At 66.1% G+C, this 56,071-nt stretch carries 49 protein-coding genes, 4 tRNA genes and 1 pseudogene (1 of these 54 cut by a window edge); 21 read left to right on the top strand and 33 right to left on the bottom strand.

What is annotated here, in order from left to right:
• The 3 genes from AC3WRI_RS10365 to aceE form a co-directional block, all read right to left on the bottom strand.
• Window positions 1-536: the 5' portion of an Ntn hydrolase family protein gene (locus AC3WRI_RS10365; RefSeq protein ID WP_058696845.1), read on the bottom strand. The gene continues 142 nt to the left of window position 1, outside the view; the window shows 536 of its 678 coding nt (coding positions 1-536); its start codon is at window positions 534-536; the stop codon falls past the left edge of the window.
• A gap of 73 nt (window positions 537-609) precedes the next feature.
• Entirely contained in the window at window positions 610-2,286 is a 1,677-nt protein-coding gene (gene aceF / locus AC3WRI_RS10360; protein ID WP_058696846.1) for a dihydrolipoyllysine-residue acetyltransferase, read from the bottom strand.
• Between the two features lie 167 nt (window positions 2,287-2,453).
• On the bottom strand, window positions 2,454-5,141 hold the full coding sequence (aceE, locus tag AC3WRI_RS10355; RefSeq protein WP_011615027.1) for a pyruvate dehydrogenase (acetyl-transferring), homodimeric type: 2,688 nt from the start codon (window positions 5,139-5,141) through the stop codon (window positions 2,454-2,456).
• A 423-nt stretch (window positions 5,142-5,564) separates the two neighbouring features.
• Between aceE and AC3WRI_RS10350 the strand changes: the two genes are divergently transcribed.
• Together AC3WRI_RS10350 and AC3WRI_RS10345 are read left to right on the top strand one after the other, a co-directional pair.
• Window positions 5,565-8,150: a PAS domain S-box protein gene (locus AC3WRI_RS10350; protein ID WP_037024292.1), complete on the top strand. Its 2,586-nt coding sequence runs from the start codon at window positions 5,565-5,567 to the stop codon at window positions 8,148-8,150.
• Window positions 8,151-8,320: 170 nt separating this feature from the next.
• Window positions 8,321-8,953 (top strand): response regulator transcription factor, encoded by a 633-nt coding sequence (locus tag AC3WRI_RS10345; RefSeq protein ID WP_010813074.1) that lies wholly within the window; start codon window positions 8,321-8,323, stop codon window positions 8,951-8,953.
• Between the two features lie 98 nt (window positions 8,954-9,051).
• On the opposite strand, the gene AC3WRI_RS10340 is transcribed toward AC3WRI_RS10345, so the two are convergent.
• The gene (locus AC3WRI_RS10340) at window positions 9,052-9,732 is read right to left on the bottom strand and encodes a hypothetical protein (RefSeq protein WP_010813075.1); all 681 of its coding nucleotides are present in this window, start codon (window positions 9,730-9,732) and stop codon (window positions 9,052-9,054) included.
• Between the two features lie 159 nt (window positions 9,733-9,891).
• Here AC3WRI_RS10340 and folD point away from each other — a divergent pair, with 159 nt between their 5' ends.
• The 5 genes from folD to AC3WRI_RS10315 all read left to right on the top strand — a co-directional run bounded on the left by folD (window position 9,892) and on the right by AC3WRI_RS10315 (window position 16,173).
• On the top strand, window positions 9,892-10,743 hold the full coding sequence (gene folD, locus AC3WRI_RS10335) for a bifunctional methylenetetrahydrofolate dehydrogenase/methenyltetrahydrofolate cyclohydrolase FolD (RefSeq protein ID WP_010813076.1): 852 nt from the start codon (window positions 9,892-9,894) through the stop codon (window positions 10,741-10,743).
• 103 nt (window positions 10,744-10,846) lie between these two features.
• Window positions 10,847-12,931: a M3 family metallopeptidase gene (locus AC3WRI_RS10330; protein ID WP_011615025.1), complete on the top strand. Its 2,085-nt coding sequence runs from the start codon at window positions 10,847-10,849 to the stop codon at window positions 12,929-12,931.
• Window positions 12,928-13,758 (top strand): exodeoxyribonuclease III, encoded by an 831-nt coding sequence (xth, locus tag AC3WRI_RS10325; RefSeq protein WP_010813078.1) that lies wholly within the window; start codon window positions 12,928-12,930, stop codon window positions 13,756-13,758. Before AC3WRI_RS10330 ends, xth begins: the two co-directional genes overlap by 4 nt.
• Before the next feature lie 86 nt (window positions 13,759-13,844).
• Window positions 13,845-14,363, top strand: coding sequence for a homoprotocatechuate degradation operon regulator HpaR (gene hpaR / locus AC3WRI_RS10320; RefSeq protein ID WP_010813079.1), 519 nt, complete (start codon window positions 13,845-13,847; stop codon window positions 14,361-14,363).
• A 19-nt stretch (window positions 14,364-14,382) separates the two neighbouring features.
• Complete coding sequence (locus AC3WRI_RS10315; protein ID WP_010813080.1) at window positions 14,383-16,173, top strand: SulP family inorganic anion transporter; 1,791 nt, start codon at window positions 14,383-14,385, stop codon at window positions 16,171-16,173.
• Window positions 16,174-16,394: 221 nt separating this feature from the next.
• Here the strand turns inward: AC3WRI_RS10315 and AC3WRI_RS10310 are convergent, their stop codons facing one another.
• Complete coding sequence (locus AC3WRI_RS10310; RefSeq protein WP_010813081.1) at window positions 16,395-16,658, bottom strand: DUF1488 family protein; 264 nt, start codon at window positions 16,656-16,658, stop codon at window positions 16,395-16,397.
• Between the two features lie 225 nt (window positions 16,659-16,883).
• Between AC3WRI_RS10310 and AC3WRI_RS10305 the strand changes: the two genes are divergently transcribed.
• A tRNA-Lys gene (locus AC3WRI_RS10305) sits at window positions 16,884-16,959 on the top strand.
• Window positions 16,960-17,074: 115 nt separating this feature from the next.
• Here the strand turns inward: AC3WRI_RS10305 and AC3WRI_RS10300 are convergent.
• Both AC3WRI_RS10300 and AC3WRI_RS10295 read right to left on the bottom strand, forming a co-directional pair.
• A complete protein-coding gene (locus AC3WRI_RS10300; protein ID WP_010813082.1) occupies window positions 17,075-18,463 on the bottom strand; it encodes an 8-oxoguanine deaminase in 1,389 nt (462 codons plus the stop codon).
• 133 nt (window positions 18,464-18,596) lie between these two features.
• Window positions 18,597-19,505 (bottom strand): LysR family transcriptional regulator, encoded by a 909-nt coding sequence (locus AC3WRI_RS10295; protein WP_041687263.1) that lies wholly within the window; start codon window positions 19,503-19,505, stop codon window positions 18,597-18,599.
• A gap of 146 nt (window positions 19,506-19,651) precedes the next feature.
• Between AC3WRI_RS10295 and AC3WRI_RS10290 the strand changes: the two genes are divergently transcribed.
• From AC3WRI_RS10290 to AC3WRI_RS10280, 3 genes are all read left to right on the top strand, one after another.
• Window positions 19,652-19,727, top strand: a tRNA-Lys gene (locus AC3WRI_RS10290).
• A gap of 341 nt (window positions 19,728-20,068) precedes the next feature.
• Window positions 20,069-21,046, top strand: a complete 978-nt coding sequence (locus AC3WRI_RS10285; protein WP_010813084.1) for a tripartite tricarboxylate transporter substrate binding protein BugE — start codon at window positions 20,069-20,071, stop codon at window positions 21,044-21,046.
• 319 nt (window positions 21,047-21,365) lie between these two features.
• Window positions 21,366-21,725, top strand: coding sequence for a hypothetical protein (locus tag AC3WRI_RS10280; protein ID WP_010813085.1), 360 nt, complete (start codon window positions 21,366-21,368; stop codon window positions 21,723-21,725).
• A gap of 81 nt (window positions 21,726-21,806) precedes the next feature.
• On the opposite strand, the gene scpC is transcribed toward AC3WRI_RS10280, so the two are convergent.
• The gene (scpC, locus tag AC3WRI_RS10275; protein WP_492293284.1) at window positions 21,807-23,324 is read right to left on the bottom strand and encodes a succinyl-CoA:acetate CoA-transferase ScpC; all 1,518 of its coding nucleotides are present in this window, start codon (window positions 23,322-23,324) and stop codon (window positions 21,807-21,809) included.
• A gap of 394 nt (window positions 23,325-23,718) precedes the next feature.
• Between scpC and AC3WRI_RS10270 the strand changes: the two genes are divergently transcribed.
• Together AC3WRI_RS10270 and AC3WRI_RS10265 are read left to right on the top strand one after the other, a co-directional pair.
• On the top strand, window positions 23,719-24,273 hold the full coding sequence (locus AC3WRI_RS10270; protein WP_011615017.1) for a hypothetical protein: 555 nt from the start codon (window positions 23,719-23,721) through the stop codon (window positions 24,271-24,273).
• A gap of 170 nt (window positions 24,274-24,443) precedes the next feature.
• A complete protein-coding gene (locus AC3WRI_RS10265) occupies window positions 24,444-29,300 on the top strand; it encodes an NAD-glutamate dehydrogenase (protein WP_492293282.1) in 4,857 nt (1,618 codons plus the stop codon).
• Window positions 29,301-29,317: 17 nt separating this feature from the next.
• On the opposite strand, the gene AC3WRI_RS10260 is transcribed toward AC3WRI_RS10265, so the two are convergent.
• The 4 genes from AC3WRI_RS10260 to AC3WRI_RS10245 form a co-directional block, all read right to left on the bottom strand.
• Entirely contained in the window at window positions 29,318-29,677 is a 360-nt protein-coding gene (locus AC3WRI_RS10260) for a hypothetical protein (protein WP_010813089.1), read from the bottom strand.
• A gap of 102 nt (window positions 29,678-29,779) precedes the next feature.
• Window positions 29,780-29,968: a hypothetical protein gene (locus AC3WRI_RS10255; protein ID WP_010813090.1), complete on the bottom strand. Its 189-nt coding sequence runs from the start codon at window positions 29,966-29,968 to the stop codon at window positions 29,780-29,782.
• Between the two features lie 91 nt (window positions 29,969-30,059).
• The gene (locus AC3WRI_RS10250; RefSeq protein ID WP_058696853.1) at window positions 30,060-30,293 is read right to left on the bottom strand and encodes a hypothetical protein; all 234 of its coding nucleotides are present in this window, start codon (window positions 30,291-30,293) and stop codon (window positions 30,060-30,062) included.
• Between the two features lie 39 nt (window positions 30,294-30,332).
• Window positions 30,333-30,641 (bottom strand): DUF6566 family protein, encoded by a 309-nt coding sequence (locus AC3WRI_RS10245; protein ID WP_234788122.1) that lies wholly within the window; start codon window positions 30,639-30,641, stop codon window positions 30,333-30,335.
• Between the two features lie 304 nt (window positions 30,642-30,945).
• Between AC3WRI_RS10245 and AC3WRI_RS10240 the strand changes: the two genes are divergently transcribed.
• From AC3WRI_RS10240 to AC3WRI_RS10225, 4 genes and pseudogenes are all read left to right on the top strand, one after another.
• Window positions 30,946-31,206, top strand: coding sequence for a hypothetical protein (locus AC3WRI_RS10240; RefSeq protein ID WP_010813093.1), 261 nt, complete (start codon window positions 30,946-30,948; stop codon window positions 31,204-31,206).
• Window positions 31,207-31,249: 43 nt separating this feature from the next.
• A complete protein-coding gene (locus AC3WRI_RS10235) occupies window positions 31,250-31,756 on the top strand; it encodes a cupin domain-containing protein (protein ID WP_010813094.1) in 507 nt (168 codons plus the stop codon).
• Window positions 31,757-31,983: 227 nt separating this feature from the next.
• Window positions 31,984-32,238, top strand: a complete 255-nt coding sequence (locus AC3WRI_RS10230) for a BrnT family toxin (protein WP_063834059.1) — start codon at window positions 31,984-31,986, stop codon at window positions 32,236-32,238.
• Window positions 32,222-32,497 (top strand): annotated as a pseudogene (locus AC3WRI_RS10225) (BrnA antitoxin family protein); the annotation flags it as partial. The gene AC3WRI_RS10230 and the pseudogene AC3WRI_RS10225, both read left to right, overlap by 17 nt.
• A 549-nt stretch (window positions 32,498-33,046) precedes the next feature.
• Here the strand turns inward: AC3WRI_RS10225 and AC3WRI_RS10220 are convergent.
• The 14 genes from AC3WRI_RS10220 to phaZc form a co-directional block, all read right to left on the bottom strand.
• A complete protein-coding gene (locus AC3WRI_RS10220; RefSeq protein ID WP_011615009.1) occupies window positions 33,047-33,358 on the bottom strand; it encodes a hypothetical protein in 312 nt (103 codons plus the stop codon).
• A 141-nt stretch (window positions 33,359-33,499) separates the two neighbouring features.
• A tRNA-Pro gene (locus AC3WRI_RS10215) sits at window positions 33,500-33,576 on the bottom strand.
• A 55-nt stretch (window positions 33,577-33,631) separates the two neighbouring features.
• Window positions 33,632-34,057 (bottom strand): MerR family transcriptional regulator, encoded by a 426-nt coding sequence (locus AC3WRI_RS10210; protein WP_010813098.1) that lies wholly within the window; start codon window positions 34,055-34,057, stop codon window positions 33,632-33,634.
• A gap of 116 nt (window positions 34,058-34,173) precedes the next feature.
• Entirely contained in the window at window positions 34,174-34,584 is a 411-nt protein-coding gene (locus AC3WRI_RS10205) for an integration host factor subunit alpha (RefSeq protein ID WP_037024300.1), read from the bottom strand.
• A 101-nt stretch (window positions 34,585-34,685) separates the two neighbouring features.
• Entirely contained in the window at window positions 34,686-37,133 is a 2,448-nt protein-coding gene (pheT, locus tag AC3WRI_RS10200; protein WP_010813100.1) for a phenylalanine--tRNA ligase subunit beta, read from the bottom strand.
• A 57-nt stretch (window positions 37,134-37,190) separates the two neighbouring features.
• Window positions 37,191-38,222, bottom strand: a complete 1,032-nt coding sequence (gene pheS, locus AC3WRI_RS10195) for a phenylalanine--tRNA ligase subunit alpha (RefSeq protein WP_010813101.1) — start codon at window positions 38,220-38,222, stop codon at window positions 37,191-37,193.
• Between the two features lie 239 nt (window positions 38,223-38,461).
• A complete protein-coding gene (gene rplT / locus AC3WRI_RS10190) occupies window positions 38,462-38,818 on the bottom strand; it encodes a 50S ribosomal protein L20 (RefSeq protein WP_008650487.1) in 357 nt (118 codons plus the stop codon).
• A gap of 28 nt (window positions 38,819-38,846) precedes the next feature.
• Window positions 38,847-39,044 (bottom strand): 50S ribosomal protein L35, encoded by a 198-nt coding sequence (gene rpmI, locus AC3WRI_RS10185; protein WP_006575466.1) that lies wholly within the window; start codon window positions 39,042-39,044, stop codon window positions 38,847-38,849.
• Between the two features lie 167 nt (window positions 39,045-39,211).
• Window positions 39,212-39,733 carry a translation initiation factor IF-3 gene (gene infC, locus AC3WRI_RS10180; protein WP_078195944.1) on the bottom strand — a complete coding sequence of 174 codons (522 nt, stop codon included), beginning with the start codon at window positions 39,731-39,733 and terminating at the stop codon, window positions 39,212-39,214.
• Between the two features lie 48 nt (window positions 39,734-39,781).
• Window positions 39,782-41,689, bottom strand: coding sequence for a threonine--tRNA ligase (thrS, locus tag AC3WRI_RS10175; RefSeq protein ID WP_011615007.1), 1,908 nt, complete (start codon window positions 41,687-41,689; stop codon window positions 39,782-39,784).
• 361 nt (window positions 41,690-42,050) lie between these two features.
• Window positions 42,051-42,127: transfer RNA gene (locus AC3WRI_RS10170), tRNA-Val, on the bottom strand.
• 21 nt (window positions 42,128-42,148) lie between these two features.
• Window positions 42,149-44,377 (bottom strand): RelA/SpoT family protein, encoded by a 2,229-nt coding sequence (locus AC3WRI_RS10165; RefSeq protein WP_010813104.1) that lies wholly within the window; start codon window positions 44,375-44,377, stop codon window positions 42,149-42,151.
• A 15-nt stretch (window positions 44,378-44,392) separates the two neighbouring features.
• The gene (locus AC3WRI_RS10160; protein WP_010813105.1) at window positions 44,393-44,755 is read right to left on the bottom strand and encodes a RidA family protein; all 363 of its coding nucleotides are present in this window, start codon (window positions 44,753-44,755) and stop codon (window positions 44,393-44,395) included.
• A 44-nt stretch (window positions 44,756-44,799) separates the two neighbouring features.
• Entirely contained in the window at window positions 44,800-45,681 is an 882-nt protein-coding gene (gene phaZc, locus AC3WRI_RS10155; protein ID WP_492293281.1) for a 3-hydroxybutyrate-oligomer hydrolase PhaZc, read from the bottom strand.
• A 205-nt stretch (window positions 45,682-45,886) separates the two neighbouring features.
• Between phaZc and AC3WRI_RS10150 the strand changes: the two genes are divergently transcribed.
• Window positions 45,887-46,663: a 3-hydroxybutyrate dehydrogenase gene (locus tag AC3WRI_RS10150; RefSeq protein WP_010813107.1), complete on the top strand. Its 777-nt coding sequence runs from the start codon at window positions 45,887-45,889 to the stop codon at window positions 46,661-46,663.
• 10 nt (window positions 46,664-46,673) lie between these two features.
• Window positions 46,674-47,156 (top strand): DUF411 domain-containing protein, encoded by a 483-nt coding sequence (locus AC3WRI_RS10145; protein ID WP_492293279.1) that lies wholly within the window; start codon window positions 46,674-46,676, stop codon window positions 47,154-47,156.
• Between the two features lie 213 nt (window positions 47,157-47,369).
• On the opposite strand, the gene AC3WRI_RS10140 is transcribed toward AC3WRI_RS10145, so the two are convergent.
• Both AC3WRI_RS10140 and AC3WRI_RS10135 read right to left on the bottom strand, forming a co-directional pair.
• Window positions 47,370-48,008 (bottom strand): CoA transferase subunit B, encoded by a 639-nt coding sequence (locus tag AC3WRI_RS10140; protein WP_010813109.1) that lies wholly within the window; start codon window positions 48,006-48,008, stop codon window positions 47,370-47,372.
• Window positions 48,009-48,019: 11 nt separating this feature from the next.
• On the bottom strand, window positions 48,020-48,721 hold the full coding sequence (locus tag AC3WRI_RS10135; protein WP_010813110.1) for a CoA transferase subunit A: 702 nt from the start codon (window positions 48,719-48,721) through the stop codon (window positions 48,020-48,022).
• A 182-nt stretch (window positions 48,722-48,903) separates the two neighbouring features.
• Between AC3WRI_RS10135 and AC3WRI_RS10130 the strand changes: the two genes are divergently transcribed.
• Window positions 48,904-49,449: a PAS and helix-turn-helix domain-containing protein gene (locus AC3WRI_RS10130; RefSeq protein WP_010813111.1), complete on the top strand. Its 546-nt coding sequence runs from the start codon at window positions 48,904-48,906 to the stop codon at window positions 49,447-49,449.
• A 15-nt stretch (window positions 49,450-49,464) separates the two neighbouring features.
• Here the strand turns inward: AC3WRI_RS10130 and AC3WRI_RS10125 are convergent, their stop codons facing one another.
• From AC3WRI_RS10125 to AC3WRI_RS10105, 5 genes are all read right to left on the bottom strand, one after another.
• Window positions 49,465-49,866 (bottom strand): acyl-CoA thioesterase, encoded by a 402-nt coding sequence (locus AC3WRI_RS10125; RefSeq protein ID WP_010813112.1) that lies wholly within the window; start codon window positions 49,864-49,866, stop codon window positions 49,465-49,467.
• Between the two features lie 52 nt (window positions 49,867-49,918).
• On the bottom strand, window positions 49,919-50,947 hold the full coding sequence (locus AC3WRI_RS10120) for a DctP family TRAP transporter solute-binding subunit (protein ID WP_011615002.1): 1,029 nt from the start codon (window positions 50,945-50,947) through the stop codon (window positions 49,919-49,921).
• A gap of 49 nt (window positions 50,948-50,996) precedes the next feature.
• Window positions 50,997-52,301 carry a TRAP transporter large permease gene (locus AC3WRI_RS10115; protein WP_010813114.1) on the bottom strand — a complete coding sequence of 435 codons (1,305 nt, stop codon included), beginning with the start codon at window positions 52,299-52,301 and terminating at the stop codon, window positions 50,997-50,999.
• Window positions 52,298-52,900, bottom strand: a complete 603-nt coding sequence (locus tag AC3WRI_RS10110; protein WP_010813115.1) for a TRAP transporter small permease — start codon at window positions 52,898-52,900, stop codon at window positions 52,298-52,300. Before AC3WRI_RS10110 ends, AC3WRI_RS10115 begins: the two co-directional genes overlap by 4 nt.
• Before the next feature lie 270 nt (window positions 52,901-53,170).
• Window positions 53,171-53,956 (bottom strand): SDR family oxidoreductase, encoded by a 786-nt coding sequence (locus AC3WRI_RS10105; RefSeq protein ID WP_010813116.1) that lies wholly within the window; start codon window positions 53,954-53,956, stop codon window positions 53,171-53,173.
• A gap of 310 nt (window positions 53,957-54,266) precedes the next feature.
• Between AC3WRI_RS10105 and AC3WRI_RS10100 the strand changes: the two genes are divergently transcribed.
• Window positions 54,267-55,955, top strand: a complete 1,689-nt coding sequence (locus AC3WRI_RS10100) for an electron transfer flavoprotein-ubiquinone oxidoreductase (protein WP_058696860.1) — start codon at window positions 54,267-54,269, stop codon at window positions 55,953-55,955.
• The last annotated feature ends 116 nt before the right edge of the window (window positions 55,956-56,071 follow it).

Below are 56,071 nucleotides of genomic sequence, written 5' to 3'. Positions count from 1 at the left end.
CCCGCCGAACTCTTGTCGAACTCCACGCCCGCATCGACGCCGATGCGCGCGATCTCGCCCGCATCCAGGTCCGGCCGGTCATAGACCGCATGCATCGCGCCCAGCGCGTAGTTGCGGCCCGAGCCGATACCCCAGAAGCGGTCGAACGAAAACACCTCGCGGTACGAGTAGACGCCGAAGATGCCCGCCGGATTGGCGATCAGGCATACGATCTGCGACGACTCGTAGGGATCGTCCTCGTCTTCCTTGGTGTTGACGAAGTAGTCCGACTTCAGCTTCTCATGCACCTTCAGGAAGGTGCGGAACACGTCATCGCGCGAGCCCAGCCGGCACTCTTCGCCAAGCCCCGCCAGCAGCGTGCGCATGACCGGGAAGTGCGCGGTGGTCCCGGCCAGCGCGATGAAGCCGTCGCCTACCGGGAACACCTTCTGGTTGCGCTCGTAGGCGCGCGACAGGCGCGTGTCGCCAAAGGTCACCAGCGCGTCTGCCGCGATGGCCACCTCGGCGCCCTTCCTGACGACCACGCAGGTAGTCATGGCTCGCTCCCGGTTGCGCGTGGTGCGCCGGGCAGGCCAGGCCGTCGGCCTGGCCTGCACGGCGCAACCCCGCTTACAGCAGGATGCGGCGGAAATCCGCCAGCAGTTGCCCGAAGTACGTGTTGAAGCGCGCCGCTTCGGCACCGTCGATGACGCGGTGGTCCCACGACAGCGACAGCGGCAGCGTCAGGCGCGGCGCGAACTGCTTGCCGTCCCACACGGGCTTCTGGTACGACTTGCACACGCCCATGATGGCCACTTCCGGCGCGTTGATGATCGGCGTGAAGTATGTGCCGCCGAGGCCGCCCAGCGAAGAGATCGAGAAGCAGCCGCCCTGCATCTGGTCCGGCTTGAGCTTGCCGTCGCGGGCCAGCTTGGCGAGCTCGCTCATTTCCTGGCTGATCTCCAGCACGCCCTTCTTGTCGGCGTCCTTGATCACCGGCACGACCAGGCCGTTCGGGGTGTCGGCGGCAAAACCGATGTTGAAGTACTTCTTCAGCACCAGGTTGTCACCATCGAGCGACGCGTTGAAGTTCGGGAACTTCTTCAGCGCCGCCACCGTGGCCTTGATCATGAACGCCAGCATCGTCACCTTGATGCCGGACTTCTCGTTTTCCTTGTTCAGCTGCAGGCGGAAGGCTTCCAGCTCGGTGATGTCCGCTTCGTCATGGTTGGTGACGTGCGGGATCATGACCCAGTTGCGGTGCAGGTTGGCACCCGAGATCTTCTTGATGCGCGACAGCGCCTTGCTTTCGACCTCGCCGAAGCGGGTGAAATCGACCTTCGGCCACGGCAGCAGGCCGAGCTCGCCACCACCGGCGCCAGCCGCGGCGGCCTGTGCGGGCGCGGCGGCCTGGCCGCTCATCACGCCCTTGACGTAGCCCTGCACGTCTTCCTGGGTGATACGGCCCTTGGGGCCGGTGCCCGGCACGCGCGACACGTCCACGCCCAGCTCGCGTGCGAACTTGCGCACCGAGGGGCTGGCGTGGGCGGCCTTGCCGGTTACGCCAGCGGCGGCCGGCGCGGCAGCAGGTGCTGCGGCCGGTGCCGGGGCGGCGGCTGCGGGGGCCGGTGCCGGTGCCGGTGCGGGCGCGCTGGCAGCCGGGGCCGGAGCCGGAGCCGCGGCGGCAGCTGCCGGGGCGGCGGCTGCGGCGGCGCCTTCCAGGATCAGCAGCAGCGTGCCTTCGGCGACGTTGTCACCGACCTTGACCTTGACTTCCTTGACCACGCCGCCTTGCGGCGACGGCACGTCCATGGTGGCCTTGTCGGACTCCAGCGTCACCACGGCGTCTTCGGCGTTGATGGTGTCGCCCGCCTTGACGTGGACTTCGATGACCGGCACGGCGTCGTAGTCGCCGATATCGGGCACCTTGACTTCGATGGTGCCGCCACCGCCAGCGGCCGGGGCCGCGGCTGGGGCTGCTGCGGGGGCAGGAGCCGGTGCGGGGGCTGCGGCGGCCGGCGCCGGTGCTGCGGCAGCAGGGGCAGGTGCGGCGGCGGCGGGCTCGTTGGCCGCCTCCAGCATCACCAGCACCGAGCCTTCGGACACGTTGTCGCCCACCTTGATGCGGACGTCCTTGACCACGCCGGCCTGCGGCGAGGGCACGTCCATGGTGGCCTTGTCCGATTCCAGCGTCACCAGCGCGTCTTCCGCGTTGATGCTGTCGCCGGGTTTCACATGCACTTCGATGACGGGAACGGCGTCATAGTCGCCGATATCCGGCACCTTGATTTCAATCGCTTGACTCATTCAGTGTCTCCTGGGCAGGCCGGCACGCGCGACATCCGCAAGCGGCGAGATTACCTTCGCCGCCCGCTTCTGTCACGCCGCCATGCCGCAAGGCGCCGTCCGGGCTCTGGCCGGGGCGCCCGCGGCACGGCGTTGCCGTACTGCGGGGGTTGGTGCTGGCTGCCGGATCAGACCGACATCGGGTTGGGCTTGTTCGGGTCGAGGTTGTACTTCTTGATGGCCTCGGCAACCTTGTCGCGGCCGATCGCACCCTCGTCGGCCAGCGCCTTGAGCGCGGCCAGCGTGACCCAGTAGCGATCCACTTCAAAGAAGTGGCGCAGCTTCTCGCGCGTGTCCGAGCGGCCGAAGCCGTCGGTGCCCAGCACCACGTAGCGGCGCGGCACGAACGGACGGATCTGCTCGGCAAACGCACGCACGTAGTCGGTGGAGGCGATCACCGGGCCGCGGGCCGACTTCAGGCTCTTGGCCACGTGCGATTCGCGCGGGGTCTCGGTCGGGTGCAGCAGGTTGAAGCGCTCGACGTCGTGGCCTTCGCGGGCCAGTTCGGTGAAGCTCGGGCAGCCCCACAGGTCCGACTCCACGCCCCAGTCCTTCTTGAGCAGGTCGGCAGCGGCGATCACCTCGCGGAAGATCGTGCCCGAGCCCAGCAGCTGCACGCGCGGCGCGTTGCTGTTCTCGACACCCTTGCGGAACTGGTACATGCCCTTGACGATGTCCTGCTCCACGCCAGCCGGCATTTCCGGATGCTCGTAGTTCTCGTTCATCACCGTCAGGTAGTAGTAGACGTCTTCCTGCTCGGCGTACATGCGGCGCAGGCCGTCCTGCATGACCACCGCCAGTTCGTACTGGAAGGTCGGGTCGTACGAGATGCAGTTCGGGATCGCGGCGTGGAACACGTGCGAGTGGCCGTCTTCATGCTGCAGGCCTTCGCCGTTCAGCGTGGTGCGGCCGGCGGTGCCGCCCAGCAGGAAGCCGCGCGAGCGCATGTCGGCAGCGGCCCAGCACAGGTCGCCGATACGCTGGATGCCGAACATCGAGTAGTAGATGTAGAACGGGATCATCTGCACGCCGTGCGTCGAGTACGACGTGGCGGCCGCGATCCAGTCGCACATGGCGCCGGCTTCGTTGATGCCCTCCTGCAGCACCTGGCCAGTCTGCGATTCCTTGTAGAACATCAGCTGGTCATGGTCTTCCGGCACGTACTTCTGGCCTTCCTGGTTCCAGATGCCGACCTGGCGGAACAGGCCTTCCATGCCGAAGGTGCGCGACTCGTCCGGCACGATGGGCACCACGTGCTTGCCGATCTGCTTGTCTTTCAGCAGCGTGTTCAGGATCCGCACGAAGGCCATGGTGGTGGACACTTCGCGGCCTTCGCCGGTGGCCTTCAGCAGCGCGTCGAACGCGGACAGCTGCGGGACCGGCAGCGCTTCGGCCTTCTGGCGGCGGGCCGGCAGGTAGCCGCCCAGGTTCTGCCGCGCCTGGCGCATGTATTCCAGTTCCTTCGAACCTTCCGGGAAGGTGATGTACGGCACCTCTTCGAGCTGGTCGTCGGCAACGGGAAGATTGAACTGGTCGCGGAACTTGCGGATCGCGTCCACCGGCATCTTCTTCTGCTGGTGGGCCACGTTCATGGCCTGGCCGGCGTCGCCCATGCCATAGCCCTTGATGGTCTTGGCCAGGATCAGCGTGGGCTGGCCCTTGTGCTCGCTGGCGGCCTTGTAGGCGGCGTAGATCTTGTGCGGATCGTGGCCGCCGCGGTTCAGGCGCCAGATGTCGTCGTCGGACCAGTCGGCCACCATCGCCTTCAGCTCAGGCGTGTTGAAGAAGTGCTCGCGGACATAGGCGCCGTCCTTGGCCTTCATGGTCTGGTACTCGCCGTCGACGCATTCCATCATGCGCTTCATCAGCAGGCCCTTGGTGTCGCGCGCCAGCAGCGAATCCCACTTGCTGCCCCACACCACCTTGATCACGTTCCAGCCGGCACCGCGGAATTCGGATTCCAGTTCCTGGATGATCTTGCCGTTGCCGCGCACCGGGCCATCCAGGCGCTGGAGGTTGCAGTTGATGACGAAGACCAGGTTGTCGAGCTTCTCGCGGCCGGCCATGCCGATCGCACCCAGCGATTCCGGCTCGTCGGTCTCGCCGTCGCCCAGGAAGGCCCAGACCTTGCGGTCGCCGGCCTTGGCCAGGCCGCGGCTGTCCAGGTACTTCATGAAGCGGGCCTGGTAGATGGCCATGATCGGGCCCAGGCCCATCGACACCGTCGGGAACTGCCAGAAGTCCGGCATCAGCCACGGGTGCGGGTAGGACGAGATGCCCTTGCCGTCCACCTCCTGGCGGAAGTTGTCGAGCTGGTCCTGGGTCAGGCGGCCGAGCAGGAAGGCGCGCGAATACACGCCCGGAGCCGAGTGGCCCTGCACGAACACCAGGTCGCCGCCGCCGGCTTCCGACGGGGCGCGCCAGAAGTGGTTGTAGCCGACGTCATACAGCGTGGCCGCCGAGGCGAACGACGAGATGTGGCCGCCGACGTTGGTGTGCTTGTTGGCGCGCAGCACCATCGCCATGGCGTTCCAGCGGGTGTACGAGCGGATCCGGTGCTCGATGTCCTGGTCGCCGGGGATGCGGGCCTGCTGCTCGACCGGAATCGTGTTGATGTACTGCGTCTCGGCGTGGAACGGCTGGGTCACGCCGTTCACGCGTGCGTATTCGATCTGCTTGTCGATCAGGAAAGCGGCGCGCGCCGGACCTTCGGCGGCCAGGACGCCCTGCAGGGCGTCGAGCCATTCATGGGTTTCCTGGGGATCGGCGTCGTTGGCGCTCGAGGCGCCGAGAATCTGCTCTGGTACGGCGGACATGACTGTCTCCTGGGTGAATTCTTTGCATCCGCGCCCGCGCTGGCAGCGCCCGGACACGACTTTACGTATGACTCGCACCGACTTGCGGATCCGGCACCATGCCGCCTTGCATCGGGGCCGCCGCCGGGAAACCTGTTCCGGTTTCTCCGCGCGGCAGGCGCATGGCTGCCGCCCGCATTCTTGGGTCGAACCGATTCTATGGAAGCCCAAAGTCCAGCACAAGTGAAATTTTCAAATTGCGGTATCGTTTTTTATAATGTGGAATTATGCGGCGGCGCACCAAGAATCACTGCCCGGCTGCCCCGCCATGCGCCATAAGCCTACCCGCCCCGGCCGCAGCAGCAATGTTTTCATTGGCGCTTTCCCCAAGCGACGCACCGCAATAATCTCGGTACACTGGTCGGTCAGCCGTCAATCCCTCCCATGCCGTTTTTCGACCGACTCCTTTCCAGCCTGCGTGCAGCCATGCTTCCTCCCGACGCGTCGGGGTCAGCCAAGGCGGCCGGAGGCGATCCCGCGCACGCCCCTTCGCCGGCTGCCGGACTGGGGCCGATCGAGGCGCTGGGCCCCGACGACGGCGCCCCCGTGGCCGCACCGCGCGGGCTGTGGTGGCTGCGCTGGCGCAACCTGGTGGCCACCAGCTGGTTCATGTTCATCCCGCTGGTTGCCATCGTGCTGTTCACGGTGGCCATGGGCGTGATCCTGTGGTCCCTGCACGAGACCGAGCGCCAGCAGCAGCGCGACGCCCTGTACCGCGACGCCGCCTGGGCGCAGCAGCGCGTGCGCCTGTCCCTGCTGAGCAACCAGGACCAGCTGGCCTCGCTGGCGCGCGACATCGCCGCCGCGCAGCTTGAGCAAGGCGCCTACCGCACCGCGGCGCAGGAAATCCTGCGCGAAAACCCCGAGATCGTTTTCATCAACTGGCTCGATGCCACCAAGCGCGGCCGCTGGTCGTTGCCATCGACCTCGGAATTCGCCAGCCGCCTGCGCGAGAACCAGGACCAGCCGCTCGAACCGGAAGTGCTCGACACCTTCGACGCCGCGCGCGAGACCCAGCGAGTGGTCTATTCGCGCCCGCTGGTCAACGAGCGCGGCGACAGCTTCATGCTGATGGAAGTGCCGATCGTGCGCGACAACGAGTTCCTCGGCACGCTCGGCGCGCTGTACTCGATCAACGGCATCCTGACGCACCTGCTGCCGCCTGAGCTGACCGAGCGCTACCGCTTCTCGCTGATCGACAAGAACAACCAGACCCGCGCCAGCACCTCGTTGCGGCCGGTGCCGGGCAACGCGCTGTCGTACGAGGTGCTGCTGGATCCGCCGGGTCACTCCCTGTCGCTGCGCGCCGATGCCTACCCGCCGGCGTCGAACCTGCCCAACAACATGCTGCTGTGGCTGGTGGTGGGGCTGTCGTGCTTCCTGCTGTGGAGCCTGTGGAGCATGTGGCGCCACACCAGCCGCCGCTCCGAGGCGCAGCGCGCGCTGCTGGCCGAGACCTCGTTCCGGCGCGCGATGGAAAACTCGATGCTGATCGGCCTGCGCGCGCTCGACCTGAACGGCCGCATCACCTATGTCAACCCGGCCTTCTGCCGCATGACTGGCTGGCAGGAGAACGACCTGGTCGGGCGCCTGCCGCCCTTCCCCTACTGGCCGCCCAACGACCAGCAGGAGATGCAGAAGCAGATCGACCTGACGCTGCAGGGCAAGTCGCCCGCCGGCGGCTACGAGATGCGCGTGATGCGCCGCGACGGCAGCAGCTTCTACGCGCGCATGTACGTGTCGCCGCTGGTGGACAGCCGCGGCCGCCATACTGGCTGGATGAGCTCGATGACGGACATCACCGAGCCCAAGCGCGCGCGCGAGGAACTGGCCGCGGCGCATGACCGCTTCACCACGGTGCTGGAAAGCCTGGATGCCGCGGTGTCGGTGCTGGCCACCGACAAGGCGGAGCTGCTCTTTGCCAACCGCTATTACCGCCAGCTGTTCGGCTGGGAGGCCGAGGGCCACCTCAAGCTGGCCGGCGACGACCTCGACAAGGACCAGGTCTCCAGCGACAACACCGACTATGTCGACGCCTATGCCGGCCTGCCGGCGTCCGAGCTGATGCCGTACGCATCGGACGCGCGCGAAGTGTTCGTGCCGGACATGCAGAAATGGTTCGAAGTGCGCCGCCGCTATATCCAGTGGGTCGACGGCCACCTGGCGCAGATGCAGATCGCCACCGATATCACGGTGCGCAAGGCCGCCGAGGAAATGGCGCGCCAGCATGAAGAGCGCCTGCAGTTCACCAGCCGCCTGACCACCATGGGCGAGATGGCCTCGTCGCTGGCGCATGAACTGAACCAGCCGCTGGCGGCCATCAACAACTACTGCATGGGCGCGGTGGCGCGGCTGCACTCGGGCCGCAGCACGCCGGAGGACCTGATCCCGGTGCTGGAGAAGACCTCGGCCCAGGCGGTGCGCGCCGGCACCATCATCAGCCGCATCCGCGGCTTCGTGAAGCGCAGCCAGCCGCAGCGGCGCGAGGCCGCGCTGCACGACATCGTCGCCGACGCGGTAGGCCTGGCCGACCTGGAGGCCACGCGCCGCCGCGTCACCATCCTGACCCGCCTGCCGACCCCGCCGCTGACGGTCTATGTCGACCCGGTGCTGATCGAGCAGGTGCTGGTGAACCTGCTCAAGAACGCGGTCGAGGCCATGGCCGGCCTGCCCGCCCTGCACGCCGGCGGCGTGGTGCGCCTGCACGCGCGGGTGGAGCCGGGCGAGATTGGCGACAGCGTCCATATCGACGTGATCGACCAGGGCCCGGGCGTGGACGAAGCCACCAAGGAGCGCCTGTTCGAGCCCTTCTTCAGCACCAAGTCCGACGGCATGGGCATGGGGCTGAACATCTGCCGCTCGATCATCGAGTCGCACCAGGGCCGCCTGTGGGTGGAGAACAATGCCGACGGCATCGGCTGTACATTTAAAATCATGCTGCCGCTGCAATCGGCGCTGGCCGAGCATTAAGCCGAAGCACAGGCCCTGTTGCCGAGGCCTTCGCGCCCGGGCATGCCCAAGGATTCCACAAAAAGCCGGCCCGCCCCGTTTCCCCCACGGATGTGGGGGGCCTGTCTCGCCACAGAGGGCCGCTGCCGGTTACACTTCGCAGCAATGAATTGTTGTCCCGAGGAGACTACATGACCGCAACGCCAAACCCCACGCCCCACCGCGGCGAGACCGTGTTCATCGTCGACGACGATGAAGCCATGCGCGACTCGCTGACCTGGCTGCTGGAGGGCAATGGCTACCAGGTGCGCAGCTTCACCAGCGCCGAGCAGTTCCTCGCCGCCTACGATGCCAGCCAGGTGTCGTGCCTGATCCTCGACGTGCGCATGCCCGGCATGAGCGGCCCGGAACTGCAGGAGCGCATGCTGGCCGAGCAGATCGACATTCCCATCGTCTTTATCACCGGCCACGGCGACGTGCCGATGGCGGTATCGACGATGAAGCGCGGCGCCATCGACTTCATCGAAAAGCCCTTCGATGAGTCCGAGCTGCGCGCACTGGTCGAGCGCATGCTGACCAAGGCCCGCACCGACCATTCCGCCGCACGCGAGCAGCGCGCCGCCAAGGACCTGCTGGGCAAGCTGACCACGCGCGAGCAGCAGGTGCTCGAGCGCATCGTTGCCGGCCGCCTGAACAAGCAGATCGCCGACGACCTGGGCATTTCCATCAAGACCGTGGAGGCGCACCGCGCCAACATCATGGAAAAGCTCAACGTCAACACCGTCGCCGACCTGCTGCGCCTGGCGCTGTCACGCAACAGCTGAGCGGCTGGCGCCTGCCTCTGCCTGACCCGGTGCGGCCCGCGGCCGCACCGGCTGCCCTCTCCGCGCCGTCCGGCGCCGCCCCTGCCCCCTCAGTCCCGTCAGCGGTCCAGGTATTCCTCGTCCCGGAACGTGACCACCCATTGTGGCCGATAGACCACAAAAATCGCCACCAGCATGCCGGTCAGGAAGGCCTCGCCAAAGGCCAGGATGACGGCTGCCGTCAGGGTATCGGCAATGCTCCATGGCAGGCCCGGCGCCGTCAGGTGGCGCCAGCCGGCCTCGGCCGCGCTGGCGCCCAGCGCGGCCAGCCCGGCCGTGAAATAGCCGTGCCCGAGGATAAAGACGAACGGATGCCGCGGCAGCAGACGCCGCATCATCGCCTGCAACGCTGCGGAGATCAGCGCCGGCAGCAGCGCCAGCCAGACGTAGCGCACCCACAGCGAGGGCCAGTCGAACTGTGCCCAGCCATGCCCGGCCAGGTATTCGAGCCCGAACAGCGACACCACGTCCACCACGAACAGCGACAGCAGCGCCAGCGGCAGCCCGAACAGCGTCACCATCAGCGTGGCGCCGAGCAACTGGATCACCAGCCCGCCGACCAGGGTGGCGCGCAACGTCCACAGCAGCGCCACCAGCACCATCGCACCCAGCCAGGCGTTCTGCAGCGCATTGCGCCGCAACAGCTGCCAGGGCCGGCGCGTCAGCGCCCACAGCAGTGCCGCCAGGGACAGCAACAACAGCAAGGGATGGGACAGCAGGGATGGAAGCGCGGTGTGCATTCGGCCGATGCTACCAGCGCTGCCCCCGCCCGGCCTTGCACCCGCTCAAGCTCCGTGCGGCAAGCCCCACGCAACCTTTATAATTCCGCCTTTAGCCCAACCCGCGCTCCGGCGCGCGGCGGCACCTCCACCTCCCGGCCACAAACCCGCCCTGCCTCCATGCCTGCCCAACTGATCGACGGCAATGCCCTTGCCAAACAAATCCGCTCCGAAGCCGCCCTGCGCGCCGCCCGCCTGACCGAGCGTGGCCACCGGCCCGGCCTGGCCGTGATCCTGGTCGGCGAGGACCCGGCCAGCCAGGTCTACGTCCGCAACAAGGTCAAGGCCTGCCAGGACAACGGCTTTCATTCCTCGCTCGACCGCTACCCGGCCGACCTGTCGGAGGCGGAACTGCTGGCCCGTATCGAGGCCCTGAACCAGGACCCCAACATCCACGGCATCCTGGTGCAGCTGCCCCTGCCCAAGCATATCGACAGCCACAAGGTGCTTGAAGCCATCGCCCCCGAAAAGGATGTCGACGGCTTCCATGTGGCCAATGCCGGCGCGCTGATGACCGGCGCCCCGCTGTTCCGCCCGTGCACGCCCTACGGCTGCATGAAGATGCTGGAATCGGTCCAGTTCCCGCTGCGCGGCGCCCGCGCCGTGGTGGTGGGCGCCTCCAATATCGTCGGCAAGCCGATGGCGATGCTGCTGCTGCAGGCCGGCGCCACCGTCACCATCTGCAACAGCAAGACGCGCGACATCGGCGCCCACACCCGCGACGCGGATGTGGTGGTGGCCGCGGTCGGCAAACGCAACCTGATCACCGCCGACATGGTCAAACCGGGCGCGGTGGTGATCGACGTGGGCATGAACCGCGACGACAACGGCAAGCTGTGCGGCGACGTCGACTTTGCCGGCGTGCGTGAAGTCGCCGGCTACATCACGCCGGTGCCGGGCGGCGTCGGCCCGATGACCATCACCATGCTGCTGGTCAATACGCTGGAAGCCGCCGAGCGCGCCGCCGGCTGAGGCCGCGCGTACGATACGCCACCCGGGGCCCTGGAAAATCCGGCGCCCCGGCCCCATCTGCGGGATTATTGCCCGATCGAGGCCAGCCAACCGAGAACACGCCATGGACCAAGCCGCCAACGCTACCAATCCTCTGCTGGACTTTTCCGACCTGCCCCGCTTTGCCGAGATCCGGCCCGAGCACATCAGCCCGGCGCTGGACGTGCTGCTGGAACGCGCGCAGCAGGCCGTCGCCCGCGCCGAAGATCCGGCCACGCCCGCCGACTGGAGCAACGCCGTGCAGGCGCTGGAAGCGGCCACCGAGCCGCTGGGCCGCGCCTGGGGCGTGGTCAGCCACCTGAGCGCCGTGGCCGATACGCCCGAACTGCGCAAGGCTCACGCCGAGAACCTGCCGCGCATGACCGAGTTCTGGTCCTCGCTCGGCCAGAGCCTGGCGCTGTATGAGAAGTACAAGGCGCTGGCTGCCAGCCCGGAGTTCGCCGGCATGAGCGCGGCGCGCCACCAGCTGATCGAGAACGAACTGCGCGGCTTCCGCCTGGGCGGTGCCGAACTGCCTGAAGGCAAGAAGCCGCGCTTCGCCGAGATCCAGGAGCAGCAGGCCCAGCTGTCCAAGGCCTTTTCCGACCACGTGCTGGATGCCACCAACGCCTACGCGCTGCATGTCGAGGACGAGGGCCGCCTGTCCGGCCTGCCCGATGACGCCAGGGAAGCCGCCCGCCATGCCGCAGAGAAGGATGGCAAGGCCGGCTGGAAATTCACGCTGCACTTCCCGTCCTACTTCCCGGTGCTGCAGTACGCGGACGACCGCGCGCTGCGCCAGACCCTGTATGTAGCCAATGTAACGCGCGCCTCGGAACTGGGCCCGCAGCATGGTCAGGGCCAGGCCGACTGGGACAATACCGCCAATATGCGCGAGCAGCTGGCCCTGCGCCGCGAAGAGGCGCAGATGCTGGGCTACCAGTGCTACGGCGAAGTCTCGCTGGTGCCGAAGATGGCCGAATCGCCGGCCGAGGTGCTGAAGTTCCTCGACGAGCTCGCCGTCAAGGCGCGCCCCTACGCCGAGAAGGACTGGGCCGAAATGAAGGCCTTTGCCGCCGCAGAGCTGGGGCTGCCTGAGCTGGCGCCATGGGATGTCGCCTATGCCTCGGAGAAGCTGCGCCAGCAGCGCTATGCGTTCTCCGAGCAAGAGGTCAAGCAGTACTTCCCGGAAGCGAAGGTGCTCGAGGGCCTGTTCGGCGTGGTGCAGAAGCTGTTCTCGGTGCGCATCGAGCCCGAGCAGGCGCAGACCTGGCACAAGGACGCGCGCTTCTTCCGCGTCACCACCGCCGACGGCACACTGCTGGCCCAGTTCTACATCGACCTGTACGCGCGCGAAGGCAAGCGCGGCGGCGCCTGGATGGACGACGCGCGCGGCCGCAAGGTGCTGGAGCAAGGCGGCGTGCAGACGCCGGTGGCCTACCTGACCTGCAACTTCTCCGCGCCGGTGGGCGACAAGCCCGCGCTGTTCACGCACGATGAAGTGATCACCCTGTTCCATGAGTTCGGCCACGGCCTGCACCACATGCTGACGCAGGTGGGCGAGCTCGGCGTGTCGGGCATCAACGGCGTGGAATGGGATGCGGTGGAGCTGCCGTCGCAGTTCATGGAGAACTTCTGCTGGGAGTACGAGGTGCTGACCGGCATGACGCAGCACATCGACACCGGCGAGCCGCTGCCACGCGCGCTGTTCGACCGCATGCTGGCCGCCAAGAACTTCCAGAACGGCATGATGACGCTGCGCCAGATCGTGTTCTCGTCGTTCGACATGCACCTGCACACCGACTTCGATCCGGCCGGCGCCACCTCGGTGCTGGACCTGTCGCGCCAGATCAACGACCGCGTGCACGTGGTGCCGCAGCATCCGCTGTCGCGCTGGCCGAACACCTTCAGCCATATCTTCGCCGGCGGCTATGCGGCGGGCTACTACAGCTACAAGTGGGCCGAGGTGCTGTCGGCCGACGTGTACGCGGCGTTCGAGGAAGCCGCTCAGCTGTCGGGCAGCGTGCTCGACAGCGAGACCGGCGCGCGCTACCAGCGCGAGATCCTGTCGGTGGGCGGCAGCCGTCCGGCGATGGACTCGTTTGTCGCGTTCCGCGGCCGCGCGCCGCAGATCGACGCGCTGCTGCGCCACGGCGGGATGGCAGCATGAGCGCGGCCGCCCTGCCCGCCAGCGGCCCGCTTCGCATTGCCAGCTGGAACGTCAACTCGCTCAAGGTGCGCCTGCCGCAGGTGCTGCAATGGCTGGCCGAGCAGGACCAGGCCGGCGCGCCGATCGACGCGCTGTGCCTGCAGGAACTGAAGCTGCCGGACGACAAGTACCCGCTGGCCGAACTGGAGAACGCGGGCTTCCACAGCATCTACACCGGGCAGAAGACGTACAACGGCGTGGCCATCCTCGCACGCGACGCCAGCATGCCCGGCCCCGCCGACGTGGTGCGCAACATCCCCGGCTTCGAGGACGCGCAGCAGCGCGTGATCGCTGCCACTTATGGCGACCTGCGGCTGGTCTGCGCCTACTTCCCCAACGGGCAGGCGCCGGACTCGGACAAGTTCGTCTACAAGCTCAAGTGGCTGGACGCGATGACGGCGTGGCTGCGCGAAGAAATGAAGCGCTACCCGAAGCTGGCGCTGCTGGGCGACTTCAATATCGCGCCGGAAGACCGCGACGTGCACGACCCCAAGAAATGGGAAGGCCAGAACCTGGTCTCGCCGCAGGAGCGCGCCGCCTTTGCCGCACTGGTTGAGCTCGGCCTGGCGGATGCGTTCCGCCAGTTCGAGCAGCCGGAGAAGGCCTTCTCGTGGTGGGACTACCGCATGATGGCGTTCCGCCGCAATGCGGGCCTGCGCATCGACCACATCCTGCTGTCGCCGGCATTGACCAGCGGCTGCAGCGCCTGCGTGATCGACCGCGTGCCGCGCACGTGGGAGCAGCCGTCGGACCACACGCCGGTGGTCGCCACGCTCAGTTGTAACTGAACGCGCCGCTGGCGCCGCGCGCGGGTTCAGGCAAGTCCGCACAAGCCCCGCTCGCCGCGCGGCGCCGCGCCCGCTACACTGCGGGCATGAGCCACACCCGCCAGGCCATGTTCCGCCACCGCAACCTTCCTCACCTGCTGCTGCAAGCGCGCGAGACATTGCTGGCCGGCTTTCGCCCGATCCTGCGGCAGTTCGGCATCACCGAGCAGCAATGGCGCGTGATGCGCACGCTCAACGAGCGCGAGCCGATGGAGCCGAACCAGCTGGCCGATGCCTGCCTGATCCTGAGCCCCAGCCTGACCCGCATGCTGTGCGGCATGGAAGACGCCGGGCTGGTCGAACGGACCCGCTCTGCCACCGACCAGCGCCGCCAGCTGGTCAGCCTGACGCCGTCGGCGCGCGCCATCATCGTGCAAATGGAGCCGCTGGTCGATGCGCGCTACCAGGAGCTGGCGCAGCGGCTCGGCCCGGAGCGCCTGACCGAGGTCTACCGCGCGCTCGACGCCATGCTGGCCGGCCTGGCGCCGCAGCCGAACCTGCCCGAATCCACCCCGCCCGAATCCGTTGCCTCGCCACCGCCTGGGCGCGGCGGCGAGGCCGGCTGAGCCTGCCCCTTCATTGCCGATGCCCGCGTCCCATCCCGGATCACTTCTGCCGCGCCTGTTCCCATGGAGCCAGCGCGTCGACAAGAACACGCTGCGCGCCGACCTGGTGGCCGGCCTGCTCGGCGCCGTGCTGGTGCTGCCGCAGGGCGTGGCCTTCGCCACGCTGGCGGGCCTGCCGCCGCAATATGGCATCTACAGCGCGGTGGTGCCGTGCATCGTGGCGGCGCTGTTCGGTTCGAGCTGGCACGTGATGTCGGGGCCGACCAACGCCAATTCGCTGGCATTGTTCGCGATGCTGAGCCCGCTTGCGTTTGCCGGCAGCCCGGCCTATATCGGGCTGGCGCTGGCGGTCACCATCGTGGTGGGCGTGATGCAGCTCGCCGTGGGCACGTTGCGGCTGGGCACGCTGGCCAATTTTATTTCGCCGTCGGTGCTGCTCGGTTTCACCTGCGGCGCCGCGACGCTGATCGGCCTGTATGCGCTCAAGGACCTGTTCGGGCTGGCGGTGCCGACCGGCACCAGTGCATTCGGCGTGCTGCGCCACCTGTTCGAGAACATCGACGCCATCAACTGGGGCGCGGCCGCCGTAGGCGCGGTCACGCTGGTGGTGACGCTGCTGTGCAAGCGGCTGTGGCGGCGGCTGCCGTTCATGCTGCTGGGGCTGCTGGCCGGCTACGGCGTGGCGCTGCTGCTGAACCAGTCCGGCGCGGGCGGCGCCCACCATGTCAACGTGGTCGGGCCGATCCCGTCGGCGCTGCCGCGCTTCCACCTTCCCGATGTGGACTGGCGCAAGCTGCCAGACCTGCTGGGCATCGCCTCGGCGCTGACCATCGTCGCGCTGGGCCAGTCGATCTCGATCGCCAAGGCGGTGGCGCTGCGCTCGGGCCAGCATATCGACGCCAACCGCGAGTTCATCGGCCAGGGCCTGTCCAATATCGCGGGCGGCTTCTTCTCGGGCTATATCTCGTGCGGCTCGCTCAACCGCTCGGTGCCCAATTTCGAAGCCGGCGCGCGCACGCCGCTGGCCAGCGTGTTCTCGGCGCTGTGGCTGGTGGCGCTGGTGGCCGTCAGCGCCCCGCTGCTGGCACAGATCCCGATGGCGGCGATCGCCGCGATGTTGCTGCTGGTGGCGTGGGGCCTGCTCGACACCGCGCGGCTGCGCCGCATCTTCACGCTCAGCCGCACGGAATTTGCCATCGCCATCGGCACCTTCGCCGCCACGCTGGTAATCCGGCTGGAGATGGCGGTGCTGCTCGGCACCGTGCTGTCGCTGGTGGCCTACCTGTACCGCACCTCGCGGCCGGCCGTGCGCAGCCTGGTGCCCGATGCCGACGATCCCGGCCGGCGCTTCACGCCGCTGGACGAGCTGCGCCGCCCGCAGCCGGAATGCCCGCAACTGAAGCTGCTGCGCATGGAAGGCGCGATCTACTTCGGCGCGGTGCAGTACGTGACGGATCGCCTGCACTGGCTGCGCACGGTCAACGCCGGCCAGACGCACCTGCTGGCAATGACCAAGAGCATGAACTTCATCGACCTGGCCGGTGCCGAGATGTGGGAAAACGAGCTCGCCGAACGGCGCGCGCTGGGCGGCGATCTGTACTTCCACCGCCCGCGCACGCAGGTCTTGCAGACCTGGGCGCAGACCGGCTTTACCGACAAGCTCGGAGCCGACCATATCTTCCCGACGAAGCGGCAGGCGCTGCACACGATCGTCGGCCAGCTCTCGCCGGAAATCTGCGCGCAATGCACCGTGCGGATCTTTGAAGAATGCGCATCACGACCAGGCGCCGCGACCCCGGCAGCACAATGAACTGAAGCGCCGGCGCGTCGGCATGAGCGGCGGCCGCGCACCAGCGTTCAGCAACAGTACGGCTGCAGGAAAAACCTGGAAACTGAAACGGGAAAAGCGGGGATCTGCCTGTGCCGGCGTTGCCGGCTTGGCACGCAAGGCCGGACGGCCCTACGTCTGGGAACCTGATAACAGATAGGCGCCCGCGGCATGCCGGGGCCTGGCCGGGGCATCCATCCGCATCAGATCGGCGCCACGTGGGCGCGCTTGACGACGATTGGCTGGGGCGCGCCCTGCTCGATCAGCACCACGGCGGCGCGTTCGATGGTTTCGCGGCCGGCACGGAATGCCTCTTCCAGCGACAGTACCTGGTCGGCACTGAAGCCTTCCCACAGTGCTTCGCGTGTCACCACGCAAGTCACCTTCTCGCCATTGACAAGTGCCTGGAACAACAAGCCTTCATTATTGATGTCGTAGCGCTCTTGCTCTTGGAATTTGATTTCCATCGGTGCAGCCCTCCATATGCAAGTGGAGAAACATCCTAACATGGCTCCGGCAAAATCGTATGGATAGAGCCCATGCGAATGCGCTCATTGCGAAGACCATCACGGCCGCCTTCGAGTTCCATCCGCGCGTATGTGTGGCTCCCGGTCACAATGACGGGGTTGTTCCGGCAAGTGCGTCAAACATTTGACAGCGCCGAAAATCATGCTAGAATCTCGTTCTTCGTTGGGGCGTTAGCTCAGTTGGTAGAGCAGCGGACTCTTAATCCGTAGGTCGAGTGTTCGAGTCACTCACGCCCCACCACCGAATACAGAAAGGCCGGAAGCAGCAATGCTTCCGGCCTTTTGCTTTGTGCGCGTGCCTGATTGGCTAATCCGCCGCGGCGCAGGCACGTGCCCACGCCACAGCGGCCCGTGCATCAGGCGCCCTGGCTGGCGCGCTCGAACAGCGTGCGCGCCAGCGCGCGATGGCGCAGCAGCACGTTGGGCAGGTCGGCCGTCAGCAGTGCACCGTCGCGCACCACTTCCCTGCCGTTGATCACGCTCGCCGCGACATTGGCCGGCGTGCAGAACACCAGCGCCGCCACCGGGTCATGGCCGGCGCCGGCAAAGCCGACCTGCGACATGTCGAAGGCGACAAAATCCGCCGACATGCCCGGCGCCAGCGCACCGATATCGTCGCGGTTGAGCACGCGCGCGCCACCCAGCGTGGCAATCTCCAGCGCCTCGCGCGCGCTCATGGCGGCCGGCCCGTAGCCAACGCGCTGCAGCAGCATGGCCTGGCGCGCCTCGCCCAGCATATGCGCGCCGTCGTTCGACGCGCTGCCGTCCACGCCCAGGCCCACCGGCACGCCGGCATCGCGCATGGCGCGCACCGGTGCAATGCCGGATGCCAGCCGCATGTTCGAGCACGGGCAATGCGCCACGCCGGTCCCGGTGCGGGCAAACAGTGCGATGCCCTCGTCGTCCAGCTTGACGCAGTGCGCATGCCACACATCGTGTCCGACCCAGCCCAGGTCCTCGGCATACTGGGCCGGCGTCAGGCCGAATTTCTCACGCGAGTAGGCAATGTCGTTGTCGTTCTCGGCCAGGTGCGTGTGCAGCGACACGCCATAGTGCCGCGCCATATTGGCCGACTCGCGCATCAGGTCGCGTGACACCGAAAACGGCGAGCACGGCGCCAGCACCACGCGCAGCATCGCGTGGCGCGCACTGTCGTGGTACTGCTCCACCAGCCGCTGGCTGTCGCGCAGGATGGCGGCCTCCTCTTCCACCACCACGTCCGGCGGCAGGCCGCCCTTGCTGCGGCCCACGCTCATCGAGCCGCGCGCGGCGTGGAAGCGCATGCCCATCTCCTGCGCCGCGGCAATCGAGTCATCCAGGCGCGAGCCGTTCGGGAACAAATAGAGGTGGTCGCTGGTGGTGGTGCAGCCCGACAGCATCAGCTCGGCCATCGCGGTCTTGGTCGACACCGCGATCATTTCCGGCGTCAGGTGCGACCACAGCATGTACAGGTTGGTCAGCCACGAGAACAGCTCGGCGTCCTGCGCGGCTGGCACCGCGCGCGTCAGGCTCTGGTACATGTGGTGGTGGGTGTTGACCAGACCGGGCGTGACCACGCGACCGCGCATGTCGAGCACCTGCGCGCTGCCGTCGTCGACCATGCGCCGGTACTGCGGCGGCAGTTCCGAGGTCGGACCGACCCACTGCACGGCGGGGCCTTCGGCAACCAGGGCGCCATCGCGGATCTCGCGGCGCCGCGCATCCATGGTGACCAGCACGTCGGCGCTCAGGGCAATCAGGGTCATGGCGGAATTCCTTCTGCAAAACGAATTGGGGGACTGGATGGCAGCCAGTCTACGGCGGCGAAGTGCAATCCCCCAAGCGCAGAATTCCGATCATCCTGTCCACAAAAAGTGGACACCTGCGACACCCTGTTGCTCAGCGCGCCTGCGCGAACAAGACCGCCAGCGCATCGCCGATGCGCTCGGCCATCAGCTCGGCAGCGGCGCTGAGCGGGCCGCGAGCGCGCGCCACCAGCGTCAGCGTCTGGCCCTGCAGGTGGCGGTCGCGCAGTGGCACGTAGACCAGCGCCTGGCGGGCGCGCTCTTCCATCACATCGAGCGGGTTCAGCAGCGCGATGCCGGTGCCCAGCATCACCAGTTGCCGGATCAGCGCGGTCGAGGTGGACTCCGCCACCGGCGAGACCTCGATCGCATTGCGGGCAAAGGCCGCATCCAGGATGGCGCGGATCGACAGCGAGGGCGCCGGCAGGATCAGCGGATAGCCGACGCATTCGCTCAGCAGCGCCGATTGCCGGGCCGCCAGCGCATGGCCCGGCGGCACCACCGCGCCGATCTGCCAGTCGCTGGTGGCCAGCGCGCGGAAGGCGGGCAGCTCAGGCAGGTCATAGCCAAGGCCCAGGTCGGCGTCGCCCTGCCCCACCGCCGTGGTGATATCGGCCACCGGCAGGTCGGCGACGCGCACCACGATGCCCGGGTAGCGCTGGCGGAAGTCATGCACCAGCGACGGCATCAGCGAGCCCGCCAGGCCGGCCGTGACCGCCACGGTGACCTCGCCGCGGCGCGCGCCCTTGAAGTCCTCGATGCGCTCGCGCAGCGCGTCGTGCTCGCGCAGCGTCTGGCGCACGTGGGCCAGCACCATCTCGCCCAGCGGCGTCAGCCGCAGCCGCTTGTTGATGCGCTCGAACAGCGGCGCGCCCAGTTCCGCCTCCAGGTCCAGGATCTGGCGGTTGACCGCGGTCGGCGCCACATGCAGGTGCTCGGCCGCCTTGCGGATCGAACCGCGGCGGACGACCTCGTCGAGATAGCGCAGGACTCTGGCGTGCATGGACTGGGCAAGCAGTTGGATAGTAACCACCGCGCGGGACGCGCGCGGTGGCTGGCATTGTAGCGGCCAGTGCAGCCTGGCTCGCAAAAATTGCGCGAAGGCTATTGCGTCTTATCAGATACCTTGCTAAAATCTTTTTCTTCGTTGGGGCGTTAGCTCAGTTGGTAGAGCAGCGGACTCTTAATCCGTAGGTCGAGTGTTCGAGTCACTCACGCCCCACCAGCGAATTCAGGAAAAGCCGGAAGCCTTGCTTCCGGCTTTTTTCATTTCCGCCGCGCTGCTTTGCGCGCGCGGTCGGCATGGCTGCCGGTTTCTTGATACGCGGGTTCTCACCAATTCCCCTGCGCCCGCTTTCCCGGTTGAATCGCATCCGCGCACATTGTGGAACATGGTTCCGTATCGCGGAACTATCGCAAGGTGCCGGCCGTCGCCGCATCCCGGCACGGCCCGGTCATGCCAGCGCGGGGAACCGTGACAGCGCGGGGCGCAGACGAAAGGTCTGGGTCCGAAGAAACGCCTGCAGCCCGCCTGGCGAATCAGTGAAAGAAGAACGGAGGCACTCCTTGAAAGCAGTTATCAGCGCCGGCGCAGCCGCCTGCATCGCGGCCCTTGGCCTGGCCCACGGCCTGGCCCAAGCCCAGTCCTACCCCAACAAGCCGATCCGCCTGATCGTTCCGTTCGCGGCCGGCGGCACCACCGACATCGTTGCGCGCGCGGTCTCCGACGGCCTTGGCCGCGAGCTGGGCCAGCCGGTGGTGGTGGAAAACCGCGGCGGCGGCGGCGGCGCGATCGGCGCCGACGCGCTCGCCAAGTCCGCCCCGGACGGCTACACGCTGGGCATCGCCACCGTCAGCACGATGGCGACCAACCCCGCCACCAACCCCAAGAACCCGTACGACCCGCTCAAGGACTTCGCGCCGATCACCAACCTGGTCAACGTGCCGAACGTGCTGACGGTCAACCCGAAGGTGCCGGCCAAGACCCTTAAGGAGTTCGTCGCGATGCTGCAGGCCAGCCCCGGCAAGTACAGCTACGCCTCGGCCGGCAAGGGCAGCATCTCGCACCTGGACGGCGAGCTGTTCAAGGACATCACCAAGACCGACATGGTCCATATCCCCTACCGCGGATCGGGCCCTGCGCTGAACGACACGCTGGCCGGCCAGGTCAACGCGCAGTTCGACAACCTGCCGTCGTCGATGCCGCATATCCAGGCCGGCAAGCTGCGCGCGCTGGCAGTGGCGGCGCCCAAGCGGGTCGAGGGCCTGCCAGACGTGCCGACCTTTGCCGAAGCCGGCATGAAGGACATGAACAACATGGCTTGGTACGGCCTGGTGGCCCCGGCCGGCACGCCGGCGGCAATCATCACGCGCGTGCATGATGCCGCGGTCAAGGCGCTGCAGGACCCCAACGTCAAGCGCCGCCTGGCCGACAGCGGTGCCTACACCGACGGCAACACCCCGGCGCAGTACGCCGCCCAGATCAAGCGCGAGCTGGACCTGCGCAAGAAGATCGCACGCGACCAGAACATCACACTGGAATAACCGGACGGCGAAACCGTCCCGCGAGGGGTCATGACCGGCTGCCACCTGGCAGCCGGTTTTTTTATGGCTGCCAGTTGAAAATGTGCCATCAGTCACCCACATCTGCCCCAGAATCGTTGCATTTGATCCGGCGCAGTACGCAGGCAACGCCATCGGTATTCAATACTTGTAGAAGAAACTTTCACTTTGCGGACAAGCGCTGACTCGGTACATTAACCGGGTGTTCCGCCACATGTGCCCGGCCGCCACCGGCCAGGCTCGGCCCCAAAACCGGATTCGCGCAGGCGCTGCGCGACCGTCAATCGCGAGGATAAGCAAGATGCTGAAGAAGACCGTTTCGACCCTGATCGTTGCAGCACTGGCCGCGCTGGGCGCGACGCAGGTCTATGCGCAGAAGAACTACACCGAAGGCGGCGATCTCTACGGTGGCAGCCACACCAAGAAGGCCAGCCCGAACCAGAACCCCGCCAAATCCGGCAAGTTCGACCCGTACACCGATGGCGCCAAGCAATCGACCAAGTCGGACCTGACCAACTCGGGCAAGAAGTTCGACCCGAACACGGATGGCGCCAAGGCCGGCAAGTTCGATCCGTACACCGACGGCGCCAAGGCCGGCAAGGCTGATCCGTACACCGACGGCGCCAAGGCGCCTGCCAGCCAGGGCGGCAAGGCGCAGTAAGCCTGCCCCGCCGCCAACCGGCGGCACCAAGGCAAACAGCCCGCTTGCGCGGGCTGTTTTGCTTTCTGGCGGAAGCCGCGCTCAGGCTGCTATCGCCTGGGCCGGCTGCGCGGGCAGCATGGTGCCGCGGTCGCGGAAGCCGACATGCCAGGACAGCGCCTCTTCCAGCAGGTGCGGGGTCTGGCCGCCATGGGTGCTGGCGCGCCGGAAGTAGTCGCCCAGCAGCTCGCGGTATTGCGGGTCGGCACAGTTGTCGATGACCGTGCGCGCGCGTTCGCGCGGCGCCAGGCCGCGCAGGTCGGCCAGGCCGTGCTCGGTGACGATGATGTCGACGTCGTGCTCGGTATGGTCCACGTGCGCCACCATCGGCACGATGCTGGAGGCATCGCCGTCCTTGGCCACCGACTTGGTCACGAATACCGACAGGTGCGCATTGCGCGCAAAATCGCCGGAGCCACCGATGCCGTTCATCATGTGCGTGCCCCCCACATGCGTGGAGTTGACGTTGCCGTAAATGTCGCACTCGAGCGCCGTGTTGATGGTAATCAGCCCGAGCCGGCGCAGGATCTCAGGATGGTTGCTGATCTCCTGCGGACGCAGCAGCAGGCGCGAGCGATAGCGGTCCAGGTTGGACAGGAAGCGCTGGTACACCTCGCGCGTCAGCGTCACCGAAGAGGCCGAGGCAAACGCCAGGCGCCCCGCATCCAGAAGTTCGATGGTGCTGTCCTGCAGCACCTCGGAATACATCTGCAAGTCGCGGAACGGTGAATCGACCATGCCGTGCAACACCGCGTTGGCAATGGTGCCAATGCCCGCCTGCAGCGGCTGCAGCGCGGGCGAGAGCCTGCCGGCGCGGACTTCGCGCAGCAGGAAATCGTTGAGATGGCCGGCGATATTGCGGGTATCGGCATCCGGCGGCAGCGCGTTGGACGGGCTATCGTCCTTGGCGGTGATGACGATGGCCGCGATCTTCTCGGGATCGATGGGGATATACGGCAGGCCAATGCGCTGCTCGGGCGCAATCAGCGGGATCGGCTGGCGGTAAGGGCGCCGCACCGGGAAGTAGATGTCGTGCAGCCCTTCCAGCTCCAGCGGCATGTTCAGGTTGATCTCGACGATCACCTTGCGCGCCAGTATGGCGAAGCTGGCCGAGTTGCCGACCGAGGTGCTGGGGATGATGCCGCCCTGCTCGGTGATCGCCACCGCTTCCACCACGGCAACGTCCACCGGTGCGATCTGGCCGGAACGCAGTTGCTCCACGGTCTCGGACAGGTGCTGGTCGATGAACATCACTTCGCCTGCGTTGATCTTGCGGCGCAGCGTCGCGTCGGACTGGAACGGCAGGCGGCGCGCAATCACGTCCGCCTCGGCCAGTACCCGATCGATGTCGTTTCCCAGCGACGCGCCGGTCATCAGGGTGATGCGCAGCGGCTCGGTGGCCGCGCGCCGCGCCAGCGCAAACGGGACTTCCTTGCAGTCGCCCGCGCGCGTGAAACCGCTCATGCCTACCGTCATGCCATCGCGGATCAGCGCGGCGGCTTCGTCGGCCGAGACTACCTTGTCGTGCAGCCTGGCCAGGCGAATGCGTTCCTTGTACATCCTTATCTCCGGTCTGGCGGCCGGGCCCGTGCCCGCGCCGCGCGCCCCTGCTGGCCTGAAGGCTCGTTGGCGGGGTCTCCGGCAGGCAGTGTAGCCAGCCGCATACATTCTGGCTGTGATTTAAAGTCATAGCTCCCAGTCGCTTTATTCATAGCTCAAGCCATGCCAGGGGTCGTGCGGGATACTATGTCCCTGTGGTGCCACAGGGCATTCCCGACCTGTCACAATTCCGGCAAAAGATTCTGGTAGTGTCTGGCCCATCGGTCGACCGTGCCCCGCCAGAGAGGCTGCGGCGCCCGTGCCGCCCGGGCCGGCCATGCTCCGGCCCCTGGTACCCGCGCGACGGATGCCAGCGCATCGCAGTGGCGGCAAACCAAAACAGGAGACGCCATTCATGCAGCCAAGACCCCTCGAACCCAGCGAGCCGGTTGTCCTTGCCCTGGTTGATGCCGTAACCGCCTGGCAAGGTGCGTTGGAACAGACGCTATGCGCCTCTGGCCTGAACTACTCCCAGTGGCTGCTGCTGCGGGCCATCCGCCAGGATGCCTTCGTGCGCGGCTCGCCATTGACAGGCCCGATGCCGATCGATGTCGAGCGTTCCGAGACGATGCTGGATGAACTGCGGCGCGACGGCTGGATCGAGTACGCCGGCACTCAGGCGCCCCGCATTGCAGAAAGCGCAGCCAACCGGCTGCAGCGCACCGCGCAGGCCCTCAGCGCGCTGCACAGCGTGTCAGTGGCGGCGTTCAGTTCGCAAGAGCGCGCTGCGCTGGGCACCCTGCTGGAGCGGATGAAGACCACGCTGAGCGACCACACCACTCGCCAGGTTCGCGCGGGCACCGAAGCCGCCCGGCAGGAAAAAGCTGTCGCGCCCTCGCATTGCCCCGGCCTGCCGCCGGTCGCACACCGCCCCACCTCTTGCCCCACCCTCGCCGCCACGCGCCTCTGAGCGCCCCGCAAGCCGTCCCGCGGGCAGCAGCGGGAGGCCGCCCACCTTTTCTTCGCGCGCCATCGTCATACCCGCCACTTTTCTTGCGCCGGGCATGCGGATTTTTCCTAAAGTATGAGCATGCCCCGGCACATGCCGCGGGCCGCCCGTCGACACCGCGAGGAGGGATCATGCCGCAGGAGAACGAAGACAAGGTCGCGCACCTGCTGGACGAACTGGCCAGCTTCGCGCGCGAGCGGCTGCCGGCGGCGATGTTCGCCGTGGTCGAGCCCTTCCTGCTGCACTACTACGACCAGGCCGACGCCGAGGACTTGCTCCAGCGCGACGTCGACGATCTCTACGGCGCCGTGATGGCGCACTGGCAGACCGCACAGAAATTCACCCCCGGCAATGCGCGCATCCGCGTCTACAATCCCAACCTGGAAGAGCACGGCTGGCACTCGGACCACACCGTGGTCGAGATCGTCAATGACGACATGCCCTTCCTGGTCGACTCGGTGACGATGGAGATCAACCGGCAGGGACTGGCGCTGCACTCGGCCATCCATCCCGTGTTCCGGGTCTGGCGCGACGCGCGCGGCGGCATCGAGCGGATCGCCCCGGGCGGCGCCGGCGAGGCCGGGGACAGCTCGCGCCTGGAATCCTTTATCCATTTCGAGATCGACCGCAGCGGCGAGGCCGCGCGGCTGGAGGCGCTGCGCAGCGGCATTGCGCAGGTGCTGGTCGACGTGCGCGCGGCGGTGGAAGACTGGTCGAAGATGTGCGGCATCACCCAGGCCACCATCGCCGCCATGGCGCAGGCGCCCGACGCGGCCGCGCCGGAGAGCGTCGAGGCGCGCGCCTTCCTGGACTGGATGATGGATGACCACTTCTCCTTCCTCGGCCAGCGTGACTACCAGCTGGTGTCGCAGGACGGCCGCTACTTCCTGCGCGGCGTGCCGGGCTCGGGCGCGGGCATCCTGCGCGAAAGCCTGCGCGAGCCTGATGCCGAAGACCTCACGCTGCTGCCCGCCGCGGCCACCGCGATCATCGAAGGGGCCTCGCCGATCTTCCTGACCAAGGCCAATTCGCGCGCCACCGTGCACCGGCCGGGCTATCTCGACTATGTCGGCGTCAAGCTGCTCGATGAAAAGGGGCAGCTGTTCGGCGAGCGGCGCTTTGTCGGCCTGTACACCTCGACTGCCTATACGGCGCCGATTGCGGAAATTCCGCTGGTGCGGCTCAAGTGCGCCAATATCCTGGCGCGCGCGGGCTTCCTGGCCAAGGGGCACCTGTACAAGTCGCTGGTGACCATCCTTGAGCAATATCCGCGCGATGAACTGTTCCAGGCCACCGAGGATGAACTGTTCGACATCACCACCGGCATCCTGCGGCTGCAGGAACACCAGCGCACCCGGCTCTTTGTACGGCGCGACCGCTTCGACCGCTTTGTCTCGTGCCTGGTGTTCGTGCCGCGCGACAAGTACAACACCGACCTGCGCCAGAAGATCCAGAGGCTGCTGACCGCGGCCTTCCACGGCACCAGCTGCGAGTTCACGCCGCTGCTGTCCGAGTCGCCGCTGGCGCGCATCCAGCTGACCGTGCGCGGCGAGCCCGGCACCATGCCGCATGTTGATACGCGTGAGCTGGAGGCGCGCATCGTGCACGCCAGCCGCCGCTGGCAGGACGATCTCGCCGAAGCCCTGCATGAAAGCCACGGCGAAGAGCAAGGCAACCGGCTGCTGCAGCGCTACGGCGGCTCGTTCCCCGCCGGCTACCGTGAGGACTACCCGGCCCGCACCGCGGTGCGCGATATCGAGCTGATGGAGCACGCGCTGCGCGGCAACGGCATGGCGATGAACCTGTACCGGCCGATCGAGGCCGCGCCGGGGGTGTTCCGCTTCAAGGTGTACCGTGCCGGCGAGCCGATCGCGCTGTCGCACAGCCTGCCCATGCTGGAACACCTGGGCGTGCGCGTGGATGAAGAGCGCCCCTACCTGATCGAACCCGACAGCGGCGCGCCGGTATGGGTGCACGACTTCGGGCTGGAGATTGCCGACAGCGGCGGCGCGGCGGAATTCGACATCGCGCGCGTCAAGGCCTTGTTCGAGGATGCGTTCGCGCGCGCCTGGCACGGCGAGATCGAGAACGACGACTTCAACCGCCTGGTGCTGCGCGCCGAGCTGGCCGCACGCGACGTCACCATCCTGCGCGCCTATGCCCGCTACCTGCGCCAGGTAGGCTCGACCTTCAGCGACGCCTATATCGAGCGCGCGCTGACCGGCAACGCGGCCATTGCCGCCATGCTGGTCGGCCTGTTCGTGGCGCGCTTCGACACCTTCAGCGAGGTCGCCACCGACACCGCCCGCCAGGCGCGCTGCGACAAGCTGCTGGCCGATATCGGCGCGGCGCTGGACAAGGTGCCCAACCTGGACGAGGACCGCATCCTGCGGCTTTTCCTGGGCGTGATCAACGCCACCGTGCGCACCAACTATTTCCACCGCGGCGAGGAAGGCCAGCCGCGCCCATATGTGTCGTTCAAGTTCAATCCCGCGCTGGTCCCCGGCCTGCCCGAGCCGCGCCCGATGTTCGAGATCTGGGTCTACTCGCCGCGCGTTGAGGGCGTGCACCTGCGCGGCGGGCGCGTGGCCCGCGGCGGACTGCGCTGGTCAGACCGGCGCGAGGACTTCCGCACTGAAGTGCTGGGCCTGATGAAGGCGCAGATGGTCAAAAACACGGTGATCGTGCCGGTGGGCTCCAAGGGCGGCTTCGTGGTCAAGCGCCCGCCCCCGCCCACCGACCGCGATGCGTTCCTGCAGGAGGGCATCGCCTGCTACCAGACCTTCCTGCGCGGGCTGCTGGACCTCACCGACAACCTCGTCGGCGGCCAGCTGGTGCCGCCACCCGAGGTGGTGCGCCACGACGACAACGACCCCTACCTGGTGGTCGCCGCCGACAAGGGCACCGCGACGTTCTCCGACTTCGCCAACGCGATCTCGGCCGAATACGGCTTCTGGCTGGGCGATGCCTTTGCGTCCGGGGGCTCGGTCGGCTATGACCACAAGAAGATGGGCATTACCGCGCGCGGTGCGTGGGAATCGGTCAAGCGGCATTTCCGCGAGATGGGTGTCGATATCCAGACCACGGACTTCACCGTGGCCGGCATCGGCGACATGTCGGGCGATGTGTTCGGCAACGGCATGCTGCTGTCGCCGCATATCCGGCTGGTGGCGGCTTTCGACCACCGGCATATCTTCCTCGATCCCGACCCGGACACGACAAGGAGCCTGCAGGAACGCACGCGGCTGTTCGGCCTGCCCCGCTCAAGCTGGGCCGACTACGACGCCACGCTGATTTCCGCCGGCGGCGGCATCTATCCGCGCAGCGCCAAGACCATCGCGCTGTCGCCGCAGGTGCAGGCGGTGCTGGGGGTCACGGCAGCCACGCTGTCGCCGGCCGAGCTGATCCACGCCATCCTGATGGCGCCGGTCGACCTGCTCTACAACGGCGGCATCGGCACCTACGTCAAGTCCAGCCAGGAAACCCACCTGCAGGCCGGCGACCGCACCAACGACGCGGTGCGTGTCAACGGCAATGACCTGCGCTGCAAGGTGGTCGGCGAAGGCGGCAACCTCGGCTTCACCCAGCTGGGCCGCATCGAGTTCGCGCGCAAGGGCGGGCGCATCAACACCGACGCCATCGACAACTCGGCCGGGGTGGACTGCTCGGACCACGAGGTCAATATCAAGATCCTGCTCGGGCTGGTGGTTGCCGACGGCGAAATGACCGAGAAGCAGCGCAACAAGCTGCTGGCCGAGATGACCGACGAGGTCGGCCTGCTGGTGCTGCAGGACAACTACTACCAGACCCAGGCACTGTCCGTGGCCGGGCGCAGCAGCCCCGCGCTGCTCGACGGCGAGGCGCGCCTGGTGCGCTGGCTGGAGCGCGCCGGACGGCTCAACCGGCCGCTGGAGTTCCTGCCTTCGGAGGAAGAAATCGCCGAGCGCAAGCTGGCCGATGAAGGCCTGGCATCGCCCGAGCGTGCCGTGCTGCTTGCCTACAGCAAGATGTGGCTGTACGACGAACTGCTGGCCTCCGACGTGCCGGAAGACACGCTGGTCGCCGGACTGCTGTCGGACTATTTCCCGGTGCCGCTGCGCCAGCGTTACGCCGACGCGATGCAGCGCCACCCGCTGCGGCGCGAGATCCTGTCGACACACCTGACCAATATGCTGGTCAACCGTATCGGCGCCACCTTCGTGCACCGGATCATGGAAGAGACCGACGCACGCCCGGCCGATATCGTGCGCGCCTGCCTGATCGCACGCGATGTCTTCGGCCTGACCACCCTGTGGCAGGAGATCGATGCGCTGGACAACCGTGTGGCCGATGCCGAGCAGGCGCGCATGTTCGGGGCCGTGGCGCTGCTGCTGGAGCGCGCGTGCCTGTGGTTCATCCGCTATCTGCGCAGCGGCAGCAAGGCCGCCGAGGACCTGGCGCGCTTTGCCCAGGCCGCGCAATGGCTGGCCCCGCAACTGCCGCGGCTGCTGCCGCCGGCCGATGCGACGGCACTGTCAGAGCGCACCCGCGCCTTGACGGATGCAGGGGTCGACGAAGCGCTGGCTGTGCGCGTGGCCGGCAGCGAGATCTCCGCCGCCGCGCTCGATATCGCCGAAGTGGCCACGGCGTGCAAACGCAGCCTGGACCTGGTGGCGGGGGTTTATTTCGCGCTGGACAGCCACCTGAGCTTCAGCTGGCTGCGCGAGCGCGCGCTGGCGCTGCCATCGGACACGCACTGGGACCTGCTGGCACGCACCACCACGCTGGAAGACCTGGGGCGGCTCAAGCGCGCACTGACCGTCAGCGTGCTGTCACAGGAGGGTGAACTGGATACGCCCGACGCCATGATCGATGCCTGGCGCTCCAGCCGTCATGGCGCGCTGGAACGCTTTACGCGCATGCTGGCCGACCAGCGCGCCTCGGGGGCTGCGGGGCTGTCGATGCTGTCGGTCGCGGTGCGCGAGATCGGTATGCTGGAACGCGCATAGCGCTGGCCAGCCCGGGCTTATTCGTCTGCTTCCGCGCCCGTGTCGAGGTCCGCATCGTCGCCGATGCCGGCGCCTGCGCCACGCGGGCGCAGTTCCAGCCCGAGCAGGACCAGCAGGTCGAAGGCATCGGAAAGCAGGTGTTTCTGCCTGGGCAGCAGGCTGGCGTACGGCATGTCGTAGATCGACTGGTGCGCGGCACGCTCGCCCTTGAGGCCGCGGTCGCGCGCGATATCCGACAGCAGCGCGGCAAACCCTGAGAGGTCCTGCGCTGCCAGTGCTGAATTCAATACCTTGGCGATCACTTCCGGCGAAGCGTTCGCCCAGCCCATGCGTTCAGCATTGGAGGCAGAGTCTTGAGGAAGGTCGGCAAAGTCCATGATTGTGTATAACGGTCCCGCCTGAGCAAGCTTAAGGCGGCAACCATGTGAATTTGACCCCACATGCGTGGGGTGACATGGCTTGCCGCCCGACGATCCGGGCTAGCGCGGTACCGGCTTCGCCGCCACCTGGCGGTAGACCGTGCTGCCGTCGCGCGCGGTGCGTGCCTGGACGTGATTGCGTGCGCCGCATTGCGGGCAGCGGAACACGGGACCCTGCCCTTCATTGCGGATCTGCACCTCATTCGGCTCCCAGCGCGCACCGCAAGCCTGGTTCCCACAAACAAACATGAAATCTCCTTGAAACAGACGCCCGAGAGCCTGAGCCGGGCGCGATACGGGGCATGGCCGCACTGCCCGGTGGCGGCGCGGCCATGCCTGCTCAGCCGTCATTATCAGGCCAGTCGACCGGGCGCGGGCCCATTCGCCACATATTCGGCGGCTCACCCAATGCCGTGCTCTGGTACATCCAGGCGCCGCAGCCCGTGCAGCGCCAGCGGCTGTCGACCTTGCACCGGTTGCTCATGGCCGCAATGCCAGAGGCAGCCAGGTGCTCGTGTGGCGGCACGCTGGACGGTTCGCCCACCAGCTGATGACACAGGTCACAGGCGTGCATGGCATCTCCTGTCACGGCGATGATTGCGCGGCGGCGCCCTCAGCCATTGTGCTGCACCCATTGCCGCGCCCACGAAATCGCCGCGGCCCGCGCATCTTCGGGCGTGGCGTGCGTGGCCGGCGGCGCGCCGCCCTCCAGCACCACGGCGCCCGACTCCCAGATATCGCACAGGGCCTTGAACCGCCCCATGCCCAGCGCGTGGCAATACACGTGGATCACGAAGCCGCCGTACTCCACCACGTCAGTGGCAGTATCGGTCAGCGCCTGATCCGCGGTGGGATCGGACGGCACCAGCGGCACATCGGGCTGGCGCAGCACCCGCCGCTCCGCGGCCGTGCGCACCAGCATGGCGCAGGCACCGCCCATCGCCGCGCCCAGCACCACGCCCAAACCAAACCAGCAAGCCCTGCTCCCGCACCTCGCCATGGCATCCCCCGCAGCGACCCTGCCGGTCCTGGCACGACCATGCTGTGCGACCGGCATCGCTTTCAGGTTATACCAATTCAGGCCGACACCGCCTGCCACCAACTTCGACGCGGCAATGGCACAGCGCCGCAGGGTGTGGCGGCGCACGAAAATGAGAATCGTCGGGGATGACCGAAGCGCTGGCCAGAGCTATACTGTACATCCATACAGTATCCGGATACTGCCCATGCCCTTGTACCAGTCCGATTCCATCCTGCTCGAGGCCTACTACTTCGGCGACGACTGCGAATCCCTGCGCCTGCCTTGCGGCAGTGTCTGCGTGGACGCCGGCGCCATCCTCGTCGACGGCATCGAGCCACTCCAGTTGCAGGCCCTGCGCTGGACGCCGGATTTCCTGTCCTTCGACGCCCAGGGCACCCGTCACCGCTACCCGGTCAGCCGCCCCGCCCTCGTCGGCCCCGGCCAGGCACGCTTCGCACTGCTTTAAGCTACGGCTTCCGCATCGCCGATGCGCCACGCCGCTTGCCCACATGCCAGACCTCAGCCCGACCGCCAGCCAACTGATCCGCTCGCTCGACCTGCAGCCGCATCCGGAAGGCGGCTACTACCGCGAAACCTATCGCGGCGAAGAGCAGGTCGTCTGCCAGGACGGTCGCACACGCGCAGCCTGCACCGCGATCCACTACATGCTGTGCGGCAACGACTATTCCGCGTGGCATCGCATCCGGTCCGACGAACTCTGGCACTACCACGCAGGCTCCCCCGTGGACGTGCACCGGATCGTGGACGGCACCATCGTCACGCAGCGCCTGGGCGACCCGCTGCGGCATCCCGGCGCGGCCTTCCAGGCAATGGTGCCCGCCGGCCAATGGTTTGCCGCCGAACGCGTGGATATGGCCGATGGCGTGGACTTCGCCCTGGTCGGCTGCACCGTGGCACCAGCCTTCCAGTTCAGCGAATTCGAACTGGCCGACGCAACGGCGCTTGCCGGCCTGGCAAGCGGACATGACGCGCTGTTGCGCAGGCTGACGCGCTAGTCTCCACCCAAGAAACAGCCCGCCGCGGTGGGGTGCGGGCGGGCTGGTGAGTACAGCGGGACCAGTCTAAGCCAGGGTGCCGGCGGGCCATGACGGGAGAACCTGGGTATCTCGCCGCCTTTGCTGGCAACGACCGAGCAGCGCGTATAGCCCAACAGGCACTCAGGATGCGGATTCATATCCTGCAGCACAGATAATCTTGGGCTCACCCATTATTTGCAGCTACAATTATTGCCAAGGATGTCAGCAACCAGTCCAAGCACGGTGTTTCGCTCGCGCTGGCAGCAAGGTTCCACTGGCCGAGCCTGTTGGCAGGGGTAGATGACAGGGCCGACTACAGAGAACTCCGCGAGATCGGCTTCGGCGTCATTGATGAGCGCCTCTATTGCGTGGTGTTCACCCAGGGCGGGAATGCAATGCATATCATCAGCCTGCGCAAGGCCAACAAACGCGAGGCAAGGAACTATGTCGACCAAGCCTGAGATCGTCGTGCCGACCGACGAAGAGGACGCGGCCATCAACCGCGGCATCGCTGCGGATCCGGACACGTACGAGGTCTCGGCGAAAGAGATGCAGGCCATGAAGCCGCTCGGCAAACGCGGCCGCGGTCGACCCAGGCTCGCCAGCACCAAGGAACTGGTGAGCATTCGCTATGACGCGGACATACTGGATGCATTCCGCGCCAGCGGGGAAGGTTGGCAGACGCTGATGAACGCAACGCTGAACGTTGCGCTTCAACAGGCCATGGACATTACCTACGTTGGGGGCCCACTGCATGGAACCACGGTCCGTGACAACCCCAACACCTTGTCATCCGTTCTCACCTATCGCCCGGTAACAGCCTTCGCGAACGACCCTGCGCGTCAGGCAACGTATCGTCGAGTAACCCTCGAACGTACCATTGGAAACAACGTCGAACGCCGCGAGTTCTTTGTGAGTGACAGTCTCACCGACAGCGAAGCCGATTCCCTGGTCCAGCGAGAAGACCTTTGGCCTATGTCAGAGCCACACCATGCCTGAGTATTGGATGCAGTCCAATAGGGCAGCTTGGCAGGCTAGCCGGAGTCAGCCAGCACCGGCCGCGTCAACCAAGCTGCTGATGCAATCGGCGACCTGCCCTTCCCAGGCGTCCGAGTGCTTGCGTGCGTTGCGCATATATGGCGCAAGCTCCACAGGAAAAGTAAGGACGACAGCAGCGATCGCTATCGTTGCAACAGGTTAGGTAGAAAGCGGGCCTGCTTTTCGCAGTAACAGCCAGCGCCGCGCATGGCGGGCCGAAAGGTCATGCACTTATCCACGCTTGCATTCGACCTTCTCTTCATATTCACCGTCGTCCTTCCATTCGCGCTCGATCAGGCAAGGGCCGTCGCGGTACTTCTGCTTCCGCTCATAGCCACGCGGACCGCCCTTGCATTTGCGCTCTTCCTTGTATTCGCCATCGCGCTTCTGTTCGCGTTCGATTTCACAAGGGCCGCTACGGAATTTCTCTTTGTACTCACCGCCACGATATGCGCTCGGGTAGCCGCGGTCGTCGGCGCGTGCGGCAGCCGCGGCCGTCAGCCAGAGGAGCGCAAGGGTAGCCACACAGAGCTTTCGGAACATAAGTGGGGAATCGGTCGGGAGGATGGCAGAGCATAGCAACGGGCATCGGCGACGGCTGTATCAAAGCGTTACCGCACCGGCCGGCCATTTCCACGCAGAAAATAAAAAACCCGCTTGGCTATTCACCAAGCGGGTTTTGTCTGGTCGGGGCGAGAGGATTTGAACCTCCGACCACCTGCACCCCATGCAGGTACGCTACCAGGCTGCGCTACGCCCCGAAGCAAAAGATTATAACAGAAGCATTTCCCGTATGACTAGCTCCCGACGTCGAAATTATCCGTGCTTCGCGATCTCCCGCAGTTGCGCGAGCAGGTGCTGCACTTCGACCAGTTCATTGCGCAGGCCGCCGATGTCGACCGACAATGCCGCCGCATTTTCTTCACCAACTTCTGCGGCCTCAGGCGCTGCCGCTGCCCCACTGTGATGACGGCCTTCATCGAGGCGATTGCGCGCGCCGTTGATGGTGAAGCCCTGTTCGTAGAGCAGTTCGCGGATGCGGCGGATCAGCAGGACTTCATGGTGCTGGTAGTAGCGGCGATTGCCGCGGCGCTTGACGGGCTTGAGTTGCGTGAACTCCTGTTCCCAATAGCGCAGGACGTGCGGCTTGACGGCGCAAAGCTCGCTCACCTCACCGATGGTGAAGTAGCGCTTGGCCGGAATCGGCGGCAACGCGATGCGATCGCTGGATTTGTCCGACATGTGGTGTGTAGACGAGCGTCAGGCCATGCCGGCCATGCGGTTGGCGCGCACCAGGTGCGCGCCCAGAAGCATACCGATGCCGGCTTCGGGAAGCAATCCGCCGTTCGGGTGACGCGTCAGCCGACGATGCCGGCGCGTTCTTCCACCAGGCCCTTGAGTTTCTGGCTGGCGTGGAACGTGACCACGCGGCGCGCGGTGATTGGAATGACTTCGCCGGTCTTGGGATTGCGGCCGGGCCGCTGCGGCTTGTCGCGCAACTGGAAGTTGCCGAAGCCGGACAGCTTGACGCTGTCGCCCTGCTCCAGCGCTTCGCGGATGACGTCGAAGAAGGCCTCGACCATGTCCTTCGATTCGCGCTTGTTCAGGCCCACCTGGTCGAACAGCATCTCGGCGAGTTCGGCCTTGGTCAGCGTGGGAACTTCGGTCGCGCGCGCATCCGGCATAGCGTCGTCAAGGGAGGAAGCCTGCCGGTCGCTCATCTCACCCAGTGCTGCAGCGGTCATGGAATTCGCGTCTCGATCATTCATGTCGATCGCTCAAGTGTGTGTCTGGCGATCCGCCCGGGGCAAGCCCGGGCGCCCTTGTTTATCGTGTGTCCGTCGCGTACTTGTTGCGTACTGGCGATGGCTTAGCCGCGCAGCCGGGCCTGGAAGGCCTCTGTCAGCGCGTCGACCATGCAGCGCACTGCGCTGTCGACGGTTTCGTCCTGGAGGGTCGACCCAGTATCTTGCAAGGTCACCCGGAACGCAAGGCTTTTCTCGTCCGCGCCAATGGCAGCGGAAGCGCCCTTGGGACGGAACTCGTCGAACACCACCAGGCTCTGGCAGTAGCGGCCGTAGCCCTGCTTTTCCAGTGCCGCGCGCATGGCGTCGAGCAGGTCCTGCACGCGCACCGATTGCTTCACGACCACGGCCAGGTCGCGCACGGCGGCCGGGAACTTGGAGATCTCGGTGTACAACGGCAGGCCGGTGTCGCGCAGCGCGTCAAGCGCCAGTTCGAACACTACCGGGGCATGCGTCAGCTCGTATTCCTGCAGCCAGCGCGGATGCAACTCGCCGACCACGCCCACGGCCTTGCCGTCGAGCAGCACGCGCGCGGCGCGGCCCGGGTGCAGCGCCGGGTGCGACACCGGCTCGAAGCGCGGCACGCGCGGATGGAACAGTGCCTCGACATCGCCCTTGATGTCGAAGAAGTCGACGTTGCGCGCGGGGATGCCCCACTGCTCTTCGAACGCCGGGCCATAGGCAATGCCCGCGGCCATCATCGGCTGATCGTAGCCGGCCACCGTCAGGCCGCCATCCTTCACGCTGGCGTCGCGATGGAACACGCGGCCCACCTCGAACAGGCGCACGCGCGCAGCCTTGCGGTTCAGGTTGTAGCGCACCTTGTCGACCAGGCCGCCGATCAGCGTCGAGCGCATCACCGCCAGCTGGCTGGCGATCGGGTTCAGCAGGCGGATCGGGTTGTCGTTGGCGGCGAAGTCGCGCTCCCACTTCTCTTCGACGAAGGCGAAGTTGATGACTTCCTGGTAATCGCGCGCGGCCACGGCGTGGCGCACCACGTGGCTGGAGCGGCGGGCCTCGTTGGTCGGGCGCATCTCGCTCTCGGCGATCGGCGGACGTGCCGGGATGCGCTCGAAACCATAGATGCGGGCCACTTCCTCGATCAGGTCTTCCTCGATCTCGATATCGAAGCGGTAGCTCGGCGGCGTGACTTCAAACACCTCGCCCTCGGCGCCCTGGGTGCGTGTGAACGGCAGCTGCAGGCGCTGGAATACATCGGCGATGGCTGCAGACGACAGCTCGATGCCCAGCACGCGCTCGGCGCGCGCCACGCGCAGGCTGACCGGCTTGCGCTGCGGCAGGTTGACCACGTGGTCGTCCACCGGGCCGGCCTGGCCGCCGCAGATCTCGAGGATCAGCGCGGTGATGCGCTCGATATGCTCGACCGTGGTGGCGTAGTCCACGCCGCGCTCGAAGCGGTGTCCGGCATCGGTCGAGAAGTTGTAGCGGCGGCCACGGCCCTGGATCGCGGCGGGCCACCAGAATGCGGCCTCGAGATAGATGTCCGTGGTGTCCAGCGTCACGGCGGTGCTGTCGCCGCCCATGATACCGGCCAGGCTTTCGATCTCCTTGTCATCGGCGATCACGCCGACCTGCTCGTCGACCTCGATGGTATTGCCGTTGAGCAGCTTGATCTGCTCGCCCTTGCGGCCCCAGCGCACGTCGAGGCCGCCGTGGATCTTGCTCAGATCGAACACGTGCGACGGACGGCCCAGTTCCAGCATCACGTAGTTCGAGATATCGACCAGCGCGGAAACACTGCGCTGGCCCGAGCGCTCCAGGCGCTGCACCATCCATGCCGGCGTGGCCGCGCGCGCATTCACGCCGCGGATCACGCGACCGGAGAAGCGGCCGCACAGGTCCGGCGCCGATACCTTGACCGGCAGCTTGTCCTGGATCGTCACCGGCACCGGCTTCATCTCCGGCAGGTTCAGCGCGGCACCGGTCAGCGCCGACACTTCGCGCGCCACGCCGTGGATCGACAGGCAGTCGGCCTTGTTCGGCGTCAGCTTGATGACAAAGACCTGGTCGTCCAGGTCGAGGTACTGGCGGATATCCTGGCCGACCGGCGCGTCTTCCGGCAGCACCATCAGGCCACCGTGGTCCTCCGACAGCTTGAGTTCGCGCGCCGAGCACAGCATGCCGTAGCTGTCCACGCCGCGCAGCTTGCCGATCTTGATCTCGAACGGCTTGCCGCCATCCTCGGACGGCGGCAGCACGGCGCCGACCAGTGCGCACGGCACCAGAATGCCGGGCTTGACGTTGGGCGCGCCGCAGACGATCTGCAGGGTCTCGCCGGTGCCGGCATCGACCTGGCACACGTTGAGGCGGTCGGCATTGGGATGGCGCTCGGTCGACAGCACGCGCGCGACCACCACCCTGTCGAACGGCGGCGCGACCGAGCCCACTTCTTCCACTTCCAGGCCGGCCATGGTCAGCGTGTGCGACAGCGCGTCGGTGGAGATCTTTTCAGGGTTGGCGAAGGTGCGAAGCCAGGATTCCGAGAATTGCATGGCGCTTCTGATCCGGTAAGTATTCTGTGTGGTCGTTGACGAGGGGACGGCGGCGCGTCAGGCGAACTGGCGCAGGAAGCGCACGTCGCCCTCGAAGAACAGGCGCAGGTCGTTGATGCCATAGCGCAGCATGGTCAGGCGCTCCAGGCCGGAGCCGAACGCGAAACCGATATAGCGCTCGGGATCGAGGCCCATGTTGCGCAGCACGTTCGGATGCACCTGGCCCGAACCGGAGATCTCCAGCCACTTGCCATTGCCGAAGGCCATGTCGATCTCCGCCGACGGCTCGGTGAACGGGAAGTACGACGGGCGGAAGCGCACCTGGATGTCATCGCGCTCGAAGAACTTGCGCAGGAAGTCTGTGTACACGCCCTTCAGGTCGGCAAAGCTGACGTCCTCGCCGATCCACAGGCCTTCGACCTGGTTGAACATCGGCGAGTGCGTGGCGTCGCTGTCGACACGGTAGGTACGGCCCGGGCAGATCACCTTGATCGGCGGCATCGCCTTGCCGGCGTACTTCTCGACATGCATCTTGGCGTAGCGGACCTGCATCGGACTGGTATGCGTGCGCAGCAGCAACAGCTTGTCTTCGCTGTCGCGGCCATCCACGTAGAACGTGTCCTGCATCGAACGCGCCGGATGGTTGTCCGGATTGTTCAGCGCGGTGAAGTTCATCCAGTCGGTCTCGATCTCGGGGCCGTCGGCCACATCGAAACCGATCGAGCCGAAGATCTGCTCGACGCGCTCCCACGTGCGCATCACCGGGTGCAGGCTGCCGCGGCTGACCGCACGGCCAGGCAGCGTGACGTCGATGGCCTCGGCGGCCAGGCGCGCGTTCATCAGCGCATCGGCCAGCGCCTGGCGGCGTGCCTGCAGTGCGGCTTCAACCTGCTGCTTGATCTGGTTGATGCGGGCGCCTTCCGTCTTGCGGGTTTCCGGGTCGAGCTTGCCGAGGCCCTTGAGCAGTTCGGTCAGCGCGCCGGTCTTGCCCAGGAAGCGGGCCTTTTCGTTTTCCAGCGTGGCGTTGTCGTTGGCAGCAGCGAAGGCGGCCTGGGCATCGGCGACAATTTGATCCAGATCCTGAGACATGGCGGCGGTCGTGGGATTTTTGGCGTCGGGGCCGGTACGCACCGGTCCGACGTGGGTTGGCACTACGTGCGGTGTTCGTTTCGAATGCGGTCTCGGCAACCGGATAGCGGCAACTGAAACGGCATTCGAAATAAAAACGGGGCTCGGTGAGGAGCCCCGTTTCAGCGGACCTTGCAGTCGGCGGTCGACCTTGCGGTCGGTGCTTGCCCGGCAGCGCTTACGCGCTGCCGCAGCCGGCATCAGGCAACGGTGGCTTTCACCTGGTTGACGATGGCGGCAAAGGCAGGCTTGTCGTGAATAGCCATGTCCGACAGCACCTTGCGGTCCAGTTCAATCGAGGCCTTCTTCAGACCGTTCATGAACACGCTGTAGGTCATGCCATGCTCACGCGTCGCGGCATTGATACGCGCAATCCACAGGGCGCGGAACACGCGCTTCTTGTTGCGGCGATCGCGGTATGCGTACTGGCCAGCACGCATGACCGCCTGCTTGGCGATGCGGTAGACATTATTGCGACGGCCGCGGTAACCCTTGGCAGCGTCGATGACTTTCTTGTGACGGGCCCGTGCAGTGACCCCACGCTTTACTCGAGGCATGTAATTCTCCTTTCGTTTTCGTCAGGGGTTATGCGTAAGGCATCATCGCGCGCACCGACTTCAGGTTCGTCTCATGGACGTCCTGAGTACCGCGCAGTTGACGCTTGTTCTTGGTGGTCTTCTTGGTCAGGATGTGACGCTTGAAGGCCTGGCCACGCTTGAACGAACCGTTCGGACGTGCAGTAAAGCGCTTGGAGGCGCTTTTCTTCGTCTTCATCTTCGGCATGAAAAACTCCAGCTCATATGACATGCATGCAGGTGGACGGCTCACGCCGACGCTTGCAAGACCCGCATCCACTTGTTGTTGCACAGCGGCCCTTGCGGACCGCGCGCGACTTCCGCACGAAGCAACGCCGGGATGCCTGGCATCCCGGCCGCTGCACCGCGCAGGAATTACTTCTTCTTCTTGGGGGCGAGCACCATCACCATCTGGCGCCCTTCCATCTTCGGCATCTGCTCGACCTGGCCGATTTCTTCCAGGTCCGCCTTCAGGCGTTCGAGCATGCGCGCGCCGATTTCCTGGTGCGCCATCTCGCGACCACGGAACCGCAGCGTGATCTTGGTCTTGTCGCCGTCTTCCAGGAAGCGCTTCAGGTTGCGCAGCTTGACGTTGTAGTCGCCATCATCCGTACCCGGCCGGAACTTGACTTCCTTGACCTGGATGATTTTCTGCTTCAGCTTCGCCTCGTGGGCGCGCTTGGCTTCCTCGTACTTGAACTTCCCGTAATCCATGATCCGGGCGACGGGCGGAACCGCGTTCGGCGCGATCTCGACCAGGTCCAAGTCCTTATCTTCAGCCAGCCGGAGCGCGTCCATGAACTTGACGATGCCGAGCTGTTCGTTATCAACCCCTACCAGGCGCAGCTCAGGCGCGCTGATTTCCCGGTTGATGCGATGACCTTTGTCCGTAGCGATGTTGCGTTACCTCAAGAAGACAAAAAAACAAGCCGTGCTCACCACCCATCAGGCTTTGCTGGCGACGTCGTTTTTCAGACGCTCAACAAACGCGGAGACGGGCATCACACCCAGATCCACGTTGCCACGGGCACGCACGGCCACTTGACTGGCATCCCGCTCCTTGTCGCCCACTACCAGCAGGTAGGGAACCTTCTGAAGCGAATGCTCGCGGATTTTATACGTAATTTTCTCATTACGCAAATCAGCCTTGGCCCTAAACCCTTGTTTTTGCAGCAATTGCACGACGCTTTCGGCGTATTCCGCCTGCGAATCCGCAATATTCATGACCACCACCTGCTCCGGGGCCAGCCAGGCCGGCAGCGCACCGGCGTGGTTTTCCAGCAGGATGCCCAGGAAACGCTCGAACGAGCCCAGGATGGCCCGGTGCAGCATCACCGGGCGCTTGCGCGAATTGTCCTCGGAGACGTATTCGGCATCCAGGCGCTCCGGCAGCACCAGGTCAAGCTGCAGCGTGCCGCACTGCCACGAGCGGCCGATCGCGTCCTTGATGTGGTACTCGACCTTGGGGCCGTAGAACGCGCCCTCGCCCGGCAGCTCCTCCCAATCCACGCCGCAGGCGCGCAGCGCCAGGCGCAGGCCCTCTTCGGCGTGATCCCAGATCTCGTCGGAGCCGGCACGCTGGTCCGGGCGCAGCGACAGCTTGACCTTCACATCCTTGAAGCCGAAGTCGTCGTAGACCGAGAACGCCAGTTCGTTGAAGGCCTTGGCCTCCGCCACGATCTGCTCTTCCGTGCAGAAGATGTGCGCATCATCCTGCACAAAGCCGCGCACGCGCATCAGCCCGTGCAGCGCGCCCGACGGCTCGTTGCGGTGGCAGGCGCCGAACTCGGCCAGGCGCAGCGGCAGGTCGCGGTACGAACGCAGGCCGTGGTTGAAGATCTGCACATGGCCCGGGCAGTTCATCGGCTTGATCGCGTAGTCGCGCTTCTCCGACTCCGTGACGAACATATTCTCCTTGTAGTTCTGCCAGTGGCCGGACTTTTCCCAAAGCGAACGATCCATCACCTGCGGCGTACGAACCTCATCGTAGCCGGCGTCCGTCAGGCGGCCGCGCATGTACTGCTCGACGGCCTGCCACACCTGCCAGCCCTTCGGGTGCCAGAACACCATGCCGGGCGCCTCTTCCTGCAGGTGGAACAGGTCGAGCGTCTTGCCCAGCTTGCGGTGGTCGCGCTTCTCGGCCTCTTCCAGCATGTGCAGGTAGGCTTCCTGGTCTTCCTTCCTGGCCCAGGCCGTGCCGTAGATGCGCTGGAGCATCTCATTGTTGGCGTCGCCGCGCCAGTAGGCGCCGGCCACCTTCATCAGCTTGAAGACCTTCAGCTTGCCCGTGGACGGCACGTGCGGGCCACGGCACAGGTCGACGAAGCTGCCTTCACGGTACAAGCCGATTTCCTGGTCGGCGGGGATCGAGGCGATGATCTCGGCCTTGTACTTCTCGCCCATCGACTCGAACAGCGCCACCGCTTCGTCGCGGTTCCATACTTCGCGCACGACCTTCTCGTCCTTGCGGGCGAGTTCCGTCATCTTCTTCTCGATGGCGGCCAGGTCTTCGGGCGTGAAGGGACGCTTGTAGGCAAAGTCGTAGTAGAAGCCGTTTTCGATCACCGGGCCGATCGTCACCTGCGCTTCCGGATAGAGCTCCTTGACGGCATAGGCCAGCAAGTGCGCCGTGGAGTGGCGGATCACATCGACGCCATCGGCGTCCTTGTCCGTGACGATGGCCAGCTCGGCATCGCGGTCGATCCTGTAGCTCGTGTCGACCAGTTGGCCGTCCACCTTGCCGGCCAGCGCGGCCTTGGCCAGGCCAGCACCGATGCCCTGCGCCACTTCGGCAACCGTCACCGGGCCGGGAAACTCGCGGCGGGACCCATCCGGCAGCGTGATTGCGATCATTTCGACTCTCCAGGATTCCGCCGGCGGCGTCTTGCGCCTCGCCCGAGCGGATCAAACTGCATCTTGTGGCACCGGCCCTGCATGCCTGCGGGACCGGCGATTTATTCTTTGCTGCCCTGCCCTGCCGCACCGGAAACGCGGCAGCTTATCAGGACGCTGACAGGCGACAGACGAAAAAAAAACGCGGCCAAGGCCGCGTTTCTCTTTGTCAAACCCGATCCAACCGGGTCGAAGGCGCACCTCGACTACTGTCGCTTGCCAGCGGTAGTAGTTCGCGGTGTCATAACCATGATGCGCTTCCGTTCCGTATGGGGTTGAATCGGACTTGCCACACTTCTTTTACTGCTTTACTGCAATTCGTTGGTAGGCTCGATTGGACTCGAACCAACGACCCCCACCATGTCAAGGTGGTGCTCTAACCAGCTGAGCTACGAGCCTAGCGAAGCCGCAAGTATAGCATCACTTTCTTTTCGCCTGCAACACCCCCTGGACGTCTTCGATCAACTGCAGCGCGCGCTGCAGCTGCGTAGCCTCGGACACTTCGGCAGTGAACTGCATGCGCGCAACGCCCTTGCTGGAGAGCGTCTTGACGCCGGTGACATTGATCTTCTCGCGCGACAGCACTTCGGAGATATCGCGCAGCAGCCCCTGGCGATCGATCGCCTCGACATGGATATCGACCGGATAGACCGCGGCGTGGCTCTTCTGGCCCCACTCGGTCTGGATCACCCGCTCCGGCGCGCGCCCGGCCAGTTGCTGGAAGGTGTGGCAGCTGCGCCGATGGATCGACACCCCGCGCCCGCGCGTGACAAAGCCGACGATGTCGTCCGGCGGCGCCGGCTTGCAGCAGCGCGACATCTGCGTCATCAGCGAATCCACCCCCACCACCAGCACGCCGCTCTTGGCGCCGCGCGCCACGCTGGTGGCGCGGCTTTTCTTGGTGACAGCGTCTTCCTCGCTCAGCGGCGCCTGGATCTCGCCCTCCGGGTGTCGCAGCGCGTGCTCCACGTGGCGCAGACTGAACTCATCCTTGGCCACTGCCGCAAACAGGTCCTCCGGCGTCTTGAAGCCCAGCCGCGTGGCCAGGTCTTCCAGCTTGACCGCGGTCTTGCCTTCGCGCTGCAGGGTCTTGTCGATCAGCACGCGGCCCTGGGCGATGGTCTCCTGCGAATCGAGCGCATTGAACCAGGCCCGCACCTTGGCCCGCGCGCGGCTGCTGGCCAGGTAGCCCAGGTCCGCGTTGAGCCAGTCGCGCGACGGTCCGCCCTGCTTGACCGCGATGATCTCCACGGTCTGGCCGTTCTTCAGCGGCGTGTTCAGCGGCACCATGGTGCCGTCCACGCGCGCGCCGCGGCAGCGGTGGCCGAGATCGCTGTGCAGGTAGTAGGCAAAGTCCACCGCGGTGGCGCCCTGCGGCAGCGCCACCACGCGCGCCTGCGGCGTCAGCACGTAGATGTGGTCGTCGATCGCGGCGTGCTTGATCTGCTCCCACGATTCATCGTGCGCCACGCTGTGGTCGGCATCGTCCTTCCACGCCAGCAGCTGGCGCAGCCAGGCAATCTTCTCGTCATAGCGCTCGCTGGCGGAGAACTGCCCGGCATAGCCGCGGCTGCCCGCTTCCTTGTAGCGCCAGTGCGCGGCCACGCCGTATTCGGCAAAGTGGTGCATCTCATGCGTGCGGATCTGCACCTCGAAGGCGCGCCCGTCATCGCCGATCACCACCGTATGCAGCGATTTGTAGCCATTGGCCTTGGGCCGCGAGATATAGTCGTCGAACTCGCGCGGGATCGGCTGCCAGATATGGTGGACGATACCGAGCACCGTGTAGCAGTCCTTGATATCGTCGACGATCACGCGGAAGGCGCGCACATCGTACAGGTCGGCAAAATCCAGCTCCTTGCCGCGCATCTTCTTCCAGATGCTGTAGATATGCTTGGGCCGCCCGCTGACCTCGGCACGGATGCCGGCAGTCGCCAGCTCGGACTGCAGCCGTTCGATGGCGCCGCCGATATAGCCTTCGCGCTCGATGCGCTTCTCGTCCAGCAGTTTGGCGATGCGCTTGTAGGTATCGGGCTGCTCGAAGCGGAACGCCAGGTCCTCCAGTTCCCACTTCATCTGCCAGATACCAAGGCGATTGGCCAGCGGCGCGTAGATGTCCAGCGTTTCGCGCGCCACGCCCGGCTGCGGCGCCTGCTTGGTCTCGGCCAGCCAGCGCAGGGTCTGCAGCCGCGAGGCCAGGCGCACCAGCACCACGCGGATGTCCTGCGCAAACGCCAGCAGCATCTTGCGCAGCGCCTCGACCTGTTCGTGGCGCGCCTGCGCTTCGTTCTTGGACGGCGCGGCCGGCTCGGCCTCGGGGCGGCTGCCGGCGATGGCACCGATGCGCAGCAGCTGCCGCACACCGTCGACCAGCCGTGCCACCTCGTCTCCAAAGCGCGGTGCGATCTCGGCCTCGGTACCGGGCACGAAGGCCACCAGCCCGAACAGGCAGGCGGCGGCACGCGCGGCGTCGTCGACGCGCAGGCCGTCGAGAATGCGCAGCATGCCCTGCGCGTGCGACAGCACGGTCTCGCCGGTGGGCAGCGCTACCTCGGCACCATGCTCGCGCACGTAGGCCAGTGCGCGTTCGACCAGTTCGGCATCCGGAATGCCCGCGACCCGACCGGTCAGGTCGGTGGACGTCACCATGTCACAACGCCTGCATCAGTTGAGCGCAGCGGTCACCACCACTTCGATCAGGTAATCGGGATTGGCCAGACGGGCTTCGACGGTGGCGCGCGGGGGCGTGTTGCCTTGCGGCACCCAGGCGTCCCAGACCTCGTTCATCTCGCCGATCTGGTCGACATTGGTCAGGAAGATCTGGCACGACAGGATGCGGGTCTTGTCGCTGCCGGCCTCGGCCAGCAGCCGGTCGATATGGCCGAGGACCTCGCGCGTCTGGCCGCGGATATCGGCCTTGGGATCGACCTCGGGCACCTGACCGGCGAGATACACCACGCCGTTATAGACCGCGTATTCGGACAACCGCTTGCCCACATGGGCGCGCTTCAGTTCAAGGTTACTCATGACAATGCGTTGACTGATAAAAACAGGGCCGGCATGCGATGCCATCAGGCCCCGGTAAAGAACTGCCGGGCGATCGCAATCTGCGCCGGATCGACAAAGGTCGGGGCATGGCCCACGTCGGGCACTTCCACCGAACTCACATGCTTGCCGCGCGCCACCATTTCGGCCACGGTCTCGCGCAGCAGCAGGTCCGACTGCGCGCCGCGCACCACCAGCACCGGGCCTTCGATGGCCTCGAAGCTGCGCCAGAGCGCGGCCTCGCCGGCAGCAATGGCCTCGGGCGTGGATTTGCGGAACGGCACCGCCAGCTGCGGATCGTAATGCAAGCCCCATTCCAGGCCGTCCGTGCCCTGCACCGGTTTCAGGATGGCGGCGTTGAGCTCGCGCCACTGCTCGGGCGTATGGCGGCCGAACGATGCGCTGATGGTTTGCAGGTAGGCCAGGCCTTCCTCGAAGGTCTTGAAGCGCACCGGCAGCCCCAGGTAGGCGCCGATCCGTTCCACCGCCGACGGCGCCAGCTTCGGGCCCACGTCGTTGAGCAGCAGCTTGCGCACCGGCGACTTCGGCAGCCCGGCCAGGCCCATGCCGATCAGCCCGCCCATCGAGGTGCCGAACCAGTCCACCTTCTCCACATTGAGCCGCGCAATCAGCGTGACCATGTCGGACACATACTGCGGCACCACGTAGCCGTTGGCATCGGCCAGCCATTCCGAGCGGCCGCGCCCGGCCACATCGGGGCAGACCACGCGGTAGTCGCCGCACAGCGCGCTGGCGACGGTGTCGAAGTCGCGGCCGGTGCGCGTCAGCCCATGCGCGCACACCAGCACGCGCGGATTGGCGGGGTCGCCCCACTCGTGGTAGGCCATGCGGTGCAGGCCCGCCGGACTGATGCACTGGACAAAACCGAGACGCGGACTGGCAGACATCTGGACTCCCTGACGAACCGGACCGCGGACCGCAAAAAGACGGCGCTGCCGGAGGTTGAGCAAAGCTGGATTGTACGCCGCAGCGGGTACAATGCCACAGCACAGTGTCAGCGTCCCGCGTGCGCGGCCGCGCACCGCCACGGCGCGCTCCGCCAACCCTGTGGCAACCTTTCTGTGGCATTCCTTTCTCTCGACGGAGGCTTACATGCTCAACGGCAAGACCGCACTGGTGACTGGCTCGACCAGCGGCATCGGGCTCGGCATCGCGAAAGCGCTGGCGGCCCAGGGCGCCAACATCATCGTCAACGGCTTTGGTGACGCGGACGCCGCAAAGGCAGAAATCGCGCAGGCCGGCCAGGGGATCCGGGTCGGCTACCACGGCGCCGACATGAGCAAGGCGGCCGAGATCGAAGACATGATGCGCTACGCGCAGTCCGACTTCGGCGGCGCCGACATCCTGGTCAACAACGCCGGCATCCAGCACGTGGCCGCGATCGAGGATTTCCCGCCCGAGCGCTGGGACGCGATCATCGCCATCAACCTGACCTCGGCCTTCCACACCACGCGCCTGGCGCTGCCCGGCATGAAGCAGAAGGACTGGGGCCGCATCATCAATGTCGCCTCCACCCACGGGCTGGTGGCCTCGGCGCAGAAGTCCGCCTACGTGGCGGCCAAGCACGGCATCGTCGGCTTCACCAAGGTGACCGCGCTGGAAACCGCGCAGACCGGCGTCACCGCCAACGCGATCTGCCCGGGCTGGGTGCTGACGCCACTGGTGCAGAAGCAGGTCGAAGCCCGCGCGCAGAAGGAAGGCATTCCGGTGGAACAGGCCAAGCGCGAGCTGGTGCTGGAGAAACAACCCTCGGGACAGTTCGTCACGCCCGATGAGCTGGGCGCGCTGGCCGTGTTCCTGTCGTCCGAAGCGGCCCGCCAGGTCCGCGGCGCGATCTGGAACATGGACGGCGGCTGGGTGGCGCAGTAAGGAGCAAACGATGCAACGACGCAGTTTCCTGCGCGCGCTGGCGCTGGGCGCGGTCTCGGCCGGGGCGCTGGCACCGGTGGCCGGCGCGCTGGCGCAAGCCGCCAAGCCGCTTGCCATTGACGTCTACAAGAGCCCGCTGTGCGGCTGCTGCGAGGATTGGGTCAAGCACCTGCGCAGCAACGGCTTCACCGTGACGGTGCATGATGTCGAGGACACCGGCGTGTACCGCAAGCGCTTCGGCATGCCGGAACGCTTTGGCTCCTGCCACACCGGGTATATCGGCGGCTACGCCATCGAGGGCCATGTGCCGGCGGCGGATATCCGCAAGCTGCTGGCAGCAAAGCCCAAGGCGATCGGCCTGGCCGTGCCGGGCATGCCGGTCGGCTCGCCCGGCATGGAACAGGGCCCGCGCAAGGACCCGTTCGACGTGCTGATCGTAAAAGCGGACGGCGCCGCTTCGGTGTTCGCCAGCTACAACAAGCAGGCAGGCTGACCTGCGGCTGCCGGGCGGCAAGGTCTGCGCCTTGCCGGAGAGCAGCCAGCTTAGTGCGCAGCGATATTGCCGGGCTATTCGCCGGAAGAGCTAGGGAATGCAGCCGGCTGGCGTAGCCCGGCCGGGCAATTCCAAAGCGAAGCGACCCGACAAAAAAGCCCCTGCGGCGCATCGCACCTCAGGGGCCCTGCCAGGCTTCGGAGCTCAGCCCGCTTACAGCAGCGGAGCGCCAGTCTTGGCCTGGATTTCCTCGCGGCTGACACCCGGAGCCGTTTCCACCAGCTTCAGGCCTTCGTCGGTCACGTCGATCACGCCCAGGTCGGTAATGATGCGGTTGACCACGCCCACGCCGGTCAGCGGCAGGTTGCAGTCCTTCAGGATCTTGATGTCCTCGGTGCCATCCTTCTTCTTGGCGGTGTGTTCCATCAGCACCACCACTCGGCCGACGCCGGCGACCAGGTCCATCGCGCCGCCCATGCCCTTGACCATCTTGCCCGGGATCATCCAGTTGGCCAGGTCGCCCTTTTCGCTGACCTGCATCGCACCCAGGATCGCCAGGTTGATGTGGCCGCCGCGGATCATCGCGAACGAGTCGGCCGACGAGAAGATCGACGAGCCCGGCAGCGTCGTCACGGTTTGCTTGCCGGCGTTGATCATGTCGGCGTCGACTTCGTCCTCGGTCGGGAACGGGCCGATGCCCAGCAGTCCGTTCTCGGACTGCAGCCACACTTCCATGCCTTCGGGCACCCAGTTGGCCACCAGCGTCGGCAGGCCGATGCCCAGGTTGACGTAGAAACCGTCCTGCAGCTCGGTCGCGGCGCGCGCGGCCATTTCGTCACGTGTCCATGCCATGATGCGTCTCCTTAGCTGGCCGCGCGCACGGTGCGCTGCTCGATGCGTTTCTCGGGGGTGGTGTTCAGCACCAGGCGCTTCACGAAGATGCCGGCCAGGTGGATTTCATCCGGGTCCAGCTCGCCGGTCTCGACGATATGCTCGACCTCGGCGATGGTGACCTTGCCCGCCATGGCGCACATCGGGTTGAAGTTGCGCGCGGTGCGGCGGAACACCAGGTTGCCGGCCTTGTCAGCCTTGTATGCCTTGACCAGCGCCACGTCGGCGGTCAGCGAACGCTCCATCACGTACTGCTGGCCGTCGAATTCGCGGATTTCCTTGCCTTCGGCGACGATGGTGCCGACACCGGTCTTGGTGAAGAAGGCCGGGATGCCCGAGCCGCCGGCGCGCAGCTTCTCGGCCAGCGTGCCTTGCGGGGTGAATTCCAGCTCAAGTTCGCCCGCCAGGTACTGGCGCTCGAACTCCTTGTTCTCGCCCACGTAGGACGAGATCATCTTCCTGATCTGGCGCGTGGCCAGCAGCAGGCCCAGGCCGAAGCCATCGACGCCGGCGTTGTTGGAGATGCAGGTCAGCTGCTTGGCGCCGCTGTCGCGCAGCGCGGCAATCAGCGCCTCGGGGATGCCGCACAGGCCGAAACCGCCCACGGCGATCGTCTGGCCGTCGCGGACGACGCCTGCAAGCGCTTCTGCGGCGCTGGCGTAGACCTTGTTCATGCTTCGCTCCTTCCTCGGTAGTTCCCTGTCGCTCTTCCCGCCACCGGGTTGTGCGGCGGGCGACGCAGGGAAATTGTAACGGTACAATCGGCAACAGGCGGGCGACAGTCGCCGCAACTCGTCCGACCGACAGCATACGCAAGCGCAGCCGGCTACGCCATTACGTAAAAATACATAAGCAGATGCCCGCAATCGACTACCAGACCGCCTTCCAGCTCGCCCCCGTGGGCCTGGTGCTGTCACGCGAACGCGTGATCGAGGACTGCAACGAGGAGGTCTGCCGCATTTTCGGCACCACGCGCGAAGCGCTGCTGGGCCAGTCCTTCCAAGTGCTCTACCCCACCGCCGACGAATTCGAGCGCACCGGCGCGCGCATCGCGCCGATCATGGGCAAGCGCGGCATGTACTCGGACGAACGCATCATGAAGCGCGCCGGCGGCGAGCTGTTCTGGTGCCATGTCACCGGGCGCGCACTGGACCGCACGCAACCGCTGGGCGCGGGGATCTGGACCTTCGAGGATCTGTCGCAGAAGCGCCAGGTCACTGCGGAGCTGACCGCGCGCGAACGCGAGATCGCGGCGCAGCTGGTGGAGGGAAAGACCAGCAAGCAGATCGGCAAGCTGCTGGCGATCAGCCCGCGCACGGTGGACATCTACCGGGCGCGGCTGATGAAGAAGTACGGGGCCAGCACGTCGGTGGACCTGGTGCAGCGGCTGGTCAACCACTGAGCCCCGTGGCAGGCATCAGCCCTCGATGATCGCGCGGATCTCTGCCGGCACCGGCACCGACTTCTCCTGCGTGTAATCGCACCACACCACCTTGGCCCCGCCCTCGGCCCAGACCACGTCGGGCTGGTCGGTGCGGCGGATTTCCATGCGGGTCTCGAAGCTGGTGCGGCCGAGCTGGCCGGCGTAGACGCGGCACTCGATGTCGCCCGGGTAGCGCAGCTGCTTCAGGAAAGTCATGTGCGCATTGATGATGACCGGCCCCTGCCCGCGTGCATCCTTGCCGCCGCGGCCCAGCGACGCGAACCACTCGATGCGCGCCTGCTCCAGGTACTGGAAGTAGACGGTGTTGTTGACATGGCCCATGGCATCCATGTCGCCCCAGCGGATCGGCATGACCACCGTATAGACGTGCTTCATCACAGCCTCCAAAAGAACAGGCCCGCCGGGTCTGGCGGGCCCTCTGCTTGGCTCAGCGCTTGGCGATCGCGCCTTCGGCCTTGGTCACCAGGTCGGTGCCGATCTGCTTCTTCCACTTGTCGTAGACCTTGGCGGTGGCCTTGCGGAAGGCGTCATGCTCGGCCGGCGTCAGGTGCGTGACCTTGACGCCGTGCGCCTCCATATCCTTCCAGGCCGGCGCGCCCGGCTCGGCCAGGCCCTTGCGGGCCAGCGCGATTTCCTGCTTGCCGGCGTCGACGGCGGCCTGCTTCACGATCTCGCGGTCGGCCGGGGTCCAGCTTTCCCAGATCTGCTTGTTGACCACGAAGATCAGCGGGTCAGCCACGTAGCCCCAGGTGGTGACGAACTTCTGGCCCACCGTGTACAGCTTGGCGGCGGCGAACACCGACTGCGGGTTCTCCTGCCCGTCGACCGCGCCCGAGGCCATCGCCGGCTGCGCATCGGCCCAGCTCATCTGGGTCGGGTTGGCGCCCAGCGCGTTGAAGGTCTCGATGTACAGCGGCGAACCGACCACGCGCAGCTTCATGCCCTTGAGGTCTTCCGGCTTGCGGATTTCGCGCTTGGAGTTGGACACCTCGCGGAAGCCATTCTCGCCCCAGGCCAGCGGCACCACGCCGGCTTTTTCCAGCGTGGCGAAGATCGACTTGCCGACTTCGCCCTGCGTGAGCGCGTCCAGCGCCTTGTAGTCGGGCATCAGGAACGGCAGCGAGAACAGGTTCAGTTCCCTGACCTGCGGCGACCAGTTGATGGTCGAGCCCACCGCCATGTCGATCACGCCCTGGCGGATCGCCGAGAACTCGCGGGTCTGGTCGCCGGCCACCAGCGAGGTGCCCGGGTACAGCTTGATATTGATGCGGCCGTTGGTGCGCTGCTTGACCAGGTCGGCCCAGATCTCGCCGCCCTTGCCCCACGGGAAGGCCGGGCCGAGCACCAGCGACATCTTGTACTCGGACTTGTAGGTCTGGGCCATTGCGCCGGCGGGGGCGAAGGCGGAAGCGGCAATGGCGGCAGCCGTTGCGAGCATCAGGGCACGACGTTTCATTTCATCTCCTCTCGGGAAAGCGTCAATTCTTGTTTGTGAATGCGGAACATCAGTAGCCGAGGTACTCAGGCAGCCAGGTCGCCAGCGGCGGATAGGCCAGCACCATCAGCATGGCGATAAACATCGCCAGCAACATCCAGATCACCCAGGGCACGGTCTCTTCCATGCGCACCCGGGCAATCCGGCACGACACCATCAGGTTCACGGCCAGCGGCGGCGTGAACTGGCCCAGCGCCACCTTCAGTGTCAGCACCACGCCGAACCACACCGGGTTCCAGTGGAAGGCATTGACAATGGGCAGCAGCAGCGGCACGAAGATCAGGAAGATCGAGATGCCGTCCAGGAACATGCCGACCGTCATCAGCAGCAGCACGATCAGCGCCAGCACGCCGTACTCGCCCAGCCCGGAATTGGCGATGGCGTGCGCCAGCGGGTCGATCACGCCCAGCGTCGACAGCGCATAGGCGAAGATGCCGGCCAGTGCCACCACCAGCAGGATCACTGCCGAGGTCTCGGCCGCCTCCTGGAAGATGGTGAACAGGTCGCGCATGCCGATGCTGCGGTACACCACCATGCCGACGAACAGGCCGTAGACCACTGCCACCACGGCGGCTTCGGTCGGCGTGAACCAGCCGGCGCGCATGCCGCCCAGGATCAGGAACGGCGCCACCAGGCCCCATGCGGCCTCGCGCAGGCTCTTCCAGAACGGCGGGCGCGGCAGCGCGGCTTCGATCGCGCCCATGTTGTGCTTGCGCGCCAGCCACACGGCCGGAACGATCAGCGCCACGCCGGCCAGGATGCCGGGGATCATGCCCGCGGCGAACAAGGCCGGCACCGATGCGCCGGGCACCAGCACGCTGTAGATGATGAGGGCCACCGACGGCGGGATCAGGATGTCGGTCGCGGCTGCCGCGCCGACCACCGCGGCGCTGTACGAGCCCGGATAACCGGCGCGCGACATCGCCGCGATCATCACGCCGCCCACCGCGGCCGCGTTGGCCGGGCCGGAGCCGGAGATGCCGCCGAGGAACATCGCCACCAGGATCGCCACCAGCGGCAGCATGCCCGGGCCGCGACCAACGATGGCGATGGCAAAGGTCACCAGCCGCTGCGCCACGCCGGAGCGGTCGAAGATCGACCCCACCAGCACGAACATCGGGATCGCCAGCAGCGGATACTTGGCCAGCCCCGCATAGAAGTTCTGCGGCACGGCCAGCAGGCCGAACATCTGGGTGTCGAGATTGGACAGGCCGATGGCAACCAGGCCGCCCAGGCCCAGCGACACGCCGATGGGCACGCCCAGCAGCATCAGGCCGATAAAGACCACGAACAGGGTGATGGCGACGAACGTCATTGCGCCTTCTCCGTCGTGGTGGCCTTGCCTTCATGCAGCGCCTTGAGCGCGCGCACGTTGCGCAGCACCAGCCCCAGCGCGCGCAGCGCGATGCCGGCAGACAGCACCGGCAGCCAGATCGAGTACCACCAGCTCGGCACGCCGATGCCCGGCGAGGTCTCGCCGAAGGTGTACTCATCCCAGGTAATGCGTGCGCCCAGCACCGCCAGCGCGATGAACATCACCGCCACCGCCAGCGCCGACAGGATCGCCAGGCGGCGCTGGCGGGCCGCGCTGCCGCGCTCGAAGAAGAATTCGATGCGGATATTGCGATCGCGTGCCACCGCGGCGCTGCCGGCGACCAGCGCCAGCACGATCATCAGGAAGACCGAGAACTCCTCGGTCCAGGCAAATGACTCGTCGGTGAAATAGCGGACCACCACGTTGGCGAAAGTGATGCCGACCAGCAGCACCATCACGATCACGCCAATCCAGTCCTCGATGCGGGGCGATACCCGGAAATCAGCGTCCTGCGCTTCGTCGGCGGCCTGCGGGATCACCGCGGAATCGACGACGTGTTGCGGCACGGCGTTGCGCCGTGCCTCTTCTTGTTGCTCCATCTCCCCGGCCTCCGGTCCGGGCCGCTCGGGCCATGCGGCCACCGCGGCGTTTTTTTACTTGTATGTAAAGACTTAATCTGCAGACATGGCGGATTATGCCAAGACTGGCCCGCCACGCACGAATTTTCTGATGATTGATGTGTGCTGACGACGGCGCACCCAAGGGGACCGGATAAGCCCTGGGCGTGCAGTCCGGGCATCCCGCGGCGCTTTTGGCGCGCAGCCGGGATGCAGGGGGCCTTGCGCCCCCCCGGGTCAGCGATCAGGCGGTCAGACCATGCCGTCGTCGGCGGTGATGACAGCGCCGTTGATGAACTGCGACTGGTCGGATGCGAGCAGCAGCAACAGGCCGTCGAGATCCTCCGGCTTGCCCAGGCGCTTGCGCGGCAGCATCTGGATCAGCTTCTGGCCGGCGTCCGAATCCCAGTGGTGGTGGTTGATCTCGGTATCGATATAGCCCGGGCAGATCGCGTTGGTATTGATGCCATGGCGCGCCCATTCCAGCGCCATGGCCTTGGTCATGTGCACCACGGCCGCCTTGCTCATGCAATACACGCCGATCTGCGACAGCACCTTCAGCCCCGCCACCGACGCGACATTGACGATCCGCGCCTGCGGCAGCGGGCTGCCGTTGCGCTCGGCGCCCTTGGCGCGCGCGATCATGCGCTTGGCCACTTCCTGGGCGACGAAGAAGGCACCGCGGGTATTGGTGTCGAACACGAAATCGAAGTCGTCGGCGGTCACATCGGTCAGCTTCTGCGTGGTCGACACGCCGGAGTTGTTGACCAGGATGTCGATGGAGCCGGCCTCAGTCTCCGCATGCGCCACCGCGGCGCGGATGCTGTCCGGGTCGGTGACGTCCAGCCGCACCACATGGGCGCTGCCGCCCTCGGCCTCGATCGCAGCGCGCAGTTCCTTGAGCCGCTCGGTGCGGCGCGAGGCCAGCACTACCTTGGCGCCGGCGGCAGCCAGCACCGTCGCGAAACGCGAGCCCAGCCCGCTTGAAGCGCCGGTGACCAGCGCGACCTTGCCTTCCAGATTGATCGACAAACCCATGATTACCTCTTGTGCGGGAGCTCCTCCGGCCTATTCGGGAGCAGAAGGCAGCATATCAAAAAAAGAACGACCGTTCCAAAAAAATCCTTGCCTGTGGGTGGCGAGTCCCGGACAATGCCGGAGATTCTAAGAACTTGACCAGCAAAGGGAAAGAGGGAAAACGCGCGATCCGGGAGTCTTTGGACCCCAAATCGCTGCCAACTCACCCATCCGCGGTTCCCGTCCGCGCGCTGGCCCGGTTCTCGGCAAAACGATCACCGCATTTCCCACAATTGCAAGCAAGCAGCAAAGAAATAGAGGGTTAGAGACAATGGATCAGCAACAGCTCCTGGAGCAGTTCGGCCCGCGCGAAGCCATGGAATACGATGTGGTCATCGTCGGCGGCGGCCCCGCCGGCCTGGCCACCGCCATCCGCCTGAAGCAACTCGCGCAGGAGAAAGGCGCCGACGTCAACGTGTGCGTGCTGGAAAAGGGCTCCGAGCCCGGCGCCCACATCCTGTCGGGCGCCATCATGGACCCGCGCGCCCTCAATGAACTGATCCCGAACTGGAAGGAACTGGGCGCGCCGCTGAACCAGGCCGTCACCGAAGACAAGTTCCTGTTCCTGAACGAGTCCGGCTCCAAGGGCACGCCTCCGGCCCTGCTGCCAGAGTGCTTCCACAACGAAGGCAACTACATCATCAGCCTGTCGAACTTCGTGCGCTGGCTGGGCCAGCAGGCCGAGGCGCTGGGCATTGAGATCTTCCCGGGCTTCCCCGCCGCCGAAGTGCTCTACAACGAAGACGGCTCGGTCAAGGGCGTGGCCACCGGGAATATGGGCATCAACAAGGAAGGCGAGCCCACCGACAACTTCCAGCTGGGCATGGAACTGCATGCCAAGTACACCATCTTCGCCGAAGGCGCGCGCGGCCACCTGGGCAAGCAACTGATCGAGAAATTCAAGCTCGATGCCGGCAAGGATCCGCAGAGCTACGGCATCGGCCTGAAGGAGCTGTGGGAGATCGACCCGGCCAAGCACAAGCCCGGCCTGGTGGTGCACACCGCCGGCTGGCCGCTCGACCCCGCCACCTACGGTGGCTCGTTCCTGTACCACATGGAAGACAACAAGGTCGCGGTCGGCTTTGTGGTCGGCCTGGACTACACCAACCCGTGGCTGTCTCCGTTCGAGGAATTCCAGCGCTTCAAGACGCATCCGGAAATCCGCCAGTACTTCGAGGGCGGCAAGCGCCTCTCCTACGGCGCCCGCGCCATCACCGCCGGTGGCCTGCTGTCGCTGCCCAAGACCGTGTTCCCGGGCGGCGCGCTGGTCGGCTGCGACGCCGGCTACCTGAACGCCTCGCGCATCAAGGGCAGCCACGCCGCCATCAAGACCGGCATGCTGGCCGCCGAGGCCATCTATGACGCGCTGCAGGCCGGCCGCCAGCACGATGAGCTGGCCGCCTACCCGACCGCGTTCGAGCAGAGCTGGCTGCACAAGGAACTGCTGCAGGCCAAGAACTTCAAGCAGTGGTTCAAGAAGGGCCGCACCACCGCCACGCTGATGACCGGCATCGAGCAATGGCTGCTGCCCAAGCTGGGCATCCGCAACCCGCCATGGACCATCCACCGCGTGAAGCCGGACCATGTGTACCTGAAGCCCGCGGCCGAGTGCCAGAAGATCGAGTATCCGAAGCCGGACGGCAAGCTGACCTTCGACCGCCTGAGCTCGGTCTTCATCAGCAACACCAACCACGAAGAGAACCAGCCGGCGCACCTGACGCTCAAGGACGCCAGCGTTCCGGTCAACATCAACTGGGACAGGTACGCCGGCCCCGAGTCGCGCTACTGCCCGGCAGGTGTGTATGAGTTCGTGCAGGACGAGACGTCGGGCAAGGAACGTCTGCAGATCAATGCGCAGAACTGCGTTCACTGCAAGACCTGCGACATCAAGGATCCGACCCAGAACATCGTCTGGGTGACGCCGGAAGGCGGCGGCGGTCCGAACTACGTCGGGATGTAAGCCTGCCGCGCCAGCGGCAGAAAAAACGGCACCGGAAACTGAACTGACCCCGTAAAGTTGGACGGGTAAGTTAGGCCGCCAAGGGCTGAGTCCTGTATTGCACGGGGCTCAGCCCT

The sequence above is a fragment of the Cupriavidus sp. FW305-27 genome (assembly GCF_058787995.1).
Note: the sequence above shows the minus strand (reverse complement) of the source record. Positions and strands in the feature narration are given on the sequence as shown.

Bases quoted from the DNA above. Each gene is read 5' to 3' on its own strand.
- aceF (WP_058696846.1), bottom strand. From the start codon at position 2,286: ATGAGTCAAGCGATTGAAATCAAGGTGCCGGATATCGGCGACTATGAC.
- aceE (WP_011615027.1), bottom strand. From the start codon at position 5,141: ATGTCCGCCGTACCAGAGCAGATTCTCGGCGCCTCGAGCGCCAACGAC.
- AC3WRI_RS10350 (WP_037024292.1), top strand. From the start codon at position 5,565: ATGCCGTTTTTCGACCGACTCCTTTCCAGCCTGCGTGCAGCCATGCTT.
- AC3WRI_RS10345 (WP_010813074.1), top strand. From the start codon at position 8,321: ATGACCGCAACGCCAAACCCCACGCCCCACCGCGGCGAGACCGTGTTC.
- AC3WRI_RS10340 (WP_010813075.1), bottom strand. From the start codon at position 9,732: ATGCACACCGCGCTTCCATCCCTGCTGTCCCATCCCTTGCTGTTGTTG.
- folD (WP_010813076.1), top strand. From the start codon at position 9,892: ATGCCTGCCCAACTGATCGACGGCAATGCCCTTGCCAAACAAATCCGC.
- AC3WRI_RS10330 (WP_011615025.1), top strand. From the start codon at position 10,847: ATGGACCAAGCCGCCAACGCTACCAATCCTCTGCTGGACTTTTCCGAC.
- xth (WP_010813078.1), top strand. From the start codon at position 12,928: ATGAGCGCGGCCGCCCTGCCCGCCAGCGGCCCGCTTCGCATTGCCAGC.
- hpaR (WP_010813079.1), top strand. From the start codon at position 13,845: ATGAGCCACACCCGCCAGGCCATGTTCCGCCACCGCAACCTTCCTCAC.
- AC3WRI_RS10315 (WP_010813080.1), top strand. From the start codon at position 14,383: ATGCCCGCGTCCCATCCCGGATCACTTCTGCCGCGCCTGTTCCCATGG.
- AC3WRI_RS10310 (WP_010813081.1), bottom strand. From the start codon at position 16,658: ATGGAAATCAAATTCCAAGAGCAAGAGCGCTACGACATCAATAATGAA.
- AC3WRI_RS10300 (WP_010813082.1), bottom strand. From the start codon at position 18,463: ATGACCCTGATTGCCCTGAGCGCCGACGTGCTGGTCACCATGGATGCG.
- AC3WRI_RS10295 (WP_041687263.1), bottom strand. From the start codon at position 19,505: ATGCACGCCAGAGTCCTGCGCTATCTCGACGAGGTCGTCCGCCGCGGT.
- AC3WRI_RS10280 (WP_010813085.1), top strand. From the start codon at position 21,366: ATGCTGAAGAAGACCGTTTCGACCCTGATCGTTGCAGCACTGGCCGCG.
- scpC (WP_492293284.1), bottom strand. From the start codon at position 23,324: ATGTACAAGGAACGCATTCGCCTGGCCAGGCTGCACGACAAGGTAGTC.
- AC3WRI_RS10270 (WP_011615017.1), top strand. From the start codon at position 23,719: ATGCAGCCAAGACCCCTCGAACCCAGCGAGCCGGTTGTCCTTGCCCTG.
- AC3WRI_RS10265 (WP_492293282.1), top strand. From the start codon at position 24,444: ATGCCGCAGGAGAACGAAGACAAGGTCGCGCACCTGCTGGACGAACTG.
- AC3WRI_RS10260 (WP_010813089.1), bottom strand. From the start codon at position 29,677: ATGGACTTTGCCGACCTTCCTCAAGACTCTGCCTCCAATGCTGAACGC.
- AC3WRI_RS10255 (WP_010813090.1), bottom strand. From the start codon at position 29,968: ATGTTTGTTTGTGGGAACCAGGCTTGCGGTGCGCGCTGGGAGCCGAAT.
- AC3WRI_RS10250 (WP_058696853.1), bottom strand. From the start codon at position 30,293: ATGCACGCCTGTGACCTGTGTCATCAGCTGGTGGGCGAACCGTCCAGC.
- AC3WRI_RS10245 (WP_234788122.1), bottom strand. From the start codon at position 30,641: ATGCTGGTGCGCACGGCCGCGGAGCGGCGGGTGCTGCGCCAGCCCGAT.
- AC3WRI_RS10240 (WP_010813093.1), top strand. From the start codon at position 30,946: ATGCCCTTGTACCAGTCCGATTCCATCCTGCTCGAGGCCTACTACTTC.
- AC3WRI_RS10235 (WP_010813094.1), top strand. From the start codon at position 31,250: ATGCCAGACCTCAGCCCGACCGCCAGCCAACTGATCCGCTCGCTCGAC.
- AC3WRI_RS10220 (WP_011615009.1), bottom strand. From the start codon at position 33,358: ATGTTCCGAAAGCTCTGTGTGGCTACCCTTGCGCTCCTCTGGCTGACG.
- AC3WRI_RS10210 (WP_010813098.1), bottom strand. From the start codon at position 34,057: ATGTCGGACAAATCCAGCGATCGCATCGCGTTGCCGCCGATTCCGGCC.
- AC3WRI_RS10205 (WP_037024300.1), bottom strand. From the start codon at position 34,584: ATGAATGATCGAGACGCGAATTCCATGACCGCTGCAGCACTGGGTGAG.
- pheT (WP_010813100.1), bottom strand. From the start codon at position 37,133: ATGCAATTCTCGGAATCCTGGCTTCGCACCTTCGCCAACCCTGAAAAG.
- pheS (WP_010813101.1), bottom strand. From the start codon at position 38,222: ATGTCTCAGGATCTGGATCAAATTGTCGCCGATGCCCAGGCCGCCTTC.
- rplT (WP_008650487.1), bottom strand. From the start codon at position 38,818: ATGCCTCGAGTAAAGCGTGGGGTCACTGCACGGGCCCGTCACAAGAAA.
- rpmI (WP_006575466.1), bottom strand. From the start codon at position 39,044: ATGCCGAAGATGAAGACGAAGAAAAGCGCCTCCAAGCGCTTTACTGCA.
- thrS (WP_011615007.1), bottom strand. From the start codon at position 41,689: ATGATCGCAATCACGCTGCCGGATGGGTCCCGCCGCGAGTTTCCCGGC.
- AC3WRI_RS10165 (WP_010813104.1), bottom strand. From the start codon at position 44,377: ATGGTGACGTCCACCGACCTGACCGGTCGGGTCGCGGGCATTCCGGAT.
- AC3WRI_RS10160 (WP_010813105.1), bottom strand. From the start codon at position 44,755: ATGAGTAACCTTGAACTGAAGCGCGCCCATGTGGGCAAGCGGTTGTCC.
- phaZc (WP_492293281.1), bottom strand. From the start codon at position 45,681: ATGTCTGCCAGTCCGCGTCTCGGTTTTGTCCAGTGCATCAGTCCGGCG.
- AC3WRI_RS10150 (WP_010813107.1), top strand. From the start codon at position 45,887: ATGCTCAACGGCAAGACCGCACTGGTGACTGGCTCGACCAGCGGCATC.
- AC3WRI_RS10145 (WP_492293279.1), top strand. From the start codon at position 46,674: ATGCAACGACGCAGTTTCCTGCGCGCGCTGGCGCTGGGCGCGGTCTCG.
- AC3WRI_RS10140 (WP_010813109.1), bottom strand. From the start codon at position 48,008: ATGGCATGGACACGTGACGAAATGGCCGCGCGCGCCGCGACCGAGCTG.
- AC3WRI_RS10135 (WP_010813110.1), bottom strand. From the start codon at position 48,721: ATGAACAAGGTCTACGCCAGCGCCGCAGAAGCGCTTGCAGGCGTCGTC.
- AC3WRI_RS10130 (WP_010813111.1), top strand. From the start codon at position 48,904: ATGCCCGCAATCGACTACCAGACCGCCTTCCAGCTCGCCCCCGTGGGC.
- AC3WRI_RS10125 (WP_010813112.1), bottom strand. From the start codon at position 49,866: ATGAAGCACGTCTATACGGTGGTCATGCCGATCCGCTGGGGCGACATG.
- AC3WRI_RS10120 (WP_011615002.1), bottom strand. From the start codon at position 50,947: ATGAAACGTCGTGCCCTGATGCTCGCAACGGCTGCCGCCATTGCCGCT.
- AC3WRI_RS10115 (WP_010813114.1), bottom strand. From the start codon at position 52,301: ATGACGTTCGTCGCCATCACCCTGTTCGTGGTCTTTATCGGCCTGATG.
- AC3WRI_RS10110 (WP_010813115.1), bottom strand. From the start codon at position 52,900: ATGGAGCAACAAGAAGAGGCACGGCGCAACGCCGTGCCGCAACACGTC.
- AC3WRI_RS10105 (WP_010813116.1), bottom strand. From the start codon at position 53,956: ATGGGTTTGTCGATCAATCTGGAAGGCAAGGTCGCGCTGGTCACCGGC.
- AC3WRI_RS10100 (WP_058696860.1), top strand. From the start codon at position 54,267: ATGGATCAGCAACAGCTCCTGGAGCAGTTCGGCCCGCGCGAAGCCATG.